This window comes from Halorubrum cibi, assembly GCF_900182635.1.
Classification (GTDB): Archaea; Halobacteriota; Halobacteria; order Halobacteriales; family Haloferacaceae; genus Halorubrum; species Halorubrum cibi.
On sequence record NZ_FXTD01000012.1, the window covers coordinates 57,672 to 113,585 of the forward strand.

At 59.2% G+C, this 55,914-nt stretch carries 59 protein-coding genes and 1 pseudogene (1 of these 60 cut by a window edge); 15 read left to right on the forward strand and 45 right to left on the reverse strand.

Translation table 11 applies throughout. The features are described from left to right. A protein-coding gene (locus FN829_RS14225; RefSeq protein WP_142987618.1) for an aldo/keto reductase crosses the window boundary here: on the forward strand, positions 1-279 show its 3' portion. Its footprint begins 735 nt before the window's first position; 279 of the gene's 1,014 nt are visible here — the last part of the coding sequence; the start codon falls outside the window, past its left edge; the stop codon is at positions 277-279. 114 nt (positions 280-393) lie between these two features. After that, positions 394-996, forward strand: a complete 603-nt coding sequence (locus FN829_RS14230) for a flavodoxin (RefSeq protein WP_142987619.1) — start codon at positions 394-396, stop codon at positions 994-996. A gap of 50 nt (positions 997-1,046) precedes the next feature. Here FN829_RS14230 and FN829_RS14235 read toward each other — a convergent pair whose 3' ends face one another. The 13 genes from FN829_RS14235 to FN829_RS14295 all read right to left on the reverse strand — a co-directional run bounded on the left by FN829_RS14235 (position 1,047) and on the right by FN829_RS14295 (position 10,994). Continuing rightward, complete coding sequence (locus FN829_RS14235) at positions 1,047-1,916, reverse strand: hypothetical protein (RefSeq protein WP_142987620.1); 870 nt, start codon at positions 1,914-1,916, stop codon at positions 1,047-1,049. Then, positions 1,913-2,863, reverse strand: coding sequence for a winged helix DNA-binding protein (locus FN829_RS14240; protein WP_142987621.1), 951 nt, complete (start codon positions 2,861-2,863; stop codon positions 1,913-1,915). The genes FN829_RS14235 and FN829_RS14240 overlap by 4 nt, the downstream gene beginning before the upstream one ends. Before the next feature lie 148 nt (positions 2,864-3,011). Then, on the reverse strand, positions 3,012-3,407 hold the full coding sequence (locus FN829_RS14245; protein ID WP_142987622.1) for a DUF7567 family protein: 396 nt from the start codon (positions 3,405-3,407) through the stop codon (positions 3,012-3,014). Positions 3,408-3,484: 77 nt separating this feature from the next. After that, positions 3,485-3,850, reverse strand: coding sequence for a DUF7568 family protein (locus FN829_RS14250; protein ID WP_142987623.1), 366 nt, complete (start codon positions 3,848-3,850; stop codon positions 3,485-3,487). 3 nt (positions 3,851-3,853) lie between these two features. Further along, on the reverse strand, positions 3,854-4,345 hold the full coding sequence (locus tag FN829_RS14255; protein WP_142987624.1) for a hypothetical protein: 492 nt from the start codon (positions 4,343-4,345) through the stop codon (positions 3,854-3,856). Between the two features lie 106 nt (positions 4,346-4,451). Next, positions 4,452-4,892 carry a hypothetical protein gene (locus tag FN829_RS14260; protein ID WP_142987625.1) on the reverse strand — a complete coding sequence of 147 codons (441 nt, stop codon included), beginning with the start codon at positions 4,890-4,892 and terminating at the stop codon, positions 4,452-4,454. 128 nt (positions 4,893-5,020) lie between these two features. After that, the gene (locus tag FN829_RS14265; protein WP_185955778.1) at positions 5,021-7,393 is read right to left on the reverse strand and encodes a heavy metal translocating P-type ATPase; all 2,373 of its coding nucleotides are present in this window, start codon (positions 7,391-7,393) and stop codon (positions 5,021-5,023) included. A gap of 60 nt (positions 7,394-7,453) precedes the next feature. After that, a complete protein-coding gene (locus tag FN829_RS14270; protein ID WP_142987626.1) occupies positions 7,454-8,200 on the reverse strand; it encodes a helix-turn-helix domain-containing protein in 747 nt (248 codons plus the stop codon). A gap of 61 nt (positions 8,201-8,261) precedes the next feature. Then, the gene (locus FN829_RS14275) at positions 8,262-8,546 is read right to left on the reverse strand and encodes a hypothetical protein (protein WP_137711689.1); all 285 of its coding nucleotides are present in this window, start codon (positions 8,544-8,546) and stop codon (positions 8,262-8,264) included. A 37-nt stretch (positions 8,547-8,583) separates the two neighbouring features. Then, positions 8,584-9,246, reverse strand: a complete 663-nt coding sequence (locus FN829_RS14280) for a DUF6735 family protein (RefSeq protein WP_142987627.1) — start codon at positions 9,244-9,246, stop codon at positions 8,584-8,586. 67 nt (positions 9,247-9,313) lie between these two features. After that, positions 9,314-9,694: a hypothetical protein gene (locus FN829_RS14285; RefSeq protein WP_142987628.1), complete on the reverse strand. Its 381-nt coding sequence runs from the start codon at positions 9,692-9,694 to the stop codon at positions 9,314-9,316. Positions 9,695-9,785: 91 nt separating this feature from the next. Then, entirely contained in the window at positions 9,786-9,974 is a 189-nt protein-coding gene (locus tag FN829_RS16280; RefSeq protein WP_142987629.1) for a hypothetical protein, read from the reverse strand. A gap of 138 nt (positions 9,975-10,112) precedes the next feature. Beyond that, positions 10,113-10,994, reverse strand: a complete 882-nt coding sequence (locus FN829_RS14295; RefSeq protein WP_142987674.1) for a biosurfactant protein 1 — start codon at positions 10,992-10,994, stop codon at positions 10,113-10,115. Positions 10,995-11,130: 136 nt separating this feature from the next. Between FN829_RS14295 and FN829_RS14300 the strand changes: the two genes are divergently transcribed. Next, positions 11,131-11,682 (forward strand): DUF7342 family protein, encoded by a 552-nt coding sequence (locus FN829_RS14300; RefSeq protein ID WP_142987630.1) that lies wholly within the window; start codon positions 11,131-11,133, stop codon positions 11,680-11,682. 17 nt (positions 11,683-11,699) lie between these two features. After that, positions 11,700-12,188 (forward strand): hypothetical protein, encoded by a 489-nt coding sequence (locus FN829_RS16490; protein WP_142987631.1) that lies wholly within the window; start codon positions 11,700-11,702, stop codon positions 12,186-12,188. Here the strand turns inward: FN829_RS16490 and FN829_RS14310 are convergent. The 3 genes from FN829_RS14310 to FN829_RS14320 all read right to left on the reverse strand — a co-directional run bounded on the left by FN829_RS14310 (position 12,185) and on the right by FN829_RS14320 (position 14,772). Beyond that, positions 12,185-13,111: a transcription initiation factor IIB gene (locus tag FN829_RS14310; protein ID WP_142987632.1), complete on the reverse strand. Its 927-nt coding sequence runs from the start codon at positions 13,109-13,111 to the stop codon at positions 12,185-12,187. The genes FN829_RS16490 and FN829_RS14310 overlap by 4 nt on opposite strands. 93 nt (positions 13,112-13,204) lie before the next feature. Next, positions 13,205-13,633 (reverse strand): SWIM zinc finger family protein, encoded by a 429-nt coding sequence (locus tag FN829_RS14315; RefSeq protein WP_142987633.1) that lies wholly within the window; start codon positions 13,631-13,633, stop codon positions 13,205-13,207. 242 nt (positions 13,634-13,875) lie between these two features. Next, positions 13,876-14,772: an SOSS complex subunit B family protein gene (locus FN829_RS14320; RefSeq protein WP_142987634.1), complete on the reverse strand. Its 897-nt coding sequence runs from the start codon at positions 14,770-14,772 to the stop codon at positions 13,876-13,878. Positions 14,773-15,514: 742 nt separating this feature from the next. Between FN829_RS14320 and prf1 the strand changes: the two genes are divergently transcribed. Continuing rightward, complete coding sequence (gene prf1, locus FN829_RS14330; RefSeq protein WP_142987635.1) at positions 15,515-16,591, forward strand: peptide chain release factor aRF-1; 1,077 nt, start codon at positions 15,515-15,517, stop codon at positions 16,589-16,591. A 145-nt stretch (positions 16,592-16,736) separates the two neighbouring features. Here the strand turns inward: prf1 and FN829_RS14335 are convergent, their stop codons facing one another. The 17 genes and pseudogenes from FN829_RS14335 to FN829_RS14415 all read right to left on the reverse strand — a co-directional run bounded on the left by FN829_RS14335 (position 16,737) and on the right by FN829_RS14415 (position 35,448). Next, the gene (locus FN829_RS14335; RefSeq protein ID WP_142987636.1) at positions 16,737-17,066 is read right to left on the reverse strand and encodes a hypothetical protein; all 330 of its coding nucleotides are present in this window, start codon (positions 17,064-17,066) and stop codon (positions 16,737-16,739) included. A gap of 31 nt (positions 17,067-17,097) precedes the next feature. Then, positions 17,098-17,610, reverse strand: a complete 513-nt coding sequence (locus FN829_RS14340) for a hypothetical protein (protein ID WP_142987637.1) — start codon at positions 17,608-17,610, stop codon at positions 17,098-17,100. Beyond that, positions 17,611-17,913 (reverse strand): hypothetical protein, encoded by a 303-nt coding sequence (locus FN829_RS14345; RefSeq protein ID WP_136601315.1) that lies wholly within the window; start codon positions 17,911-17,913, stop codon positions 17,611-17,613. A 71-nt stretch (positions 17,914-17,984) separates the two neighbouring features. Then, complete coding sequence (locus tag FN829_RS14350) at positions 17,985-18,311, reverse strand: DUF7558 family protein (protein WP_142987638.1); 327 nt, start codon at positions 18,309-18,311, stop codon at positions 17,985-17,987. After that, positions 18,311-18,601 carry a hypothetical protein gene (locus tag FN829_RS14355; protein ID WP_142987639.1) on the reverse strand — a complete coding sequence of 97 codons (291 nt, stop codon included), beginning with the start codon at positions 18,599-18,601 and terminating at the stop codon, positions 18,311-18,313. Before FN829_RS14355 ends, FN829_RS14350 begins: the two co-directional genes overlap by 1 nt. A gap of 225 nt (positions 18,602-18,826) precedes the next feature. After that, positions 18,827-18,997 (reverse strand): hypothetical protein, encoded by a 171-nt coding sequence (locus tag FN829_RS16005; protein ID WP_185955780.1) that lies wholly within the window; start codon positions 18,995-18,997, stop codon positions 18,827-18,829. A 38-nt stretch (positions 18,998-19,035) separates the two neighbouring features. After that, positions 19,036-19,314 (reverse strand): annotated as a pseudogene (locus FN829_RS14360) (DUF7342 family protein); the annotation flags it as partial. Between the two features lie 158 nt (positions 19,315-19,472). After that, positions 19,473-19,913 carry a hypothetical protein gene (locus FN829_RS14365; protein WP_142987640.1) on the reverse strand — a complete coding sequence of 147 codons (441 nt, stop codon included), beginning with the start codon at positions 19,911-19,913 and terminating at the stop codon, positions 19,473-19,475. Between the two features lie 1,849 nt (positions 19,914-21,762). Continuing rightward, positions 21,763-23,274, reverse strand: a complete 1,512-nt coding sequence (locus FN829_RS14375) for a primase-associated protein (RefSeq protein WP_142987641.1) — start codon at positions 23,272-23,274, stop codon at positions 21,763-21,765. Beyond that, entirely contained in the window at positions 23,271-24,155 is an 885-nt protein-coding gene (locus FN829_RS14380) for a DNA primase (RefSeq protein WP_142987642.1), read from the reverse strand. Before FN829_RS14380 ends, FN829_RS14375 begins: the two co-directional genes overlap by 4 nt. Further along, positions 24,152-27,997 carry an ATP-binding protein gene (locus tag FN829_RS14385; RefSeq protein WP_142987643.1) on the reverse strand — a complete coding sequence of 1,282 codons (3,846 nt, stop codon included), beginning with the start codon at positions 27,995-27,997 and terminating at the stop codon, positions 24,152-24,154. Before FN829_RS14385 ends, FN829_RS14380 begins: the two co-directional genes overlap by 4 nt. After that, the gene (locus FN829_RS14390) at positions 27,990-30,197 is read right to left on the reverse strand and encodes a VirB4 family type IV secretion system protein (protein ID WP_142987644.1); all 2,208 of its coding nucleotides are present in this window, start codon (positions 30,195-30,197) and stop codon (positions 27,990-27,992) included. The genes FN829_RS14385 and FN829_RS14390 overlap by 8 nt, the downstream gene beginning before the upstream one ends. Beyond that, positions 30,190-31,311 carry a hypothetical protein gene (locus FN829_RS14395; protein ID WP_142987645.1) on the reverse strand — a complete coding sequence of 374 codons (1,122 nt, stop codon included), beginning with the start codon at positions 31,309-31,311 and terminating at the stop codon, positions 30,190-30,192. Before FN829_RS14395 ends, FN829_RS14390 begins: the two co-directional genes overlap by 8 nt. Next, positions 31,311-32,423 (reverse strand): hypothetical protein, encoded by a 1,113-nt coding sequence (locus FN829_RS14400; protein WP_142987646.1) that lies wholly within the window; start codon positions 32,421-32,423, stop codon positions 31,311-31,313. The genes FN829_RS14395 and FN829_RS14400 overlap by 1 nt, the downstream gene beginning before the upstream one ends. 2 nt (positions 32,424-32,425) lie before the next feature. Further along, entirely contained in the window at positions 32,426-33,265 is an 840-nt protein-coding gene (locus tag FN829_RS14405; RefSeq protein ID WP_142987647.1) for a hypothetical protein, read from the reverse strand. Continuing rightward, a complete protein-coding gene (locus FN829_RS14410) occupies positions 33,262-34,956 on the reverse strand; it encodes a hypothetical protein (protein WP_246066549.1) in 1,695 nt (564 codons plus the stop codon). Before FN829_RS14410 ends, FN829_RS14405 begins: the two co-directional genes overlap by 4 nt. Positions 34,957-35,028: 72 nt before the next feature. Beyond that, the gene (locus FN829_RS14415; protein WP_221929849.1) at positions 35,029-35,448 is read right to left on the reverse strand and encodes a hypothetical protein; all 420 of its coding nucleotides are present in this window, start codon (positions 35,446-35,448) and stop codon (positions 35,029-35,031) included. A 221-nt stretch (positions 35,449-35,669) separates the two neighbouring features. Here FN829_RS14415 and FN829_RS14420 point away from each other — a divergent pair, with 221 nt between their 5' ends. Then, complete coding sequence (locus FN829_RS14420; protein ID WP_142987649.1) at positions 35,670-35,936, forward strand: hypothetical protein; 267 nt, start codon at positions 35,670-35,672, stop codon at positions 35,934-35,936. Positions 35,937-36,146: 210 nt separating this feature from the next. Here the strand turns inward: FN829_RS14420 and FN829_RS14425 are convergent, their stop codons facing one another. Then, the gene (locus tag FN829_RS14425) at positions 36,147-36,314 is read right to left on the reverse strand and encodes a DUF1931 domain-containing protein (protein ID WP_142987650.1); all 168 of its coding nucleotides are present in this window, start codon (positions 36,312-36,314) and stop codon (positions 36,147-36,149) included. A 219-nt stretch (positions 36,315-36,533) separates the two neighbouring features. On the opposite strand from FN829_RS14425, the gene FN829_RS14430 reads away from it, so the two are divergent. The 7 genes from FN829_RS14430 (at position 36,534) to FN829_RS14460 (ending at position 44,421) form a co-directional block, all read left to right on the forward strand. After that, entirely contained in the window at positions 36,534-37,211 is a 678-nt protein-coding gene (locus FN829_RS14430) for a metal-dependent transcriptional regulator (protein ID WP_142987651.1), read from the forward strand. Between the two features lie 128 nt (positions 37,212-37,339). Then, positions 37,340-38,599 carry a multicopper oxidase domain-containing protein gene (locus FN829_RS14435; RefSeq protein ID WP_142987652.1) on the forward strand — a complete coding sequence of 420 codons (1,260 nt, stop codon included), beginning with the start codon at positions 37,340-37,342 and terminating at the stop codon, positions 38,597-38,599. A 1-nt stretch (position 38,600) separates the two neighbouring features. Then, the gene (locus tag FN829_RS14440) at positions 38,601-39,857 is read left to right on the forward strand and encodes a ZIP family metal transporter (RefSeq protein ID WP_142987653.1); all 1,257 of its coding nucleotides are present in this window, start codon (positions 38,601-38,603) and stop codon (positions 39,855-39,857) included. 24 nt (positions 39,858-39,881) lie between these two features. Further along, entirely contained in the window at positions 39,882-40,304 is a 423-nt protein-coding gene (locus FN829_RS14445) for a cupredoxin domain-containing protein (protein WP_142987654.1), read from the forward strand. A 109-nt stretch (positions 40,305-40,413) separates the two neighbouring features. Beyond that, entirely contained in the window at positions 40,414-43,062 is a 2,649-nt protein-coding gene (locus FN829_RS14450) for a heavy metal translocating P-type ATPase (RefSeq protein WP_142987655.1), read from the forward strand. A 22-nt stretch (positions 43,063-43,084) separates the two neighbouring features. Then, positions 43,085-44,011 carry a cation diffusion facilitator family transporter gene (locus FN829_RS14455; protein WP_142987656.1) on the forward strand — a complete coding sequence of 309 codons (927 nt, stop codon included), beginning with the start codon at positions 43,085-43,087 and terminating at the stop codon, positions 44,009-44,011. A 26-nt stretch (positions 44,012-44,037) separates the two neighbouring features. Beyond that, complete coding sequence (locus FN829_RS14460; RefSeq protein WP_142987657.1) at positions 44,038-44,421, forward strand: SpoIIAA family protein; 384 nt, start codon at positions 44,038-44,040, stop codon at positions 44,419-44,421. Between the two features lie 144 nt (positions 44,422-44,565). On the opposite strand, the gene FN829_RS14465 is transcribed toward FN829_RS14460, so the two are convergent. Then, positions 44,566-45,306, reverse strand: a complete 741-nt coding sequence (locus FN829_RS14465) for a TMEM165/GDT1 family protein (RefSeq protein ID WP_142987658.1) — start codon at positions 45,304-45,306, stop codon at positions 44,566-44,568. Beyond that, positions 45,303-46,007, reverse strand: a complete 705-nt coding sequence (locus FN829_RS14470; protein ID WP_142987659.1) for a metal-dependent transcriptional regulator — start codon at positions 46,005-46,007, stop codon at positions 45,303-45,305. The genes FN829_RS14465 and FN829_RS14470 overlap by 4 nt, the downstream gene beginning before the upstream one ends. Positions 46,008-46,298: 291 nt before the next feature. On the opposite strand from FN829_RS14470, the gene FN829_RS14475 reads away from it, so the two are divergent. Next, complete coding sequence (locus FN829_RS14475; protein ID WP_246066550.1) at positions 46,299-47,501, forward strand: hypothetical protein; 1,203 nt, start codon at positions 46,299-46,301, stop codon at positions 47,499-47,501. A gap of 148 nt (positions 47,502-47,649) precedes the next feature. Here the strand turns inward: FN829_RS14475 and FN829_RS14480 are convergent, their stop codons facing one another. From FN829_RS14480 to FN829_RS14490, 3 genes are all read right to left on the reverse strand, one after another. Continuing rightward, a complete protein-coding gene (locus tag FN829_RS14480; RefSeq protein ID WP_142987660.1) occupies positions 47,650-47,835 on the reverse strand; it encodes a DUF7333 family protein in 186 nt (61 codons plus the stop codon). A gap of 164 nt (positions 47,836-47,999) precedes the next feature. Further along, positions 48,000-50,498, reverse strand: coding sequence for a heavy metal translocating P-type ATPase (locus FN829_RS14485; protein ID WP_142987661.1), 2,499 nt, complete (start codon positions 50,496-50,498; stop codon positions 48,000-48,002). 431 nt (positions 50,499-50,929) lie between these two features. Further along, entirely contained in the window at positions 50,930-52,945 is a 2,016-nt protein-coding gene (locus FN829_RS14490) for a copper-translocating P-type ATPase (RefSeq protein WP_246066552.1), read from the reverse strand. Positions 52,946-52,951: 6 nt separating this feature from the next. Here FN829_RS14490 and FN829_RS16285 point away from each other — a divergent pair, with 6 nt between their 5' ends. After that, on the forward strand, positions 52,952-53,110 hold the full coding sequence (locus tag FN829_RS16285) for a hypothetical protein (protein WP_176697295.1): 159 nt from the start codon (positions 52,952-52,954) through the stop codon (positions 53,108-53,110). A 129-nt stretch (positions 53,111-53,239) separates the two neighbouring features. On the opposite strand, the gene FN829_RS14495 is transcribed toward FN829_RS16285, so the two are convergent. From FN829_RS14495 to FN829_RS14520, 6 genes are all read right to left on the reverse strand, one after another. Beyond that, positions 53,240-53,437 (reverse strand): heavy-metal-associated domain-containing protein, encoded by a 198-nt coding sequence (locus FN829_RS14495; protein ID WP_092565388.1) that lies wholly within the window; start codon positions 53,435-53,437, stop codon positions 53,240-53,242. Between the two features lie 146 nt (positions 53,438-53,583). Continuing rightward, positions 53,584-53,979 carry a hypothetical protein gene (locus FN829_RS14500; RefSeq protein ID WP_092565386.1) on the reverse strand — a complete coding sequence of 132 codons (396 nt, stop codon included), beginning with the start codon at positions 53,977-53,979 and terminating at the stop codon, positions 53,584-53,586. A 140-nt stretch (positions 53,980-54,119) separates the two neighbouring features. Next, the gene (locus FN829_RS14505) at positions 54,120-54,473 is read right to left on the reverse strand and encodes an SHOCT domain-containing protein (protein WP_092565384.1); all 354 of its coding nucleotides are present in this window, start codon (positions 54,471-54,473) and stop codon (positions 54,120-54,122) included. Between the two features lie 6 nt (positions 54,474-54,479). Continuing rightward, positions 54,480-54,896, reverse strand: coding sequence for a DUF302 domain-containing protein (locus tag FN829_RS14510; RefSeq protein ID WP_115803915.1), 417 nt, complete (start codon positions 54,894-54,896; stop codon positions 54,480-54,482). A 95-nt stretch (positions 54,897-54,991) separates the two neighbouring features. Then, positions 54,992-55,348: an SHOCT domain-containing protein gene (locus tag FN829_RS14515; protein WP_094529615.1), complete on the reverse strand. Its 357-nt coding sequence runs from the start codon at positions 55,346-55,348 to the stop codon at positions 54,992-54,994. A gap of 58 nt (positions 55,349-55,406) precedes the next feature. Then, complete coding sequence (locus FN829_RS14520; protein ID WP_115803914.1) at positions 55,407-55,703, reverse strand: hypothetical protein; 297 nt, start codon at positions 55,701-55,703, stop codon at positions 55,407-55,409. Between the last annotated feature and the right edge of the window lie 211 nt (positions 55,704-55,914).

The following is a 55,914-nucleotide window of genomic DNA, read 5'->3' on the forward strand; positions in this document are numbered from 1 at the left end:
GAGGAATACCGGATGGGCGGCGGACCGGCCGTCAACGAGCGAGTTGAGGAACTCGCTTCGGAGAAGGGGGTGACGATGGCACAGCTCTCGCTGGCGTGGTTACTCCACCAGGACGTCGTTGATGCGCCGATCATCGGCACCACGAGTGTCGAACATCTCGAACAAGCCGTCGACGCACTCGATATCGACCTGACGGATTCAGAGCTAGAGTACTTGGAAGAACCGTACGAGCCCCTGCCGATTGCTGGCGCTCCTGTCCCTGGGTCGGAAGCCAACTAGAGCTCGGTGATCTGTGGCTTCAGTCACTCCATAATGAGAGAGAATACCCTACGTACTTCGGACGATTCGGAGATCGATAGAACGAGTCGGCGTAAACTGCTAGGGGCAGCTGTAGTGGCAGGAGGTGGCTTCCTTGCGGGATGTATACACCAGAGCGGGTCCGAGACGGAAGAGCAGAATACCCCCTCCCAAACTGCGGATGAGGACAGCGTACTGATCGTGTTTTTCTCTCGTACGGAAAACACCCAAGCTGTCGCTGAAATCATTCAGCAAGAAGTGGGTGGTGAGCTGTTCGAAGTGTTGCCGGCAGACCCGTACCCCGTCGATTACGACACGCTCGTCTCACAGGTAGACCAAGAAAACGAAGAGGGCTACACCCCGCCTCTCCAATGTAACGTGGAGAATATCGAGGCGTATGACACCGTATTTTTCGGTGCCCCGACGTGGGATATGCAGTTGCCACCGCCGATGAAGACCTTTCTGAGTGAACACGATTTGGGCGGGAAGACTGTGGTCCCGTTCAATACGAATGGTGGGTATGGCGTCGGGAGTAGCTTTCAAACGGTAGAAGATCGCTGTCCCGATGCCGACGTACGGGAGGGATTCTCTACTCGGGGTGGGTTGGAGAGAGATGGTGTGTACCTGGCAATCAAAGACGATCGGCGGGAGGAAGTCAGGGCGGAAGTGACTGACTGGTTACAGAGGATTCAGATGTAACCTCGGCCTTGCCGGTGCCGCGGCCGCACCTCTCTCATGGAATTGTTGCGTCACCGAAGTCGAACCGTTTCACCATCATACTCGAGAATATCCTTCGTGACAAGTCGCTCAATCGCGTCGTTGACGGCGTCTTCTTGATCGCCAGAAAGCGCCCGCACATTCGAGAGCGCCCGCTCTTGAATTGCTGCGACGCCGTTGATACCCTCGTCAACAGCCTTCAATACGGTGTATTCGATCTCGAATGCTGTCGCGAACGTTTCGATGTGGTCGATGAACGCATCCGGGAGCCCGGACAATGAGTTCACCGCCATTTCGATTGCGAATAGCGGGTGGGAGCGGTCACGGATCTGTCGTGCTTCAGTGGAGCCAGTATTGAACGGTCGCTGATCGTCAATCTCCGTCAGAATCACCTCATAGTCTAACCCACGCTGGGCATACGTTCGCATATCTTCGATGTCGCGGCGCCGGCCACTCCCCAGATCTCCGCCGGAGACCGCTTTTAGCAGAAACATATCCTCATCGGAGAGAATGTGTGCTGTTGCGTGACGGCCGGTCCAGAACTCTTCAGCCCGGTCGTGCATTCGGTCGGTGATCCACACTTTCCCGACGACCTGCCGTTCGAAGAGGTCAATCTGGAGTCCACGCTCTGCGTGATGCAGTTCGACGGTTTTCCCGACGCCCTCAAACGACTCTGTTGGCTCGCCGACCACTGAGAATCCCTTGGATGTGAGCGTCTGATAGACGTGTTCGAACTCAGATACCACCCCCAGCGCGAGGTCGATATCCTCCGTCTGGTCTTTCAACCCGTGAACTGTCATCGCCGATCCCCCAAGGAGATACACAGTTACGGACTCTGACAGCCAGCTGTCGAACTCTTCGAGAAACGCCCTGATTGCCTCGCTACCACTAAATACAGTCATGCGACTCCGTACTGCTCTTTGAGTGCCCTGAATTCTGCTTCACTCGGGAGGACGACAGGAAGGTCCTCAGCGATGTCGAACTCTCCTTGGAGTGGCCGATACATCGCAGTCACCGTAGACTCTAGACCGTACCACTGCGAAGTCCTTGTCAGCGTCTCTTGGTCGATGTCCGATGTCTCGATCAGGAGCATTGCATAACTGACGCGGCGGGACCCGCTATCGAGGACGAGCGTGTGGCACACTACGTCGGCAGGTGTGAGTTCCATGTCTGGAGCATACCAGAACGCGGGTTCGCCAGCGAGGAAAAATTGCAGGCCGTACTCGGCAAACCGAGCAAGCCCGGTCAGTTGCCAGTCGGTGGCGCCCTCGAGTGCCTCCGTATCCTCGGCTGTCTGCACGCGGACGAGTGCTCGCTTCGGATCACACCATTCGACGGTCGCACTCGGTGCAAGTCTTCGGACGCGCGACCGGTGCTCGTGCCGGACGACTGCACGAGCGAACGTCAGCAGCGGCGAGAGGTCCTCACTCAACGCGTACTCCGGGCCGGAGGGGGATAGCATCGCGCGATGCTTGAGCGGTGACAGCGCCTTGTGGACGCCTTGCCGAGTAATCTTGAGTCGCTCGGCAATCTCAGACACACGTCGGGGCTCGTCGAGATACCAGCATACCCGGAGTGTAGCCGGCGAGAGAAGGTCGGACCACTCGACGTGTCCGAGTTCGGATCGAAGGGCCCGGTACGCTTCGACGACCGGGTGGTCTGTGAGGGAGACCTCCCGCTGGTTGTTTGCTCCACGGTGTTCGGCGAGCAATCCCGATTCGAGTAGTTCGTCGAGTACGTCGTAGAGATGAGTCTGCGAATACTCGGTTTCCATCGCGAGATCAGCTGCTGTTGCTTCCCGGCCGGTGCTCAACGCGCCGATGACGGCGAGTCCGGCCTTAGTGAGCATCTGTGTCTACTGTAAGAACCATACCTATAAATACGTTTGCTGATTTAGGTTGACGACAATCGATTCAACAACGATTCGTCAATGCGATCTGCGACCGCAGTCTCCAATGATCTGTTGAGCTACTATCTGAATGCTGGAGCGAACATCGCTAAGCCAGATGTGACACCTCGTCTGGCTCATCGACATCGTCGAATTCGCCGCGTTCGACCGGCTCCCAGTCCTCATTTGACTTCGGACTCCACCAGTCGACCTCATAGTCGCCTGAGGCACCGAGGACCTTCACCCGCGCCGACCCATCCGGAAGATCGCGACGGAGCTTCTCGTCAACGTGGAGGTTCCACGTCGAATCAGTGTCGAAGCAGGCGAGGACGGCCTCCTCGTAGCCGCGTGTCTCCTGTGACTCTTGCAGTTTGACCTGCGTATTGCAGTTCTTGCAGAACACTCCCTCGAAGAGAATGTGACTGAACACTTCGTGCCCGCAGACCGGACACCAGAGGAACTCGAACAGTGCTTCGCTGTGGCGGTCGATGACTTCCAGACTCATCTATGGATTTGGCCCGATTGAGACGGGCCACCCATTCCGGCCCAAAATAAAGGTCACCGTAGATACGCACCCATCAATCAGCGCTCGGCGCCGTAGACGATTGCCGAGCAGCTTTCGTAGCCGCAGTCGTGGCAGTCGAACCAGCGCTGAACTTTCGCCCCGTCTGCTGACTTCTCACCGACGAGGATGTCCTCGTTCGGGCATTCGGGACAACTCAATTCGGGCGCTGGCCGCTTCCGGAGCTCGTCACGGAACGATTTTGCGTCCTTCGTCTCGTACCCCCGCGACCATACTGGGTAGCCGCCGACGAGGATTGCGCCACGCCACTTGTAGCGGTAGGAGTCTGGCGTTCTGTACAAGACAGCTCGAGCGCCAGTCTCGGTGTTCCGATACGCCAACGTTGGCGAGCGGCTCTCGCGTCGCCAGTTTGTGATTCTGGGCATTGTTTAGAAATGGACGTCCGCCGGAACGACCCAGAGGTCGTCACTCTCGTCGACGATGCGATCCAGCTGGCCCCGGTGGCGAATCCCGCAACCGTGTTGGTCGTACAGGAAAATCGAGGGACCGTCGTAGGCACCGACTTGATGGAAGGCATGCCGGGCGAGGTTCTCATCACGCATTATCTCATCATCGCTAAGCTCGTCGAGCGCCTCCTGTACTTGATTGAGATTCCGCTGGAACTCGCTATTCGTCGCGCCCCAACCGCGCTCCAGAAGCTCCTGGCCTTCGTCAGAGTCTACGCGCGCTGCAACTGGGAGGTCGCCCCAACGGGCTTTCCCTGCCACCGTGGTGCCTTCTTGATCGAACGTGACGAAGTAGTCGAATACGGCGCCAGCGTGCGGATTGGCTCCAACCAGCCGATCGAACACTGCTTTACCGGTGGCCACTGCGTCGTCTCGCGTCGATGCCTCTACCAGGGTGTAAATGACCATATGCATCGGTTTTCACCGTCGTCTGCCGACGCACGCGACTGCACACTGCCTCGCTACATGATGCGCCGGCACCCATCGCCGGCGCTCAAAAAAATAGTACTGACGATGCTGGCTAGACGTTCTCGAACTCCGACTGGCGGTCCTCTTCGTCGACGCTGATCGTCAGGTCCCCGGTTTCGTAATCGGCCTCGAACTCAACTGAGAACGTATCCGAGTTGTAGGCGGCGTGGTACGCACGATGTCGCTTGAGCGACCCGGTCGCCTTGAAGTGGAAGAAGGCAGCAGCTGTGTACGGCTTGCTTGCTGTTTCGACCTGTGCTTCGACTGCCGCCGGGAGTGCGATGTGCGGTGTGTCACTGTCGATTTCCGCGGCGAAGGATCGAGCTTCGTCTACGCTTGCTTGCGAATGTGCTGGTGTCTCACCGGTCAACACACTCACGGGTGTTTCCGTCTCATCTGTGAATAGCACGTCTTCGAAGGTACGAGTGCCAAGAATCGCGTCGGGGCTCAGCTTACAATCTTCAAATGGATCGTCGGCTAGTCCCTCAGTCATGGAATCATGAGCCCACGAAGGCTCAGTCCTTCCAGCCCCCGAAAAACAGCGGCTGTCCCGAATCAACTCACCTACTGGCCCATCGCCTCAGAACGCGTTAGATCGCAAAGATGGTTCTGCTCTTCAGTTCATGTGTCGACGAGGTGATCGGGCTCGATCCGCGACAACCGCATCGCGTTCCCGGTGACGCCGAGACTCATCCCCATATCACCGACGACAACCGCCAGCGCGACGCTCACGAGTCCCAGCGGTACGCCGAGCGCGAGCAGGAGCTTCACGCCGAGGCTGGCCCAGATGTTCTGCCGGATCACGCCGTTGGCCGTGTGCGACAGGTCGTACAGGTAGGGGAGCTTTCCGATGTCGTCGCCCATTAGTGCGATGTCGGCCGTCTCGAGGGCGGTGTCGGTGCCGGCCGCGCCCATCGCGACACCAACCTCGGCGGTCGCCAGCGCGGGCGCGTCGTTGATACCGTCGCCAACCATCGCCACCTCACCATACTCCGCCTGTAACTCCTCGACAGCGTCGACCTTGTCCTCGGGGAGGAGTTCGGCGCGGTACTCGTCGACGCCGACTTGCTCGGCGATGGCGCGGGCGGTGCCCTCGTTGTCGCCGGTCAGCATCACTACGCGCTCGACGCCCAGCTCGTGCAGGCGTTCGACGGCCCGCTTCGAGGCCGGGCGCACTTCGTCGGCGATGGCGATCGCACCCAGCAACTCCGACTCCGTCCCGACGAGGACGACCGTCTTGCCCTCACGCTCCAGTGAGGCGAGCGCGTCCTCGGCGAACGCCCCGTCGTTGGACGAACTAGCGTCTTCCGCCACAACGCCGCCGTCCGTCTCGCGGCGTGTCCGAGAGAGGTCGAAGCCCAGCTCCTCGAAGAGCGCCGGCTTGCCCGCGTAGTACGTCTCGCCGTTGATCTCCCCGCGGATGCCCTTCCCGGTGAGGCTCTCGAAGCCAGACAGGTCGGGGAAATCGTCCACGCTCGCCTCCTCAGCGCGGGCGAGAATAGCTGCGGCGATGGGGTGTTCGCTCCGCCGTTCCAACCCGGCGGCGCGACGGAGCAGATCGCCCTCCGTGGTATTACCGACCGGAACGACGTCGGTGACGGCGAGTTCGCCCTTGGTGAGCGTCCCGGTTTTGTCGAGGGCGACGGCGTCGACCTCGCCCATCGCTTCGAGGTAGTTGCCGCCCTTGATCAGGACGCCATTCTTCGCGGCGCTGGTGATGCCCGACACCACCGAGACGGGTGTGGAGATTACGAACGCACACGGGCAGGCGATCACCAGCAGGGTGAGCCCGCGGATGAACCACGTTTGCCAGTCGCCCGCGAAGGTGAACCCGTACCCGGCCACGTCCACCGACACCGGATCAGCGATAACCAGCGGCGGAATGGCGGCGGTCAGGATTGCCAGCACGACTACGAGGGGTGTGTAGTAGCCGGAGAAGCGGTCGACGAACTGCTCAGACTCGGTCTTCTTCGCCTGTGCGCCCTGGACCATCTCAATGATGCGCGAGAGCGTCGAGTCGCCCGCCGTCGACGTGACTTCGACTTCGAGGTAGCCCTCCTCGTTGATGGCGCCGGCGTACACCTCGTCGCCGGCTGTCTTGTCGACGGGGACGCTCTCGCCCGTGATCGGCGACTGGTCGACCGCGCTCTCGCCTTCGATGACCGTCCCGTCGAGCGGAATCTTGTCACCGGGGCGGACGACGACGGTCTCACCGACGTCGACCTCCTCGGCGGGAACGGTCACTTCCTCACCGTCGCGAAGGACGGTCGCCTCGTCGGGCGAGAGTTCCATCAGCTCGCGCAGGGAGTCCCGTGCTCTGTCCATCGCATAGTCCTCGAGTAGTTCGGCGATGCTGAACAGGACGGCCAGCGTGGCGGCCTCGACGAAGTAGCCGATACCGGTCGCCGCGATGATCGCCGTCCCCATCAGCAGGTCGATATCGAGGCTTCGGTTCTTCACGGAGTAGTACCCGCTACGGACGACCGGGATGCCGCTGGCGGCGACGGCGCCGAGGAACAGGACATCTGCGATGTGGAGCGGGTACTCGAGGACGCTCGCCACCGTGGCGTTCTGTCCGGTGAGGAAGAACTCAAAGAGGAGGCCGAGCGTGACGAACGCCGCGCCGAGCCACGTCTTCTTCGCGCGAGGACTCGTCCAGACTTCCGACGGTGGCGCGATGTCGACGCCGTCGGTCTCCTGGTTGCGCTCATCATCGCCCTCGGCGTCCGAGCCTCCAACAACCTCGTAGCCGGCGGCCTCAATCGCCTTGACCACGTCAGCTTCGCTAGTGCGATCAGGGTCGTACGTGACGTTGGCCGTGCCGGTGGTCGGCTGGAGCGTGGCGTCAGTAATGCCGTCGACACGCTGGAGGCTCTTGTCCACCTTTTGGGCGCAAGAGGGACAGTCCATCTCGGGAACGGCGAGGCGGGCGGTCAGCTCACGTCGCTGCCCGCCGCCGCTCGTTCCTCCTGCTGCGTCCGGATTCTCTGTCATCACGTCACGGTAGGAGCGGGAGTTCGATATGTCTTTATTGGAATATTCCAACTACGGCATTCAGTGGGATGCCAGCCGTTCTTCCGCTACCCGCTCGCCGGCGACATGTTGCTTCGCCAACTGTTCTTCCGCCCGACGGAGTCGGTAGGTGAGTGTTGACCGTGGCACGTCGAGATGCTCGGCGAGCTCGCCGACGTCGACCTCACGGGGTGATTCGTAGTAGCCGTGTTCGACCGCGGCCTGAAGCGCGGCCTCCTGGGCTGGCGGGAGGCCGCTCGGTGTCCCGTCGCGTCCCCTAGCTGATGTTGTGTCCGCTGTGCGGAGCATCTCCATCTGGGCGCACTCCCCGACGGCGACTTTGAGAGCGTCGAAGAACGCCGCCATGTCGCCCTCACCGGAGTGGATGAGTCGCCACGTGTAGTGGCGGCCCTCGTGACGAGTCTCGAACAGCACGCCGTCGCCGAGGTGGTCGCGAGCGATGTGGGGGACTGAGGCGCAGGTCGGAGTGCGCTCCCAATCTGAGTAGAGGATGAGCGCGTCGTCCGTGCGGTCGAGGACGCGGGTGGTCTGTGTGGCGCCGCAATCCTCAGTCGCCAGACAGTCGGCGTAGTAGTCGCCGGTGAGAAAGGCGTCCTCGATAGCGTCGAGCGCCTCAGGAGTTCCGGTAGCATGGTCGACCCGCCAGAGACGTTCGGCAGTGGCGTGCAGCGAGAGCGAGCGGACGCGGGCGTCGGAGTGGTCGGCGAGAGCGTCAGCCACCCTGTTACAGCCGGGCTCGTATTCGAGAGCGAAGACGAGTTCGCGCATACCCCGTCTAAGGCCTGCTACGACATAACCCATGGCCTGCAGCGTTGTCGACCAGTAGACCTCAGATTACGTCGTCAGGGTCGTGAACTTCCTGTATTCGCTGTGCTTCGGCCGCGTATTGCTCCTGGAGGTCGGGGTCATCGACCATGCCAAGATTGCCGGGTTCAGCATCGACTGCTGCTGTCGTATCTCGGACGTCGGTGAAGGACGTGAGTGCGCGTTCCTTCCGATAGTACTGTTCTCCATCGGGTGTTGCGTAGGTGAGGATGATCAGGTTCTGTTCGTCATCGGAGTACGTCCGTTCGACAAGCCAAACACGAACGTCATCTTCAGACTGATTTGACATACTTAGACATCCCCCGATATCCACTAAGGGATTGGTGTTACGACTTGCCGAGACTCGCTGTCTCGAAGGGTGATTCTCCGGTCGGAATGAGCAGGTCTTGTCGGTCTCCGACTCGTTCGGCCAGCTTCCGTTTCAGGTACTGTCTCGCCGTCGACGGCGTGAAGACGCCCTTGTCGAGCATATCGCCGACGACGTCTTTGAGGGCCGCAAACTGTCCCTGCAGGTGGCCGTCGCCGACCGGCTCGCCGTCGTACCAGCGCACCGTCGCGAGCGCGCCGTTCCCGACCGTCTCTCCCTGTTCGACCGTCTCCGAGTCGTACTGGAGCCCGAACCACAGCGTCCGATAGGCGGTCACCTCGAACGTCGTCGACACCACGAAGAACGCCTCGTGGTGGAGGTAGTCGAGGTGGTCAGCGACGATCTCGTCGAGGGTGAGCCCGGTGGCGCGGGGTTTCGGCTCGACGACTGTCGACGGTCGATCCTCGCCAGCGAGGTAGCCGTCGACCGCATCTGCCTCGAGGCCATCGGCCAGTTCCGCCAGCAGCTGTTTCGCCCACTTGGAGTCGGTGTCGTCGCCACCGAACGGCGACTCAACCGAGATTCGGTGCTTGAGCTTCAGGTTCGCTGCGCCCCAATGGCTGTAGTGCAGCGTGTACTGTCCGTCCGTGCGTTCGTACGCAACAAGTGCGCGATGTCCCATCGAGCAATTACCTCACAGGGCGACCGCGACTGGATCGCCCCGCACCCCTTCCGGGGGACGAACAACGCTACTCGTCGATCGTGTCGAGGGAACTGAGGTCCGCGTGGAGGACTTCGCCGTCGCGAACGACGTATCGCTTGGCCAAGACTGGGAAGCGGCACTTGGTGAACCCCGCCGTCTGGATATCGAACTCTTCGTCAGCTTCGAGGTGGTCGGCGAGTTCTCGCAGGAATTCGTGGGTCACGATCCCGCCCTCGTAGTCCGGGAGGCCGTTCTCCCGCGTCTCGTACACTTCGAAGTCGTCGTACCCCCAGATGGTGAGCTCTCCGTCTTCGGTCACCTCCCAGTTGAGCGTCCCGAAGCAGTAGCTCTCACAGAGCTTGCGGACTGCCTGCGGATCCGATACGATCGCGCCGGTCGACGTCGTCGCAGCTTGCAGTGTCGCCATGTCTGGACTTCACGGGGTCGCCCCCGCACCCCTGTCGGGGGCGATAAACCAACGTGAGAGCTGCCTCCCGAGGCATGGCCGGCGACGCCAGTTAGGAATCAGCGTGCGCGTCCGCCCTGGCTCCGTCGCCCGGCCGCGTGAGAAGACTCACCTCTTCCAAGAGGTCTCTCGCGGTCTCGACTCGCTCTCGATCCACGTCGTCCAATCGATCGAGGTCGAGTCGGTTGAGATTGCTGAGTATACGATGCATCCGGTACCCTTGTTTGAACTCTTGCTCCATCGGCAGCGCCTCACCACTCGCCGGCGCAGAAAGACGCCCCATCGAGACTGGCGTCGGGCTTGCAGGAATTCGCGGCCTTAACCAACGAACCTCGACGATACTCGCAAGCTGTTGGTTAATCGATGTCCAGCACTGGCCTTACTCGAGACTGGGTCCGTAGCGAGCTGAGCCACACACCCGGCACTCCCAGATCGGTTGGCCCGTCCACGCCGCATCCGGGACCGACTCGTGAGTCTTGAACCGATGGTCGGTCGCCCGTTCACAGGTTTGACAGTCGAGTTCCGGAGTCGTCGGTACCGACGACACCTGGCGATCAGCCGCAGCTTCGCCAGTAGATTCGGTCAGCGCTATCGCTGGAACCAGCCACACCGCATCGTCGGCGTCGTCGAGGACCGCGTCGAGACGCGACGCGTCGCGGATGCCGTCCCCACGCTGGTCGTAGAGCCGCGTCGGGGCCTGCTCCTGACGCCCCGACGCTTCCTGCCCGTACCACCCAGTCCGGTCATGGGCGACATTGAGAAGCCGCTCTCCCTCCTTTGCCGACATCTGTACCGCGTCAGGGAGTGCGGGCCATTGTTCAGCCAGCTGGCGCGCCGGCGCCTCGTCGAGGTCGTAGATAAGCGTACAGTCGTCGACGGCCGACTCCGCCTCGTTGGTGGAGAGGAGGTTCCCCGCGGCGCCGCCCTTCGCGACGGCGCCGTAGAACGTGGTCGACTCGACGACCAGGTGGACGATGCCGAGGCACGTTGTTGACGCTGTCTCGTCCGTGCTGGTGACGTCACTTTCGAGATGGTTAGTGAGACAGAACCGGCATTTCGTCTGGCCGTCTGGGACTGACGCCCCACAGGACCGGCACTCGCCGTCGGTTACCGTCGGCGCATCGGGGTAGCCAACAGTGCTTGTCGCGACACGTTGCCGCCGGGGGGCACCTTCACACCCGTCGTCCAGCCTCGTGTCCGGAATGTGGGACGCCTCGCCGGTCGGCCGCAGTTCCTCAAAATCAGAATATCGGTTGTGCATCGGTTGGCTCATAGCTTCTGTCGGTATCGCATTTCAACATCCGGACGCCTTCGCTCGCAACGTACTCTTGATTATACGAGAGGGTACAAACATATATGTGAGTTCAGCGCCAACACTGTCCCAAGAGGTGCCAAGCATGTCCGAGTCCTCACGAGACGGGGCCCAGTCGTGGACTGAATCGATGAGCGCCCGCGACCGTATTCGAGCGGTCGCCGAGACGCTTCGCGAACCGCGGTCGGTCAACTGGATTAGCGAACAGGCCGACGCTGCCTGGAGTACGACCAACGAGGAACTCCAGGATCTCATCGACCAGGGCCAGCTGCGCCGCGTCGAGGCCGGCGAGACCACGCGCTATCAGCCGGACTATACGCGCCTGCTCTTCGAGGAGATCCGTACGCTCATCGAGGAAAACGCGCGCGAGGAGCTACGCAACGAATTGGCCGCGATCACCGAGGAGATCGAGGAGTGGCAGGCGACCTACGACGTCGAGACGTGGGAGGAGCTCGAACAGTCACTCGCCGACGGTGATCTCGCAAGTGCTGAGCTTCGCGAGCGTCGTGACGTCATCGCGTTCTGGCGTGAGAACGAGGAGGATCGCCGCCTCATCAAGCACGCACTAGAACTCTACTCCGACGTCGAAGCCGCCCGCGAGCAGATGACCGACGTGGCTGACCGCGCCACGAGCTAATCCTCCTCTCTCACAGAATGATCTTTCTCGCCGGTCGCGACCGCTATACACAGCGGACTCTCCTCCGCGACGTTCACGACCGATTGACGAATCAAGCGGGGTGTGAGGATGTGCGCTATCGCCCGTCTCGACGTCGGCCCCGGTACGTTATCGGGGATGTCGAGCCGACGACGTTCTTGGGTGACTCTTCCGACGCGGCGACGGCACGACTGGAGATTCGGTTCTGGTACCCCGCTGGCGTCGACCACGAATACTACCGCATCAACTGGGTCGAACCGGACCGGAATCTGATGCTGGGCTTTCACCAGGACGCCGATCATCCGGATCTTGGATCCTGTCACATCCAACTCAATCACAAAGACGCGTCCGTCGATCGGCATAGCGCGTCGTTTCTCGATGCGCACCCACTTGCCGTCCTCGATGACCGACTCCAGCAGTTGCCGGCGGCGGTAGAGGCGATTCGCTGGGAGAATGGGATGCCCTCGCTCCCTACTTGGCCCGTCTAGACAGCGAGTTCACCGAGCGTCTCGTGATGCGTCCGGATGGTTGTTGGCGTGACGTTCCCGGACTCGGCGACATCACGTTGCGTCACCCACTTCCCCTGTTCTTGTCCCGCCTTGTAGAGGCAGGCCGCGGCGAACCCGGCCGGATGGACGCCCGTCGTGAGACCGCGCTCTTCAGCTTGTTCCGCGAGCGTTCGAGCCCGTTGTCGGATCTCGTCCGGACACTCGAGATCCGACGCGAGTCGCGGCACGAACATGCTGGGGGCGACGGGCTTGGCAGGGAGCCCCAGCTCTTCGTTCAGCGTTTTGTACGCGTTCGTGACCCGCGACTCCACAACTCGGGCCAGCTTGCTGATCTCGCCAAGCAGCCGCGAGAGGCCGTTGCACCGGCAGGCCCCGTAGACGCTGGCCGCAGCGATGGCCTCGATTGATCTGCCACGAAGCAGATTCTCGTTCTGAGCGCTCCGGAAGAGCTGACACGCCTGATCCCGAACCGACTCTGAGAGATCGAGCGCACTCGCAATTCTTCGTACTTCGCCTAGGCCGTGTGCGAGGTTTCGCTCGGCTTTAGACTGGAACCGACCGCGACGCTGTTCGCGCCGCATTCGGAATAGCTGCTGGTGCTTTTGCCCAGAGAGAGTGTTTCCGTTCGCATCTTTCCCGCGACCGATCTCCGTCGAGAGGCCTCGGTCATGACGTGCCGCAGTCAGTGGAGCGCCCGTCCGCTTTCGCTCGTGTTGGTCGTGGGTTCTCCATTCCGGACCGTGATCGATTCGCTGTTCGGCAATAACGAGTCCGCAGTCTTCACAGGTCGTTTCGACCGCGTTGGTAGTGACCCGGCCATCGCACTCCGGACATGGGTTCGTGCTGGAGTTTGTCTGGACGTCCTCGTCGAAGCTCGTTTCGTAGATTTCTCTAGTTGCCATCGGTTGTTTGTGAGGTGTATTGTCTACACCCCGCACCCCTCTCAGGGGGAGATAAACAGCCGCGGACGGAGCGGTGTGAGGATGTCTGCTGGGCTACTTGGGGAGGTCTCGGCGACCCGTCCACACGCACTCCCAGCAGGGAAAATCGTTGGACAGCCCATCACAATCGCACTGCGTTGTGTCTACGGTATCTGATTGGTCTCCTTGCCGCTCTCTATCCGTTACAACGTCGCTGTCGGTGATAGCTTGTACCTTCTTCACAATGTCTAGAACTTGTGGTCGAATAGCAACGGCAACTCGATGCTTACACGGACCAGCGTACACTGCGTCAGCGGGACATTCACAAGCTGCTGGAATACCGTCAACAACAGTGACGCGGTATTCATGATCTGCTGGATTTTGATGGCTCTCGTTCCGAACACGGATGTCACCATCTAGAAGTGAAAATTCGAAGGCTTCGTACTGAGCGCGTTTGAGTACACGATTCGTTGGTTCGAGACTGTCGAGTAGAGTTATCGCCATTATGTACCGCGGCGACAGGTGCGCCGCACCCTTCGGTGCGCAGATAAACTCCTAGTGACTCACAAGTTGATTTGTTGTCAAGGTTGTGGCTGCGCGCGCAGCGGAGTTCTCGTGAGCACCGCGAACGAGGGCACGTGAGACGAGCGAATGCGAGTCTCACGGAGCGAGCACGGAGCGGAGGGTGGGGAGGTGGGGCCTGGGTCGGTCCGGCACGTAGCAAAAAAGAGAGTCGCGACGACTGGCTATTCCCACCACCGACCGCGCTCGGGGAACATCACGGTGCTCCACCCAGTGACGGCTAGTGAGACGCGTCCTTCGTACCAGTTCCGTGCCGCTCCGTGAATTCGAACGCGCTCGCCTTCTTGGATCCACGGAGCATTTGAGGCCTCCCAGATCGTTACCCGTGTTTTGCCACTGTCGTCCGCGATCAGCCCAACTTGAGCGATGCTCGGATGGGAGGGATCCCACAATGTCTCGACCTGACCCTCAACACTCACCTCTTTGCGATTGACGTCCTCAAGCTTCCCGATGGGAACCACATGTCCCGGCGCTGTCTGTAACTCCTCGAACACCCCCACGACCGCGCTCATCAGGTCTTTCCCACCGACGACGGCTTCACCCAGCCGCCGACCAATCGCCGCTCGCGACCAGCCATCCAACTTCTCTGCCAGCCGCATCGACTGTGTGTTCACCGCCGCCAACTGCTCTTGCGTGAGTTCTACACGAGGATCGTCTCTCTCTGGGTCCATCCGCGGGTCCACGCTTGCCGCCCGCTTCTGGAACTTCACACGCCGTTCAGCACTCCGCTTCGCCGCGACATTTCGCGTCCGCTTTGCGCGCCCCTCCTGCTGACTGAGCTCCGCCTGAGCACTGATGCGTTCCAGTTCAGCCTCCCGCGCTCGAATGCGCTCTTCCTGTTCGAGGGTCTTTCCGAACATGTGATCCGGGCCTTCCTCGACGCGCGCGTCTGGGTGGTTAGAATCGACTTTCGCCTGTACCTCCATCTGTACCGTTGCCCGGAACTCCGGCGTCTCATCGACGACCTCGAAGCCATCTTCATCGACTTCCGCTTCGTCCGCGTTTTCGAATCCTTGTTCATCGACCGAAACTACTTGACTGGTAACGTTCTTACTTGACATTGGATCTCACTGATCCGAAGGCGCTCAGCGCCCGACACCGCGATGCTCCACCATCGCGGTTCTTCGACGACAACGCCCGACAGAACCATCTACGCGCTCTCGCTCGCGCCTTCGCGAGCGCCCTTGGGCGCGAGCGAGAGCGCCGAAGGAAGGTCACTCAACCAGCACCGCGCGCCGACCCGCCCGGAGCAAGCGTCCAGCGGAGTAAGCGTGAGGGGTGAGCAGCTACGCCGCGCAACCCCTCGGGCTTACCCGCTGGCGTCGAGGGCACATTTACTTTAGCCCGGAACGGGCGCTCGCGGTGCTGAGAGCGGCCGCATGCCCGGAATGGTCGGTCGCGAGCGACGCGGAGGGCGGTAGCGGCGAGCGGGGCGCGCCGTAGAGAAACACCCGGCCATCCGATTGTACTGCTGAACGAATGAACCACCCCTGGCGGACTGTAAGGGCGAGGTCGCTCGGCCAATCCCCGACTCCGTAAGCACCGCAGGCACGAGGAGCGCAGCGTGGGTCGCGGGATGCCGAGCGGCCGAGGGCTTTCTATTCGTTCTCGGCCACCACTAACCGTCTCGACGGAAGCATTATCGTGCACCGTCACGAACAATATAGTATGCACCACACACCCCCGGTGCAACGGGTGAACGTGCGGACGATGAGCGGTTGCTCTGTTCTTTCGTAGTTGGTAGCGGCGCCGGCGGGTGTATCGCCTTCTCATCGAGCAGCGACGCCGCTACCACCGAAACAAATGCAGACCACCGAGTACGAACTCCGCGATCGAATCGACCAGCTCACAAACTACCGTGGCGAGGGCACCGAGCTCATCACCGTGGCCGTCCCGCCAGACAAATCACTCCATGCGGTCCGTGAGCGCATTGACCGCGAATATGCACAGGCTGCGAACATCAAATCCGATCAGACACGAACTCACGTCCAGGACGCTCTCGGACGTATCCGACGCCTCCTCCAAGCGTACGAAGAGACACCACCAAGCGGCCTTGTCATCTACGCTGGTGTCGTCGACAGTGAGCTGCAGGATGCCGTCTTCGACGATCTCGACGTCCCCGTCGATGTCTCGCTGTACCGCTGTGCGGCTGAATTCGAGACTGCCCCTGTCGAGCAGGCGCTCACCCCGTCAGAGGTGTACGGTCTGGTCATCCTCGAACGGGGCCGTGCCGCCCTCGGTCGCCTCGCCGGCGAACGCATCGTTTCCAGTCGGACCTTCGAGAGCCAAGTGATGGGAAAATCCCGTGCTGGCGGTCAGAGTGCGCAGCGATTCGAACGCGAGCGAGACCGCCAGAAACACGAGTTCTTCGAGCAGGTCGCCGACGCTGCCGAGCAGACGTTCCTCGATGAGCCCACTGTCGATGGCGTCATCCTCGGCGGGACGACGATCACCGTCGACGAGTTCCAGCAGGGTGACTATCTCCACCACGAGTTGCGGGACCACATACTAGGTGTCTATCCGATTGAGTACGCAACCAAGCAGGGTCTCTCGCAGCTCGTTGAGCGCGCTGACGACGTACTGTCTGATGTTGAGCGCCGACGGGAACGGGAAGCCCTCGATCGGTTCTTCACGGCGCTGGGACAGGGTGGAGATGTCGCCTACGGAGCTGATGAAACGCAAACCGCCCTCGAGTATGGAGCAGTCGACGTCCTTCTCGTTTCTGACGGACGGCCACCAGCGGAGATTCGTGAGCTGGAGGAAGTGACGACCGACCAAGGCGGTGAGTGTCTCGTTGTGTCGACTGACACCGATCGAGGTGCCCAGTTCGATACTGCATTCGGAGGCCTTGGAGCGCTCCTCCGGTTCCGTATTAACTAAGCCGAGTTGTTTTGGACGCCATAGCTGTTCTAGCGTCCCAGTGTACGGGTTTGGAGGCAGTCATCGGTCGCATGAACAAGCTCGATCGGCGTAAACCGGGCGGGTGCGGTGTCGCTCTTGGAGACACGAATCGCTCACACCGATCTCAGCCGTCGTCCTGTGCGTTCAGTTCTGTCAGGAACTGGCCGGCTGCCGTCCCGATACGAACACCGTCGACGGTACGTACTGCAAGGTCGTGCGTGGCAGTCCGAAAGGGGTAGTGGTCGACGAGGATGCGACGGATGACGGTTCGGACGGGGTCGGTCCCGTATCTGTCGACGACAGTAGCCATCATCTCGTCGAGATGCGCGTCCCGGTGCTCCGTCCGGGGATGCTGTGCGCGTTCGAGCACGAGTTCGACTACATCGTCAACTGATGTGTGCTCGGGATTCTTGGTTCGTTCACGAACGTCGTAGAGAGCGTCGTTACCGGGCATTCCTGTTCACTTCGAAGTATCCTTTACGGTGTCAGGGCTCCTTGAGCAATGAGCGAGCTCGCTGCACGTAACTGTTCGCGCCCCAGCTACGGGCGTTGCTAATCTCATCGAGGAGCAGCCGCGCATCGGCAGCTGATAGGTGTTCGGTTCGAACGAGAACCGAGAGTAGCGTCGGTGTCGTGACGAGTCGGGTATCAGCGAGTGAGGCGTGGATCAAGCCAAGTTGGTTGAACTCGTCACAGAGGAAGAGCGCAGCATCGAGTTCGTTCGCGAGCGTGACCGCCGCGTTCTCACCATCATCGAGGGGGAACTCGGCATCGAGGTCGACCGACTGTGTCGTGAATGACTCTGCTTGGTCGAGTACGGCGGACGCGGCGTGTCCATGGACGTCATCGTAGGAGGCGATCTCTTGGAGTTCATCGATGACCGCTGTTGGGACGACGACCTCGTACCGGGAGAGACAGAGTGCGAGTGGATCGGGATCGTCGTCAGTAACGATCCCGAGACTCACGAGGGCGGAGGCGTCTGCGATAAGCCGCGACATCTATGCGTCGGCGACCTCGTCGATGAAGTCTTCGTCTAACTGCTGTTTCAACACTCGGAGGTTTGCTGCCTCCTCGGCGCCGACGAGTGCTTTGAGTTGATCGAAGGTGATCTCGTCGTCGTAATAGGCGGCGGCGATCTCTTGGGTGAGTGCGTCGTCGTGAGCGGCGTCTTGGAGGTACTCTCGAAGCGCGGTCACGAGGACGTCTGTTCGGTCTTCCCCGAGGACTGCGGCCAGTGCGTCGGCGCGGTCGATGAGCCGATTGGGGGCCCGAAACTGCACGCGCTTCTTATCGGTGCTCATGATGTGTACAATGTGAGCCAACGCACTTAGCCGTTTTCGTGTGTATGATGTGAGCCTCACTCGGCCGACCGTCACTCGGCCACGAGATGCTCCTTGAGATCACGTGTCCAGTACGTTGCGAGCCCCCCTGGACTACAGTGCTCGCACAGTTGCAACGGGCCTTCGAGATGCCCCAGTTCCACTCGGAACCGCGTCAGCGCTGCAAGCGCGTCGACGACGAGTCCACACCCGTCGCAGGCGTAGTGATCGCGCTCGTCGGGATTCGGCCCCGACTGGATCGCACAGTCGACGCAGATGGGGTGAGTAACCCGATCATCCTGACCCCACGTATGCGCCTCGCCAGCCTCGGCGCCGGGCGGAGTGTCGCAGAATGCACACCCCGTGAGCGTCTGCTGCATTACTCGGCCTCCTCGTCGGCATCGCAGGCGGCCGTCCAGCCACGGTGGAAGACGGCTAGCTGCGTCGGTGAGTCGAACGCAGTATCACTCGGTTCGTGAACGAGAACGCGGTCCTCGGGAACTGGAGTGACGACGTCCGCGTCGAGGAGCTCGTTGATCTGGCTCTGGGCCGTCGTGTCGTCAATGTCCGCCGTGTTGACGCCGTTGACGTCGCGGTCCTGTGCGAGGAGCTCAGTTTCGAACTGTTCATAGTCGGCACTCGTGTCGTCATGTGGATCGGGATCATCCATGGTGAATCACGCTGCGCACGTTGTCGCGCGCTGCACGCCTTCTGGCGCAGATAAACACTCCACGCGAGACCGCGGCCCTTACTCACTCCGAGGGATCGTAATCCGGTTTTCGATTCCGCCGACAACAAGCGTCAGCACGTCGTGATGGTCGGTTAACCACGAGGCGTCGTCACTGGATAGCAAAGTGGTCGTCAATAGCTACGGAGCCGCTGAGAGCCTGTTGACTCACCCGTCTTCGAGCGCGGCGTAGATCTCCGCATGGCGGCGTCCGTCAAGTTCCCCCATCTCGAGGGCGATCTGGTGGCGTTCAGCGTCGCTCTCGGCCGCCTGATACTGCTCGTACAGTCGGCGGACTTCTTCATCGACCGTCGCCGAGGAATCGGTGCTGGACGCCATCTCTGTATCGAACGTACTCATTGTGTCCCTTTATCAGTGGCGACGAGCTGGTTGATGCGTCGCCACTCGAAGTACGCGTTGTTGCGCTCGTAGGTGGCCGGATGGCCGTCATGGCGTATGACGATGCCGAGTTCTCCGAACCAGCTGAGGTATTTCCGGGCTGTCTTCGGGTCACACTCTGCTCGTTCGGCGATCGCGCTTGCCGTCGTCGGCTCCCGGGTCTGCAGGATGGTGCCGTAGATGCGTAGTTCGACGTCGTCCTCGCTAAATTGGTCCTCGAAAGAAGGGGGACCGTCCGTGGACGCTGTGTCGGGCATACGTATTCTTGCGGGGCTACGAATATCGTTCTTACTTCGAGGAAGAGTTCCCCGTCAAGTGAGGCGTACTGGGTGCCGCCTGGTTGGCTTCGAATGGAGCACGATATTAACCAACACTAGACCCGATCCCAGGAGGTTGTTGGTTAACTCAGGTTCGGTCAGCGCATCTGGAGCTTTCGAGCCGGTTTGACGCTGAACGTATCTGGGTTGTTGACTGGCACGTCGTGACTGCGATCAGTTGCCTGGGACGACGGCCGAGTGAGCCGGGTGATGAGATCCTCACGAACAGCCCGCCGACTGACCGTGGACTCGTGCCACCCAAGTCGTTCATAGTAGTGCCGTTTCCGGAACATCTCGCCGTTGTCGTCGATGGGGATGAACTGCGTTCGCTTCGCTCCCCATACGTTCGTAGAGACGTACTCCGCACCAACCTCTTCGTGGGTAAGTTCCACGAGGACACACTCGACGAATGAGACGATTGAGAGCTGACTTCTCTCGTTGGGAACCGTCAGTTCGAGATCCGCCCACGGCGCATCGCTTGATTGTTCTATCTGTTCGCTACGTAGCCGCGATTGCTGTCGCTCGTGTTCTGAAGACATCGTAGTTCAGTGGGCGCTCACTGCGCCCCTCACCCCTCTTGGGGGTGAGAAAATCCACCGCGAATCGCGTCACCATTCAATGAGTGTCTTCTGATATGTTTGCTATAGACATTCGTCGTTTGCTGGCCCCTCGGCCAGAGAGAGCCAGCGGCGTTTGTACCAGTGTACCCTAGCCTTCCTTTGGAATATTTTGGAGGTGCAAAGGGTATCAAAACAGCCTCAGATTCAACAATAGGTCCGTCGGGCTGTTTTTAGGCGGTGGAACTGTCCTCGACGAACTTCAAACTCGGCTTTCCGGGGTAATTGTGCTTGACGAGGTGTTGAGGGCCTCGAATTCGAAGGAATCAGTATCACATATTCGCCGCACTCGCCGCCGACGAATCTCAGCAGCTAACGATGGTTAGCTTCGACTCGTGGAAAATTCACCCCTTATCGGTCGAATATTGGGGATGTAAGCTCTAAAAAGTGCGTGACGGAGATTCTTAACTCCCCGGACAACCTCTCCGATAGAAATATCAAAACGATGGTGGTTCTCTCATAGGCGCCGAAAAAAGAATCGCCGGATTAGCTAGTTCAAGACAACGGCCAGTTCTCCTTGAGGTTCATTTTTGGTTAGTCTGAGAAGCTCGCGTTCAGGACCGGCGAAGAGTGAATTGCAGGTTTTACTCGATCCGCTTCTATCTCGGTCATTGGATTTCTGGATCTGTATCTAGAGTATGATAATAGTAGGAGGCAGATCTGTCTCTCGGAGTCTATCTCCTCGAACTATACCCACAAGTAAGCCAGCATTTGGATAATGTATGTGAATAATAACTATTGGCACACGTGTTCTATCTACTGGTCATGGGCGACCAGTTTCCACCGGTTACTCGTCGAGAGCTAATTGCGATCACCGGTGGATCCGCCCTGGCTGGATGCTCAATAATGAATCCTGGAACGCGACATCCTCAACGAGACACCACACAACGGGATGACCAACAGGCGGAGACCGTTCGGGCTTTCGTCGGGTCGTATCACTGGGGATACTTCATTTTGGACGAGGACGGCGCGGAAATAGACCAACTAACGCTTTCACCTGGCGGCGAACTACGGCTCACCCTCTTCAACGTCGAAGCAGATGCCGCGATCGACGCACTCCCGCAAGCAGTTCGTACGAACATCCCAAGCCCTGAGGAACGAGCTCAGCGCAACGAACAGGCCATCCCCGTTCCCCAGGGGACGACCCTCGAAACCCTACACGACGCGGCCGAAGCCGCATATCCAGACCACAGTCTCGTCCTCCTAGGCGACGAGTATATGTGGAGCAGGCCTGGTGGCCCGGGACAGGGACAGGGGAGTGGTGTTCCAGTCGGTCCGTGGGGAGGTCACCACGGGCCCCACGGTGGTCCATATGGCCCAGGAGGCGGCCCATACGGCCCAGGACAGGGGCCCGGTAGTCCATATGGCCCCGGAATGGGCGAATATGGCCCCGGGATGATGCCAGGGTACGGTCCTGGAATGGGCGGGTATGGCTGGGGAAGCGGGTACGGCGGAACGCTCGCACCACCGGTATACCTCTGGCATCACTCGACGGTGCCAAGCGAACTTGGATTCGTCGTAAACACCACCGGGTCGTTCGGATTCGTGTGTACGGTCTACTGCGGCTACGGTCATCCGTACATGGCCGAACAGAGTCGCGTCGTCGTAACTGAAAACTGAGAGTCATGAAAACAGCTGTTTCCGGCAGCCCAGCGCGTGGTCCCTACTACAGACCAGATATTCGAATAGTACCTCGCACGATGGACTGCCTGCCACCACGCTTCTTGCTCGAACAGGAAAACAATGTCATCAAAAGTGGCACCCTCCAGAGCTAGAATTCCTCTCCCGTAGAACCGTCTTCATCCAGTTGGTCGTACATTTCGTCTGGGAATGGGAGACTTCCCCAGATGGAGTATTGACACTGCTCCTGCCCGATGCAGTACCGCTGTATATCGTCGTTGTCGCAGTTCATCGGAAGCGGGGTGTCGCCACCAATCGTATTCGAGAATTCGTAGCGAATCTGGTAGTCGGTGACCTGTTCGTCGTACCACGGCCATCGTGAGAAGATGTCCTTGAGATCCGCGACAATTGTCTCGAGGTCACTGTCTTGGTACTGGGGCAGCCACATCACCATCCGGGCGAAGTTGTACAGGTCCTTTCGGACCGGCTTCTTCTCGTGGAGGCGCTCGGCCATGTTCGCCATACAGGGGAGCTCGAACAGATCTTCGATCGACTCGACGTCAAGAGGCTGGACGCCACGCGAAGACTCCTGAATCCGATAGTGGTTCGTATTTCCGTGCTGTCGGATCGTGAGATTCCGATGGTCGCGCTGGGATGCAAGGAGATTCCCAAGACTCCGAGGACTCGAGATACGATTACACACGTCTCGCTTCCAGTCCGCTTCTGGGTCGTACGCCTCTACTGCTTCAAACAGCTCCTTCGCCGAGTGGAACTCCCCCAGTGAGACGACCTCATCTGGAACGTCTCGAATCGCGTCCCGGAGCACACGGATGGTCCGCTCACCGGGGTTCCAATCTCGCCAGATTCGTTCGTGGTGTCCCGTCTCGATGAAGCGATCGATGCGCTTTGTGATGCCCGACTCATTCGTGCTCAGCCACGTCAGCTGGTCTTCTGAGAGATTCTCCTCCTGGACTCGCAGGAGCTTCTTGAACGCACGTCTGGCGTACTCACGATACTTCGTGTCGAAATCACCGACCGGTACGTAGAGGCAGTTGTCCTTGATGCGAGTGAGCAGTTCTCCGGTCTCTCCTGGCTCGGTGTCGGCGTGAACGAGACAGTCCCTCGATGCTGCGGCCATCGGGATTTCGAGATACAACCCTTCACCAAACTCGGGCATCTCCTTGATCCCTGTACAAACGCGACCAGGGTGCGGACCATCCTCTCCGGGCCCTTTCGCGTATAGCACTTCTGCGATATCCTGTTGAAGACTCCCGTCACCGAATTCTCGAAGAAGGGACGCGAGGTTATTGACATAGAGCTCGCGAATATCGTAGAGAACCTGTACCTTTCGCGGCGGAGCGTGCTCGAACTTCGGGTGTACTTTGACGCAGATCGCACTCAACGTCGCGAGGACGGCGAGCGTTCCCGGTTCGTCGACGAACGGCTCCTCAGCGGCATTGGCCCTGACGTCTTCTTTGAACGCCGCTGTCCCGAACCGCTCGAGGTCGTTTAACAGATCGTCTGGTTGGTCTTCGCCGTCGATGATGTATCGATTGTAGCCTCGCGTGAACAGCTGGTTGATTCGGGTCGTGCCGTATTCGAGTGGGAGCGTCGCAACGCGATAGGCGGTACGCTCGTCCTCGACAGGCGTCGACTGACTCATGACTGGAGCACCTCCGGTGTCGCAGACTGAACGTCGAAGGTCGGGCTCTCAATCGGCATGACGATGCTACAGACGTCAGCGTGCAACGAGTAGGGGAGCCGGGCGACTCGACGACGGTCGGCGGTTACCACTGGGTCGATAGGGATCTCGTAGGTGTCTTGTAGAAGGTCGTTCAGCACTTCTCGACTCTTGGCGTCGTACCGATGGGATGGATCACTGTCGAGGAGGTAGACGTGGACGCCTTGGCCGCTGTACACCACCATCGTCTCCTCGGCGTTGAAGTCGTCCTCGAAGATATCTCGCACCTCGAAGCCGTACTCGATGGCCCGTTCGATATCCTCAAAGGCATACGGATACCCCTTGGGAGCGGCGTCGAGGATTCCTGTGGCGTTGAGGAGCGTATCATCGTCCCAGTCGTCGACGTCCTCCGAGACCGTATCCGCTGCTCGGTTCCTGGCGATATCCTTCGCATCGATGTCGACGAGGAGGACCCAGGGTCGCTCCCAGTGATCCAGCGCGTAATAGACTGCATCAGGACACGGGTCTGGTTTGTCAAGCAGGTCTGGATCTGCGAGCGCGAAGTTACTCCGACCGAGTGGATCATTCCGTGCTGGATGCTGGATGAATTCGATGACGTCGTCGAACTCCTGAAACGCTGCAGTGGTCCGCTCTCCGGAGGTGTTCGTCTGCCACGTATCTCGCCGAATAAAGTCCTTGTCTGGGACTCCGTCTTTCCGTACTGGGTGGGGTTCCCGAAACGCGAGTGCGTACTGTTTCGGTCCCATCGCTGTGATGAACGACGGGAGCTCGTCACGGTATGAGGGAAACTCCTCGGCGTAGTACCTGTAGATCTCTTCACGAGTCGCTTGTCGCCAATTCATTTGTTGAACTCTTGGTCGAGTTTGTTGAAGCTCCGAATCGTCGTCAGCCCAGCTGCGTCGAACGATTCAACGGCCGATCGAATATCCGAGAACGACCGGGCCGCACGCCCGCTCACACTGCTCTCAATTCGATTAGCCTCAGAAAGACAGTCCAGCACTTCGACGGCTGTCTCGCGTCTGTTAAACGCCCAGACAGCGTTCGCATCCACTGCACTCTGCTTGTCGTAGTCGTTGACCGGCGCGTGTTTGTTGTTACTCGCGAGTTCAGCTTCACCGACCCACACGAGTTCTCCGTCAGCATCAAGACCGGCAACATCGAACACCGTCTCCTCATCGTACTCATAGTAGGATTCGACCTGTGCGACGTCTTCGTGGGAGTCTAACCACAGTTCGAGCAGCTTCACACCAACCTTGTGCGGCGTCTTTTCCCCGATATCTCCCTGACCAGGACCGACCTTGAGTTTCTGGCCGAGCAGTTCTCGCCCTGCCGGGAGTACGGTGTAGTACTTCCGACCACACGCTCGTCCTTCCTCCAACAGGTCTTGATCGACGAGCCGTTGTACGTTGAGGTTGTCAAAGTCGTTCTTGAACGCACTCATTGAATCCAAGAGTCCATGATTCGGTGCATCACCATTCATCACGTCAAGGATGCGGGTCAGGAAGCGGATGTCGTCGTAAGTAAGCCCGAGCCGTCGAAGCTCGTCATCCGGGACGGTTACACCACCAGCCTGTACTGGTAACGATCCGTTCTCGTCGACAGCTGTCTCCTCCTCTTCACCGACTAGCTCTTCTGGCTCAGTTGACTCAGGATCCCCAAAGAGCGGGTTGGTGGTATTCTTGTCTCTCCGTTCGTTTCTTTCGTTCCGTTCGTTTCCTTCGTTCTCTTCGTCGGCTGCTGAACCACTGGTTGCCTGTCCGATGAACGACGACTGTGTCGTGTCCACAGGACTAGTCGATTCTGTGGATGTCGACCGTTCACCCTTCGGTCTACTTCCCCATCCCTCGGTGTCTCCGGCCTCTGATTCGTTAGTGGCCTCAGCAAGCCCATACTGGGTCTGTGTCCGCTCGGACAGTCGGGGGAGGGCCACGGTCTCGAAGTGGTCCTCCTGTTCGATAGAAAGCGGCTCGTCGCTCTCTGGATGACCAGCTGCTATCGGGAGCGGCTTCACAGAGAACGGGGCTGGCCCCGTCTCCCCGAATGACGGGCTGGGGAGTTGTGCAATCCATTCCCCGCTGGGGAGCGTGTTGATCCGATTTCGCAGGTCAGTCGGACTCAAGTCTTCGTGGGCCAGTGACTCGGCGAGGTCGCGCTCGATGGAGATGTTCCCGATGAGCTTCGTCTTGATGTTGTTGAGGACCTCGTTGTAGGCGCGCTCGCTTCGATTCCTGACTTGCTCGGGAAACTGCATCACTAGTCCCATGCTCAGGCCAAAGGACCGACCTTGGGGAAGCAACTGCTCGGAAACGAGTTTCGTTGAGGCGACGGGAGCCGCCTCCTCAATGATGAGGTTGGTAAGCTTCTCGTAGTCTGTCTTCCCGTCACGTCGACGCACCTGTACCGCGTCCCAGAGGTTACTCAACAGGAGAAGTGTGATTGCTCGCTGTGCCTCCGGACGGAGATCACCCAGGTCGAACAGGATCGTGGCATCTTCGTCGAGGAACTCGCGGAAGTCGAATCGGTTGTCGACGTATTCGCCATCATCGCCCTGTTCCGGAACGTGACTGAAGATACGACGCAGGTGTGCGTCCTCTCTGAGTTTGTCGAGACGGTTTCCGACGGCGTCCATCGATACCTGGAATCGACGGTCATCCTTCTCGAAGTGGCGCGTCAGCGACTCCTCGACATTTTGGTTCTCAGCAGCGACCGGAGGGACTGTCCGCTCGCGTTGCATCTGGAGTGCAGCCGCAAAGAGATCATCGAGGCCGAAGGCGTCACTACCGTATTCCTCGTCGAAGAGCGCCTTGATGAGGTAGCTGAGGATCTCGTTCGCGACAAACGCTTGTCCGTACTGTTCGCGGCCCATGACCATCCGCATGATGTCGTGGAAGTGGTCGACCTTGTCCTGAATCGCGTCTTCACGATTTTGTCCGGCCTTGAGCGCAGGCCGGATGTCGAAGAAGGAGAACGCAGGGACCGTCTCCGGGACGCGGAACTGGTAGACGTCGTCCACCCCGTTGAAGCGCTCGTAGTGGCAGCGAAGGTAATTCGCGCACATACCGTCGCCTTTCGGATCGACGATCACGACGGGTCCGCCAGTCGTCTCCCGGAGAGACAGCGCGTCGTTGATGATTGCCTTCGATTTTCCGCCGCCGGTCGAGGCGAACCGGCCGTAGTGCGTCGTCAGGAGATTCGGTGGAATCCGAATCGGGTCCGGTTGGGGAGATCCGTTCTCATCGAGTGCATACCCGATCGCCATTCCCTCTTGGAACTGTTGAACTAGATCTGGATTGGGCCACGGAAGCGGGTTCCGGCTTTGCTGTTCAGCGCGTGTCCCGCGTGTTCCCTCAACTGTGAGTTGCTCGGAGGATGGGACGAGCACAAAGTTCGCGAGTTCCGTCCCACAGAGGACGAAATCCGGTCGGGTCTTGCCTCGACCGCTCGTCATCTCTCGGTCAAGCAACTGCTGGAGAGCTGTCTGAGCGTTCTTCGCCTTCGTCTTTTCTCGGAAGCCGCCAGCACGGAGTCGGTCCCCTTCGACTTCGTAATAGGGGCCGTCGATTGGGTCGAACACGGGACGAAGCGCGTTCATCTGGGCCGCGAGGTCGTCGCGGCCTTCATCCCCTGTTGGAACGCCGACTGCTCTAATGTTGGCAGTGAACGACCGCTTGGGGTTCTTCGCGTCGATATACTCGATGCGCTTGGCGACTGATTCGCTGAGCTGTTTCTCGTCGCGATTGCCCCGCCGATCTTCGACCTCCAGGAAGGAGCCAACAATCTCCTGGAAGAAGGTGTCCCGCCCGTCGACGAGATCCTCCTTTCTGATCTCGGCGTCGGACTGCCAGCTTGTCCGTCGCTGAAACACAACCTGAAACGCTACTGGTGACGCCGCCTCCATCAGGTGGTCGACGAGTGACGCAAGAGTCGCACCGGGCTGGTCGATAGCAGCCAACCCGTCGTCTTCGTCCTCGGAGGCGAAGGGCGTCAACGACGTCATCCAGTCTTTCTTTCGGGTGGCTGAACCAGACCAGCGTACGCCGACTGGCGAGACGGCGTCGACGGTGGGCCGAGCGAGTATCGTTCCCTCGGCCGTCTCGGTCGGCTTTTCGAGTATCGTCAGTGGCCCCTCGTCCGGAACTGCATTTGGAGATCTAAGCTCAAGCGCCGTCTCCCCAATCTCGACGAAGTGGCCATGGGACGAATCGACTGTGGCACCACCATCTGCAAGGGAGGATGCTTCGGTCGTTGGTGTCTGGTCTTGGTCACGCTCCTCGCTGTCAAGTTCGTGCTGCTCGTCGGTACTAAATTCGTACTGTAGATGCCCTGCTTCGTAGTGTTTAACGAACTCTGCTGGTGTGAATTCGACTGGCTGAATGAGCCGTGAAGCGACGTCGACGTCGACGCGTTCGATGTCGAATGTCTCGGGATAGATCGAGCGAAGGCGTTTTTCGAGTGTGTCGAGATGCTCGTCGGCGCCGTAGAAGAACTCAACAGGGTCGTCCGCTCCCTCAGATAGTGCGAGAAACTCGAACCGAAGCGGTGTCTTACTGTGGAGTGGGTTCAGCTTCTGCACGAGTCCAGTTGACTCCGCCGTCGTCAGTTTGTGCAGGCTTTCGAGGACTCGAGGGATTCCCTCGGGATCCAGGCCTTCTGATGTTGGCGTGACTCGGAGATACTCACGCATCGTCTTCCCCCTCCATTGAACCGCCGTCAGGCTTGGCGGAGATGGATTCCGCGTCACTCGACTGTCCGTCAGTCGTTTGCTCTTCCAGCTTCTCTCGGAACTCCTGCACGTCCGTATCAACTGCACCTTCACCCGCGCCGGGGAGCGAAGAACGGCGCTGCTCGGTTGGATCGAAGTCGATGACCTGCTTCTCCTTGGGCATCGCCTCAACCTTGATGCCGCGCCATTCTCCGTCGACGCCGACGAGCGCCTCGGAGAAGCCAGCGTCCTCGTTCCCGGGGACCGCGTCCTGCACGTAGCGCATCTGGGCGTAATTCAGCCCGAACTCGTCGGCCCATTGGTCGTCCATCCCGTCCAGGCGATGGAACTGCTTGACGGCACACTGGTCGAGGATGGCTTCGGACTCGGCGTGCTCGAAGAACTCGTCGACGGTCTGGGTGACGAGCCGGATCGAGAGATCGTGGTGGCGGTGATGTCGGAACACCGTCTCTAAGAATGCCAGACTCGCGGCGTCCTGCATTATGTAGCGCGCCTCGTCGATGACGAACACGACCTCCTTGTCCGTCTCTTTCGCCCGCTCGTACACGAGCGAGATGAGCAACTGCATCGTCAGCGCCGTACTGCTATCGACGCTACCTTCCTGCTGGGCGAGATCGAGATAGATGACCTTCTCGTTACGGATATCGAACTCTGAGGACTTCCCGAGATTAGCGTGGCGACCCTCTCCCTCGAAGGGCCGAAGCTGGTCCAGCAGCCACGTCGCGTCCTCGCGAATCTTCCCAGCCTCCTCGTCGGAACGAACGACGAACTCCTCGGGGTCGTCGACCATGTCCTCGAAGACGTCCATCATGTCCCGGATGGTCGGGCTGGGGTTGCCGTGCGTCGAGATGTCGTCGGTGATGTCGTTGCGCTTGTAGGCGCGCTTGAGGCCGAGTTCGAGCGTCGTCCGACGATCACCGAGCGAGATACCGCGCAGTGCGAAGAAGTTCGTCAGGAAGCTCATTGCGTCGTCGAGCTTCTCGTTGAACGGGCTCGCGTCCTCACCCATCGCCCGCTGGACGTGGTCGGGTGTCTGGCGAATCTCCAGGGGATTCAGACCGAGCGTCCCACCGACGGTGATGCGTTTTGCACCGAGTGCTTCGGAGACGCCCGCCCAGTTGTTGAGCGGTTCGAGAATAATGCCGATGCGATCCTTGCTCTGCTCGATCGAGCGAATGAAGTTCTGTTTCGAGCCGAACGACTTCCCAGACCCAGTATCGCCAACGGTGAACATCGCATACCCGTTGTCACGGGCAAACGGGTCGATGACGACGGGGCTCTGGTTGTCCTTGTGGATGCCGAACTCGACCCCGCCCTCTTCGAGAATAGTCGCGTTATGCGGTGACGAGAGGAGTGCACCAACTGCTCCACCGAGGGCAATGGATTCGCGGCTAAACACGTTGTCTCCAATGGGGGCAGCTGACTGGAGCGCAAGGTCTTGCCGGCAGATCGCGGTCTTCGGTGTGAGGTTCGCCGGGTCGTCGCGGAGAGCGCTCTTGACCTTCTGGACTGAGTCCCTGAGGTCGTCCTTGTTGTTGGCGCGAACCGTGATGAACATCCCCTGGTCGAAAACGTTCGCACCACTCTCGACGGCCTTGTACGTCGCAGCGGCTTCGTTCGCTCGCTCCTGAAGGTACGCACTTCGAACGCTCTGTTCCAGATCGGCGTCAACTTGGAGGTCGTCAGCGATGTCCTGCAGTTCGTCCCGCGCTCGCTGCTGGTTTTTTGGCGTAATGTGCGCTGTGAGGTCGAATTCGACGTCGGTCAGCTCGAAGAGGTCGCTCAGATAGCCGTCGTTCGGGTAGTCGGCATAATCCGTGATGTAGAGCGTCGTCGTCCACTGCTCGCCAACGCGTGCGGCTCGTGTCTCCCACTCGATGGCTGCTGGCGCAGTCACCGTCTTGTGAGACTCGGAGATGTCGTCAAGGAGTTGGCCTTCTACATGACCCTCCTCGAGCGTCTCCTCGTCGAGGACATCCGAGAAGTCGACTTCGGGTTCGTCATCGGCAGTGTGACGGTCCCAGAGGAGTTTACCGATGACTCCGAGGGCCACAACCAACAGGAGATAAATCGCCGCACCTTCGGGTGACGTGGGGTTCAGTAGCCACTCAGTGGGCTGGGCGAGAGGCCCGCCGCTCGCTTGGAGGACGACGTTATACATCGGTCTCATCCTCCCGGCGCGAGTGGCCGATGATCGGTTGCTCGCGAACGACGCAGTCTGCGTCGTCGTAGTCGTGCTCTCGTCCGTTCCAGAAGTCCATGTTCAGAACGAACAGTTCGACCGTACTGAGTCGACGAGCAGACCAGCCGGACGCCTGCTGGATGAACTCGGCGCGAACGTCGTTGACGCGGCTGTCGAGCTTCTCGAACATTTGGGCACGGCGTTCGACATCGGTGAGATCCTCGCGTCGCGTCACAAAGAGATTGAACAGGAACCCGATGATGGGAAACTTGGTCAGTTTCTCGGCAGGCGTCCCCTCGTCTCGGAAGCGGTCGTAGACTTCGAGCGGCGTGACCTCGACCCCAAGGTAGTATCGCATCTGTTGGATGCCACGGTCACGCATCTCTCTGGGGCGTGTTTCTTGATATTCTTCGAGAAGTCCCCGGAAGATCGGATTTGCCGTGACGTCTTCGTCGGTAAGCCGTTCCTCGATCGTCTGGGTGATTTGCTCGACCGGGAATGAACGGGTTGTCGCGTGGAATTTGAGCTTCGAGTCGAGTTCCTTGTTAGCAAAGTCTTCGCCCGCGTTCTGGAGCTGGGCCCAGTCGTTGGACATCGCGAAGTCCATGTTCCCCGGGTTGATCTCGATGAAGGCCTCCATCGTGCCGTCCTCCCGTTGGATCGCCCCAGCACCGGGCCACGCCCGCTTGATGTTCGTAAGGTCTTGCGTTCGCTCGTCCGGTTTGAACGGCGTGTAGTTTGCGAACCCACCTTCGTTTCGTTCGGTCTCGTTCGTGGTACTGTCGGCTGCTTCTGGGGCACTGAAGGTGACTCGCGGGCGCTTCGCGTATCGATAGACGTCCTTCGTCCACGTCCACGCGTTCAGGTGGTCGGGAGAGACGTAGATGACGGCGACACCAAACCCGAGTCCGCCAGCCACGAACGGGAGGGCAAGCGATTCAACGCCAGTGAGACTCGCGATGAAGAGCCCGATAATCGGGAAGGCGATGAGTACGCCGACGTCCCCCTCCTCGATGTTGAGGTAAGGGATACGACTCTCCTCGCCAAACTGGTTCATGATACGCCGTGCTGCCGCGTCTGGATCTGTAGACATTAGTGAATACCTCGATCGTACTCCATTCCGTACTTGTCACTCGCTGCGTCTGCGGTGGCCCCACCGGGATCATTCTCGGTTCGACGGTACGATGGAGATCCGTCCTCAGTTCCGTGGTCGCCTCGAGCTGCTGCTTTCTGTGCGATGGCTTGGCCAGCTGCTGCTTTCGGTCCCCACCGTGCTGCTGTCGTCGCGACACCCGCACCGCCAACGTAAGCGCCAGCCGCGACACCGCCGATGAGAGCTGCTCCTTTCGTCGCACCTCCGACAACCCTGGCTGTCAGCGGAGTCGCGTACTTGAACGTCTTCCAAGTGATATAGAGCGCAACCAGTGGGAGTGAGACAGCGACGAAGAACTTGAGGAATGCAGTCTGTGGTGTGAGGGTCCCCCCGCCGTATAGCAGATCATATCCTTTGAACACTATCGCGGCTGGAAGGGGCAGGACAGCAAGGGGGACAAACCGCCTACAGAACCCCATCGAAATGTCAGACACAACAGGGATATTCCCATATCCGATAGCAATCGCAATCGGCATCCCGTAGAGATATACGTAGAGGAGGACCTCGCGGATGTAAAACAGAGCGTTCAATGCCCACATCGAGATACCTCCAATTAGCGCAAATAACAGTGATAACCCCGGGTTGGTCAGTGTTACACCGAGGAACCCCAACATAGCATTTCGAAGCGAAGCCATACCGGGCATCAGAGCAATTGAGAAACCATCGACAACGTAGAGCGAAAGGACACCGAGCCAATACCAGACGATTATCAGAAACGCACCAACCCACGCGGTTTTCTTTGTCTTCCTCGCTTCATATGTGCTACCGATATTGAATATTCGAATGGTGTGACGCCCTTGTACACTCATTACGAGTAGAAGCAACGCGATGAGCATTATTTCGCCACCGACGAGTGTATCTTGAATCGCTGACCAGGGTACATTCGTCGGCTCCCCGAAAACGAATGGTCCATTTGTCTGAGGGGTAGGAGTTCCGAACATCTCCTCAGTGAGAGTATTGTATCCTGTTGTTAGACCATCCATGAAGAGGCCAGCAACCCAGTCAACGACATCTTTGAACCCCTCCAAGACAACGTCAATGAGATCAACCATGGTCAAGCCCCACTGATCGTGATTTCGCAGTTTTGCATCTCGTCTGTGCCGGTGTATTCTACGTTGTACGCCTTCGTGGCTTGCTGACCTGTAACTCGAGTCTCTAGTATAATGGTGAACTGCCCACTATTACCGTCAGTCGAACAGCCCATTCCCTCGTCCCCGATTTCTGAACCAAACGGGAACGAGTCGCTGAAGAGGTCGGCCTTCTCACCTGCCGAAACTACGACGCTCTCCTTCTCGTAGATTCCACTTCCACGGGGATCTGCGACAGGGTTAGGAACGTCTCCAGTAAATCGCATCTCGACGACCGCATCCGGTCCACTTCCGGTGTTCTGAACGGTAACAAATGCCTCTCCGTTCTTTTTCGCATCAGTTGGGCTCTCCCCGTAGACCTCATCCCACGGCTTGTCAGGATTATTCCGGTAGAGACCAACGTCCTGAATCTGAATCTCCGGTACGATATCCGTCGTACTCTCTGTGACCGTCTCTTCGCCTTTCAGTGCGACTACGCGATATTCTCCAGGCTCGTATGCGGTTCCAATCTCAAACGAGACTTGTTGGGCCCCTGCGGCCACGTCACGGGTTCCGAAGAGTTCTCCGTTCGGCTGGATGAGGTTGACTTGGTCGATGTCAGCGTCAGAGGAGAGTTCGACCACGAGCGTGGTTCCTTCGACAGTGACCCGTTGGAGTGGGCCTTGCCCATCTACTGGGCCAATTCCGTCATCGGGAGTGCCTGAGTCCTCATTGCCATTCAGACAACCTGTAACGCTTACAAGCGCCGCACCTGCGGTTGTTCGGAGGACGTTTCGTCTGCTGATGATTGGGTTGTTTCGTATCATTGATCTCGTTGGAAGAGGTCCTCAGGGCCGAGCATCCGGAGGAGACGATGTCCGGCGTAGAACATCACGAAGAACGGAATAAACTGCCAGAAAATCTCGAATAGGAACGCGAACCAGCCGTTGATGGTTCCAAGTGGGTGCCAACGGACAGTCGCTGTATCACTCACATAGGCTGGGTCATGTCCAAGCCACGAGCCTGGGTGATATCGGGCTGTGTAGATTCCCGGATCGTCGACGGTTACAATGGCTACCCCGGACGCATTGGTCTCGACCTGCTGGCCGGCGATGGTGATGTATCCGTTGCGGGTGGTTCCCCCAATCGGATACCAGCGACTGCTGTCGTCGAGGATGATCGGTGCGCCAGTTTCGTTGTCACGGAGTTCGATTCGGAGCGTGGCCTGTGACTGATTCTGTTGCAGAACCTCCGCCGTAAGGTTACTACGACGGAGCTGTCGTTCAGAACCCGCGACAGGCTCGACGATCGACGCGTTGACTCCTCGAACGATACCTGCAACGTGGAGGGTGTCCCGATCGATAGCCTCGGCTCGAACGGCGACACCGTACGTCGTCGTGTAGGACTGATTTACGACCTCGATGTTGACGTTCTTACCGATGGTCCCCGCCGGAGAGGGTCGGTCAGTCCCCCACGTGTCGACAATCTCCGGGCCATCCCGAACAGGTTCTGCACGCGGTCCAATCCGGGAGGGATACGCGTGGACGAACACGGGGATCGCGTCGGACTCTACTTCGGTACTAGCGGTTCGGTTGGACCGCACGAGCGCGTCCCAGCTGGTGTCCCGGGCAGTGTAGAATCGCCAGACACCACGAACTCTCGTGTCACCGTCCTCAGTAAGCGTGTACCCCTGCCAGGGACGGGACTGGAAGATAGCAACGCCGGAATCCCCGTTCGGATATTCGGCGTAATAGGGGTACGCGGAGAGGTCGTAGACCTCAACGTCAATTGAGTCCGAGACGTTTCGCGTCTCTTCTCGATAGACGACATCAACATTGGTTCCGTTGACCGCGTCGGTCCGGATCGTCTTCTTCAGCCGGACATGGATCTCTGCTTCGAGGGTGAGGGTTGTACTCCAGTCGTCGTCGATCTGGTAGTCGATAGCTGGCGTGTGCGATCCATCGCTCCTCGCGATGGTTTCCCCGTCGTTTTGTAACCGAACTTCCTCGATCTCGTGGTTCGTGAGCGACCACTGGATAGTCCTGTTCCCCGAAGAGCTCCCGTTTGGGATACGAACGCGATAATCGACGAACCCACGCATCGTGCCATTCGGGGCGATGTACAGTGGTTTTTCACCGGATTCGAGGTGTCCCCGGGTCGACGGCTGAACCGCGAACACTGTCGCGTGAGCGTCCTCGATGAAGACACCATCTTCGAGGGATGCGTGAGGTGGATGGACGGACGTATCCGACCCACCAGCTTCGAGATCCGCAAAATCGTTTCGAGTCCACGTCGCAGCAGTCTCGGGCGGGCGCTTGAACGTAATATCTGTCCCGTTCGCAAGCTGGTGAATCGACGTCCGCTCGTCACCGTAGCGCTGGCGGTACTCCTCCTGACTGATGTAGTTGTCCGCATCGTGAGACCAGAGCGTCGCTGACTCGTTCTCAGTGAGTCCGTTGTCTTCCGTACCCGGCCGCGGCGGAGTCGCCGAGACGATACCCGTGACTAGGCTAGTCACGCAGAGGGCTGCGATGAGTACGGTTAGTTTGCGTTGTTGTAGGGGTCTCACGATGAGTGGGAAGTGAATGGCTTACCAGGGGACCAGATCAACACACTGCGCCAGTGGAAGGCCCATCATCGATCCCGCGACGGTGTACAGTGGGCCGAGGATAACGAGAACCACTGTGGACTTCATTGCCGAGCGCTTGTGCTGCTTGAGTCCCTTCTTCTGGTCTGGATTGAGCGTGAACATCTCGATGAGAGAGTCAGCTTGCCAGACGACAGCGAGACCAACAATGCCCAGCGCGGTAGTTAGTTGAAAGAAGCCCTCAATCATTCCGGGGAGATTGTCAGCGCTGCATACCGCGCTCTGTGACGTTTGTTGAGCGAGCGCTGGTTCAACTGCGATAAGCGAAAGGGCTGCGATGGTGAAGAGGAGCTTCAGTCCAACAGTACTCCGTGCAGTGGTTTTCGGCTTTTCTTGTGGGGAGTCGGTATCTGATCCTTGCATACGTGTCTATGGTTAGCTGTTCCATTGTCCGATAGATCACGACCTCGTAGCGGATGCGTGGAATCAGCGTTCCGTTCTATCAGAAACAGACCGGGTATATGAATCTGAACATACGAACGTATTCTTGAGAACCGTTTTGTATCTTCTAGCATCTGATAAGATAGGTAAGAAACGCATCGGGGGATATATACATCTTTTCGGACGACAGTGTAGGTATCCACATGTATCGGGAAGTTAATTGGGCAGTACCTGCCGACCCATACATTCTCGAAGAACTAGGCGAGTACGATGGCTGGCACACGGCAAAGAACCTCGAGATCAATACGGACTTCAGTCGCCAATGGATCTCTCAGCGTTGTCCAGTATTTGTTGATCATGAACTCGCTGAGCGCCACGAAGAGGAGCCTGCATACCGCCTTACAGAGTTCGGTGAGCAGATCCTCAACGGTGAAGCAGAGTACGAAGAGCTCAAAGAAACAGAGAGCTGAGTCGTTCCTAACGGGTAGATTGGCGTGATTTCCGATCGTAGTTGAGACTGTAGAAGGTTCTCGCTCATAGATGTTTAACCAACAACAGAGTTGTACTGCGGATTTTTGTTGATTAACTAGACTAATATCGACTCTTCAAATCTGAGAAATACTGAATGGGTTCCTCAAAAAGCTACGTTCGAGTAACGAGTGAGCTCGCGAAGTTTGGTGCTACAGATCGCGGGGCTGGACTGTCTTCCGGTCGTTGGCCTCAGCACGCTCTGCGGCGTCGTCGAGCAGTTCGGCGACCTCTTCGTCGAGGGCGTCGTAGAAATCTGCCGAGACGTTGTGGTCCGAGAGCGCGTCCTTCACGGCTGCTTTGACGATTAGGTCAGACATTCCATCGCGAATTTTTCGTGATTATAATATAAAGGTTCCAACTCTGGGTTTGTCATTCTGAGTGTCGGTGAGTAACACAACAGGAAGATACGGAAAATCAATGCGCCAGTGTTGACCGTGGCGATAACCGGACCCATCTCAGGTTTACGTCCACAGCTGTCGACAAGACGAATCATTCCGTGGCAAATTATAAACTTAGTCCCGTCTAATTTCGCTCTAATGCTGAGCGCCATCATGGAGGACTATCTCAAAGCGATCTATTACCTTCAGGACGAAATGGATGAACGGGTGCGGACCTCGACGCTCGCTGAGCATATGGGCGTAGAACAACCGTCAGTCACCAGTATGGTGAAAAAATTGGCCAAGCGCGATTTTGTCCATTACGAACCCTACAAGGGCGTTGTACTCACAGACACTGGAATTCCTGTCGCGCTCGAAATCATTCGGCATCATCGGCTATTAGAACGATACCTGACGGAGCGCCTCGAGTATGATTGGGCCGAAGTACACGACGAAGCAGATCGCCTCGAACACCATATCAGCAATCAATTCGCCGACCGAATTGCAGAGCAGCTAGGAAATCCGGCAGTTGACCCTCATGGCGACCCGATACCCACAGCGGATCTGGACGTTTCACCGTTACAATCCGGTGAAACACTCGCTGATCAGCAGGTCGGCGACAAGGTTCGAATCGAACGGGTGCCAGACAATGACCCAGATCTACTCCGGTACCTGTCTGAACACGAGATTACCCCAACAACTGTAGTCGAAATTGTTGAGACCACCTCATTTGGGATGGTGACGCTTGTTCCCGATGGCACCGACGAACGAGTTGCACTCCCAGAGGAAGTGGCCCGATCCATAACCGCTCAAACGCTCGCTGGGTCTTCAAACTAAACTGATGAGTCTCCAGTAGTGAGGCCATTAGTTTAGACACAATCTAAGTTTAGATGCGCCTAATTTATGTATTGGGTGAGCCAATGGGTGTGTATGGGTATGCGAAGGCCTGACCAGCGGAGGAAATCATGCCATCGATAGATTACAGTAGCGCAGCAGACGTCACAAAACGACTTGAAGAGCGACTGGTCGAATCACTCACTGGTGAAACGAGTGTCAGTCGCCGCACGGTTCTCGGCGGGCTCGGTGTTGCCGGGAGTGCAGCAGTCGGACTCGGGAGCTCCCGAGCAGCTGCCTCGTCCGATCACGACGATGAGGGTGAACACGGTAACTTCGGTGCGGTAGGTGAATACCAGGATTTGGATTTCGACCCGCACGAGTTCCTCACTGCGTTCAATACCGGAGAGAGCGGACAGGATAACGTTCCCCAACAGGTCTACGAAGAGGACGGCCAAACCGTACGAGAATTCGAGTTCACTGCTGTCGACACGACGATCACGATTGCGCCGGGTGTCGAGTTTCAAGCGTGGGCGTACAACGGCCAGGTACCGGGCCCGACGATCCGCGCCGTCGAAGGTGACCTGATCCGCGTGAAGTTCACGAATCTGGGACGACACGCACACACGATTCATCCACACCTGAAGAACCTTAACCCGCGAATGGACGGGATTCCCCAGAACGGCCCCGGTGTGCTTGATACGGGTGAATCCTTCACCTACGAGTGGATCGCCCAGCCCGCCGGTACGCACTTCTATCACTGCCACTCGCTCCCGCTTAAAGAGCACATCCACCGCGGACTCTATGGCACGATCATCGTCGATCCGGACCCCGAACGCGTCAGGGAGAATCCACGCGACTACGTCAACTATCACGGGCCGATTACCGACGACTTCCGAGAGCAGCTCGTCGAAGAGGCGAAGAGCCGGAACCACGAGTACGCCGAAAACGACGCCGTCAACGAGATGGTCATGGTGATGAACTCGTTCGACACCAACTTCGACGGCGGGAACGAGGTCTACGCGGCGAACACACGGGCGTTCGCATACGGGATCGGTAGTACCGACGGCACAGGCAACTGGACGGCGGGCGAGACGAAGCGTCCCATCCAGATCGACAAGAACGAACGGCAACGCGTGTATCTCTCCAATGCGACTGAGTTCGACCTTATCAACTCGTTCCACACGCACTCGCAGTTCTTCGATTACTATGACCACGGGACTACGCTGACACCGACGCGCAAGACCGTGGACACGATCATGCAGACGCAGGCGCAACGCGGTATCATCGAGCTCGACTACTCGGATCACGAACCCGGGCTGTACATGTTCCACGCCCACCAGTCCGAGTTCGCCGAACTCGGCTGGATGAGCTTCTTTGAGGTGGTCTAACATGGTAGATAAGACACAAAAACCGACGCCAGACGGTGGTGTATCTACTGAAAACGAGGTCACACAGCCGCTCGGACTACCGCGATGGGTCAGCGCGATACTCCCGATCGTGTTGCTCGTGCTCGTCTTGGGTGTATTCGCGTTCACGTCACCACTCGCCAGTATTCAGAGCGAGAGCGGTGAACCGCTCCCCGACGTGACGATCACGCACACGACGCTTCCGAGCGACGAAACGGTCGTGTTACACGTAACGAACAACGGGCCCGATTCCGTGACGATAGCACAGGTCCTCGTCGATGAGGCCTACTGGAATTTTCAGGTAGAAGGAACTGGTGGCGACCAAACGCTCGCCCCGATGGAAAGCGCACAGATCGTGATCCCGTATCACTGGAATCCGGGGTGGGATCTCAACGTCGCCCTCGTACTCTCAGACGGAGCGACATTCGAAAATACGATCGTCGCTCCGAGTCAGGCACCCGGATTCAGCCTCAGTCTGCTCTGGACGCTTGCAGTCATCGGGCTGTTCGTCGGTGTGATCCCGGTCGCATTAGGGATGCTGTGGTTCCCCTACATCAAGACGATGAGCGATCGGTGGCTGCACGCCGTGCTCTTGTTCGCGGCCGGCGTCCTCGGTTTCTTGGCGTTCGACGCCGGATTCGAGGCGTTCGAACTCGCTCAACGAGTTCCGGGCGCATACGAGGGCAACCTCTTGGTCGTCTTCGGGATCCTCGGCGCGCTCACTCTCGTTCAGGCAATCAGCGCGTGGCGCAAAGGCCGTGTCGCCGCCGGTGACAGTCGGGCGAGTAGCGGTCTCTGGATCGCCTATCTGGTCGCGGTCGGGATCGGCCTGCACAACCTCGCGGAAGGACTGGCGATCGGGAGTTCATTCGCACTCGGACGTGTGTCGCTCGGTGCGTTCCTCGTGATCGGGTTCATGCTCCACAACGTGACGGAAGGCCCGGCCGTCGTTGCACCAGTCGCCCGCGGAGAGCGCCCGTCGTTCAAGCACTTCGCCGCGCTCGGCGTCATCGCCGGTGCCCCCGTCATCCTCGGCGGGTGGATCGGTAGTCTCGCGTACTCGCCGACGATCGGAGCCTTCTTCCTCGCGATCGGGGTTGGTGCGATCCTACAGGTCAACTGGGAGATCGCGGGTATGGTTCGGGATGCAGGCGGTCGCGTGGCCAGCGCCACGAACCTGCTTGCGTTCCTGCTCGGCCTCGGAGTGATGTACGTGACCGACCTCTTCGTAGCGCTCTGATAGGCACCACCCATCTCTGTTCCAATGACACTCAAATTCTACAATCGACGGACGGTATTGCGACTCAGTACTGCCGCCTTGGCGACGCTGAGCACCGCTGGATGTTTGAGCGGGCAGGCATCGTCGAGCCTGGCCGTCACGATGCCCGACGATCACACGTTCGAGCCGAAGACTGCGACGATCGAAACCGAAGGGACAGTGACGTGGACGAACGAGAGCGACATCCAGCACACGGTCACAGCGTACGAAGACGAGATTCCTGCCGAGGCCGTGTACTTCGCAAGTGGTGGCTTCGAGTCAGAGCGTGCTGCGAGGAACCGGGTTACTGAGGGACTCATCGCCCCGGGGGAGAACTACGAGCACACGTTCGATCAACCCGGAACGTATGGGTACTGTTGTATTCCGCATGAGAGTTCTGGAATGGTCGGGACAGTTCGAGTGAGATGATCTGACGGGGATATTAATATCTCAATACATAGTTTTTATTAATATTTAACATAATAGGGAGCCTTTATCGCAGTAGATTTAATAAATCTGTAGCGGCAACCGGCGAGTAATGACCCCATCTGACGATAATTCCCACGACAAACGTGGCGAACCACCGAATCGAACCCACACGCACGAAGAGGGATCTCAGCATAGTCACGAGTCCACTCAGCATACAAGGGATGTCGATGACACCTCCACACCACACGGACAAGGGAATGTTGCACAGCTCTCGGTTCCGGAGATGGACTGTCCCTCGTGTGCAGGAAAAGTTGAGAACAGCGTCGAAAAACTGGACGGGATCAACAGTCTCGACCCGCAAGTGACGACGGGAACGTTGACAGTCTCATACGACCGCGATCAAACCAGCGCTACCGAGATAGCTGATCGGGTCGAAAAAGCGGGATACACCGTTGAGGACGTCGACGAAATAACGACGAAATTTACGGTGCCCGAGATGGACTGCCCCTCGTGTGCGGGGAAGATCAAAAAGTCACTCGACAAAGCCGGAGTCACAGCATATGAAACTCAGCCAACGACCGGAACCGTCGTTGTCACGTACGATTCTTCGGAGGCCGGAGAAGCCGAGATAATCAGTGCTATCGAACGTGCTGGATACGAGGTTACAGACAGTTCGAGCGACGAGTCCGAAGGTCAGAACGCGACCGAGGAACGCGAGAGCATCTGGGTGAGTCCGCGGGCACTCAAGACGTGGATCAGCGGTGGGTTCGTCGCTCTCGGTCTGCTCCTCGAATTCTTCCTCACTGGGCAGAACGGAGAGATTGCGAGCCTTCTCGGCACGGAGCTGTTCGTTGCCGACGGACTATTCCTCGTCGCCGTCGCCTTCGGCGGCCAGGAAATCCTTCGCAACGGCTACTACTCGGCGCGAAATCTGAACCTCGATATCGACTTCCTGATGTCGGTGGCTATCCTCGGAGCACTCGTTGCAAGCCTCGCCTTCGGGGAGGCACTCTACTTCGAGGCCGCCACCCTCGCGTTCCTGTTCAGCATCGCCGAACTGCTGGAGCGGTACTCGATGGACCGTGCCCGGAACTCGCTCCGCGAGCTAATGGACCTCTCGCCGGATGAAGCGACCGTCAAGCGTGATGGGAGCACGGAGACGATTCCCGTCGACGAGGTCGCTGTTGGTGACATCGTCGTCGTCAAGCCAGGGGAGAAAATCCCGATGGACGGAAGCGTCGTCGACGGTGAAAGCGCCGTCAACCAGGCGCCTATCACGGGCGAAAGCGTGCCCGTCGACAAGACGACTGGCGACGAGGTGTACGCCGGTACGATCAACGAAGAGGGGTATCTCGAGGTGGAGGTTACCTCCGAGGCCGGCGATAACACGCTCTCGCGTATCGTGGAGATGGTCGAAGACGCTCAGTCAAACAAGACCGAGCGCGAGCAGTTCGTCGAGCGCTTCTCAACGTACTACACGCCAGTGGTCGTCGCCTTCGCCATCCTGACGACACTAGCAAGCCCGTATATCCTCGGCACAACCTGGTCCACGGCCGTCGTCTATGGGCTGACCTTACTGGTCCTGGCCTGCCCGTGTGCGTTCGTCATCTCGACGCCCGTCTCGGTGGTGTCGGGAATTACGAGCGCCGCGAAGAACGGCGTCCTGATCAAGGGCGGCAATCACCTCGAAGCGATGGGGGGCGTCGATGTGGTCGCGTTCGACAAGACGGGAACCCTCACCAAAGGTGAACTCACCGTCACCGACGTCGTTCCCTTGAACGGGAACTCGGAGGAGGACGTACTTCGGTGTGCACGCGGGCTCGAGCAACGGAGTGAACACCCCATCGGCGAGGCAATCGTCGCCGAAGCCGGCAGCGCAGGGGTCGCCGAGCGCGAGGTTGATGACTTCGAGAGCATCACCGGAAAGGGTGTTCGCGCCGATCTCGACGGGACTCCTCACTTCGCAGGCAAGCCGGGTCTGTTTGAGGAGTTAGAGTTCGACCTTTCGCACGTTCACGCGACGACCGACGGTGGCGTCGTGACACAGACAGCCCGGCAGATGTGTGACCGGAACAACTGTCTCGATCTCCTCGAAGAGACCGTTCCCGAACTCCAAGCAGAAGGCAAGACCGTCGTTCTCGTTGGGACCGAAGACGAACTCGAAGGCGTCATCGCGGTTGCCGACGAGATTCGGCCGGAAGCGAAGCGAACGGTGGCGCGACTGAAGCAGCTCGGTGTTGCCCGAACGGTGATGCTGACGGGTGACAACGAGCGGACTGCCCGCGCGATCGCCGAGCAGGTCGGCGTCGACGAGTACCAGGCCGAATTACTCCCCGAGGACAAGGTGACGGCGATCGAGGAGCTCGTCGACGAGTACGACGGCGTTGCGATGGTCGGTGACGGCATCAACGACGCCCCGGCACTCGCGACGGCGACGGTGGGCGTTGCGATGGGCGCGGCCGGGACGGACACCGCGTTAGAGACGGCCGACATCGCCCTGATGGGCGACGACCTCGCGAAGCTCCCGTACCTCTACGAACTCGCGAACGACGCGAACGGCGTCATCCGACAGAACATCTGGGCGAGTCTCGGAGTGAAGGCTGGACTGGCGCTCGCGGTCCCCTTCGGATACGTTCCGATCTGGCTCGCCGTCCTCGCCGGAGACGCCGGCATGACGACCGCGGTGACCGGAAACGCGATGCGACTCTCGCGGATCCGTCCTGCGACTGACGATAGAGACGCGGTGGCCGACAGCTAACCACTCTTCACTGGTCGAGACGATGTCCCTCCATACGCACGAGCACGACGACGAGGACCGGCGTCAGACGACAGAGCAGAGTACTCGACGGTTGGCGTTCGTGGCCGTTATCAACTTCGTCGGCTTCGCCGTCGAGCTGGCTGGTGGACTCCTGTTCGGTTCGGTGGCGCTCATCAGCGACGCACTCCACATGCTGTTCGACATGCTTGCGTACGCGATGGCGTTCGGGGCGAGCTACACCGCCGAACGATTCCAGGGCGGTGAGGCGTGGTCGTACGGTCTCCACCGACTGGAGCCGGTTGCGGCCTTCCTGAACGGGGTCTTGCTCCTTCCAATGGTCGGATACATCGTCTGGAAGTCCTACCAGCGGTTCCTTGAGCCGGTAGCGATCAATCCGGAGTTGACGCTGATCATCGCGACGGGTGGACTGCTGGTAAACATCGGCTCCGTGTACGTGTTACAAGGTGATGAGATGAGCCTCAACGAACGGGGCGCGTTCTACCACCTGCTCGGAGACGCCGGTGGCTCTGTTGCGGTAATCGTCTCGACTGCCGCTGTCGCAGTGTTCGATCTCCCCATCGCAGACCCTATGGCGGCCGTAGTCATCGGGCTGGTGGTGCTCGCGTCGGCCGGGAACGTTCTCCGGGAAAGCACCTCGATCCTGTTGGAACGGAGCCCGGTGTCGTCAGAAGAGCTTCAGGATGAATTGACGACACTCGACGGCGTCGACCAAGTTGAGGACCTCCACGTCTGGCAGGTGTGTAGTCAACTCACCGTCGCAACCGTCCGGCTCACCGAGACAGCGACCACTCTCGAAGAACAACGAGAGATCCGGGCGCGAGTTCACGATTATCTCACGGATCGAAGAATCGACCACGCAACCGTCGAGCTCGTCGGGCGTGCCGACCCCGATACCGACCCTGTCGGTACGACGAATCACTCCCACTAACGATGGCTCACGCAGCACCCAATCGAATGTTCGAAGTGTTAGACGAGACGAACGGGAACCTCGTTGCGATTCGCGTCGGGCGAGGGACGAGAGCAGGCTATCGAGAGCTGTACTCGCTACTCGTCGAAAAAAGCGACCAGCAGGGACGCATCCACGTGTACGAGGAAGTTCCGAACTGGACGTTCGGGACGTTTCTCACACATCTCCACGGGGTGGTTCCCGATCTCCGGTACGGTCCTGACTTCGATATTGACCGGTACGCCGCAGTCGGCGATTCGAGGTGGGCGAAGCTGCTCTTTGACTGGTGGCGTGTCATCCGGCCGATCTGGCCGGTCGCGCCCGACGAGATGCGATATTTCGACAGTATCGAGCGCGAGAGAGCGCTCGACTGGCTTTCCGAGAAGGGATGAGTGACAGATTGGCTTCGGTTCCCGTACCGCAAACAGCACGTTCTCGCCCCGGAAGATTGGCATCCCAGCGGATGAGATACGTCTCTGCCGTGAGTTTCGATGAGGAATCAACAGTTCCACCGTAGTACGGCAAGCGAGAAGTGGTCACACGACTGCGAGGAGCGCATCCGAAGCGGCGCTGACGATCGCCTCCCAGAGGCTGTTGTGACCGAACACCGCTTCCGGGCCGGTCGCTATCCCTAAGATCGTATCCACCCCAAAGAACGCAAATAGTGCCGCCCCGGCGTAGTGGGCCTTCCGGACGTCGAAGCGGTGTGAGAACGTGTGGAAGAAGTACGCGTTCGCAAGGCTCACCGGGATGATGACCAACATTTCACCCGCCCAGATCGCGGCACTAGCCCCGTACTGTGCCGCCAGCCCGATGGTGACAAGCTGGGTCTTATCACCGAACTCCCCAGCAGCCATCATCGCGAAGATGGTGAGAAATTCGCCCAGCTGCCCGCCGATCGTGTAGCCGAACGCTTCGAACTCCGGGTTGATGTCCGTGATTCGTGTCCCGACGACGCCACCATCCGTCTGTGTGCCGCTCTCAACTGGGACGTTGTGCCCACCAGGGGCTGACCGGACGAGTAACACCGCGAACAGCAGGAAGAGCGCCGCCGTAATCCCGTCGAGGACGACGCCCGGGAGCGCCTGCTGGAGCGCCTGACCGAACAGGATCTCGAGGACGGTCCAGCCCGCGAACGCTGTCCCAGCTGCCGCGACGACCAGCAGTGGTTTGAACCGGGTCGAGAGCCCGGCGATGATGAACTGGACCTTCTCGCCCGGCAGGACGGTGAGCTGCGCGATGGCCGCGATTACGACGATCTCCAGAAACGGCGTCATGCGTCACCCCGGTGGTCGACGCTCACCGAGTCGTCGACGTCGTTCAGGGAGGTCACGCGGATCGACGTCGCAACCCCTTCGGGAATAGCTTGCTCAGTGTCGTCGACATCCAGAGTAATCATGCCGAACGGGGCGACATCGACAATACGTACAGCTGTGCCCGGCGTGATCCCGACATCGGCCAAGTACGCAAGATCATCCTCGTTGCGATCGCTAACACGAGTGATGACCACTCGATCGCCGACCTCACAGGCTGACAGGGGTCTCATGGGGTCCTGATTCGGTGGCTCTAGATCTTCACCTGGAATCGGATCGCCGTGGGGGTCTCGCCGGGGATTTTCGAGTGTCTCGGCGAGCCGCCGTTCGAACTCCTCGCTGATGTGGTGTTCGAGTCTGTCGGCTTCCTCGTGGACCAGTTCCCAAGGGTAATCGAGGTGGTCGGCCAGATAGGTTTCGAGGAGCCGGTGATGCCGGAGTACTTCGACCGCAACGGTGCGGCCCTTGTCAGTGAGCTCGCTCCCCTGGTACGGTTCGCGTGTGATCAGTTCCTGGTCTTCAAGACGGTCGAGCGTACTCGTGACCGTTGCTTGTGCCTTGTCAAGCCGGTCCGCAATGTCAGACGTCCCAACCGGTGGACCCGCTTCCTGCTGGAGATGGTAGATCGTTTTGAGGGTGTCTTCGATAACTGGACTCGGAGACATTTGGGCCATAATTTAGCCTGTCCTAATTTAATACTTTGGCTGTACGCGAAAGTGCCAAATACACCAGATTTCTGAAATGGAATAGTAGAACGTGTCCCATTACCCGCAGGTGAAATACATACACTGAGAGAAAGTTATGAAAAAGGGATTGAACAGGAAGACTACAAACACACCCTCGTCGAGTTGCCACTTTCGACGCGTAATCGAGAGGGATGAAACGGAGGGTAGGTAGCGGGGCTCGCGATGGGCACAAGAGACAGACTGTTGTGTGCGGGTCACAAAACGGCGATAATGGTACAGAGAGGAGATGAGAAGAACACAGACGGTGGCGAACCAAACTCTCGCAAGACGTTGATCCGTCTGTTTGTCCTGGTTCCGGTCGGGATCGGCCTGCTTTCACTGATCCCGACGGCTTCCGCTCACGGTGGCGCAGAGTCGTCAGCACTCTCACAGTCGCACGGGTTGGCGATCGCTGGTATCGGTGCCCTCGGAGTTGGTGCTTTCGTGTTCCTCAAGCGAAGCAAACGGATCTCGCCGAGAACCGCTCTGTACGGAATTGCGGTCGGTATCGGTATTGCTATCACCGGCGCGATCCTCTTCGAGGGTCTGGCACCGGATCCGACGTATCAGGCGAGCTCGATGCCGTTCCCGCGGTCGTGGTATCAGCCGCTCGCGATCGGAACCGGCCTGTTGGTCGTGGTCGCGAGTTTCATCACTGGACTCGTGCGATGGACGACACGTCCCCGGTACATGGCTCTCGGCATGCTGCTCGGCGGCTGGATACTGTACCCGTATCTACTGCCCGGATTCAGCGGCTACACCAACCCGATCGGGTACGGGATCGTCCTCGCGACACCACTACTCGTCGGCTACATTCTCTGGAACGACGTTGGCACGGCACTGTCGACGATCCTTCGGGATCCGGTGGCGCGTCGGTTCGGATTCAGCGTCGGAGCCATGGTGAGCCTCTTCTTTATGGCGACAACGGGATACCTATCCTTCTTTAGTGAGGAGGGCGCTCCGCAAGAGACGACCGTGGCGGTCCTGAACGTACTGTATCAGATCGTGCGATGGCCCACTCTCGAGGTCCTGCTCCCCGATGTTCCGTTTTTCATCGCGATCTCTCCCGGCGTGGTCATCGTGCTCGGACTTCTCGGCGTCCTCGTGGGGTTGAACGCGGCCGCCGTCGCTCACTCGTGGCGTCTCGATCAGCAGGCGGGAGCGACACAGAGCACGGCCGGGACGGCGACGGTCGTCGGTGCGTGTACGTGTGGGTGTTGTGGCCCTATCGTCTCCCAAGTCGCTGTCATCGCGGCTGGCCCGACGATCGCGGCGCCGATATACTGGATCTTCGTCGATTCAGCGTCGCCGCTCAGTTCGATATTCCTGTTAGGGAGCATCGCACTGTTCACCGGAACGCTCGTGTATTCGATCGACTCCCCGACACCCGTCCGGCAGGACGCGTCTGAGCTCAGTGCGGGAGTCACCGAGTAAACACATCCCGGCCACGTCGATCCTCGGCTGCTGATCGTTCATCGAGACTTGTTGAACGCGAAGTACGGCCCACCGGAGGTGGTAACTAAGTGAGGACGCTTCAGACGGAGTGACACTGTGACTTTGGGGGCGGTGCCGGACAGGGACGCTACGGACTACCGCGGAATTCGCCGTGTTTCATCCCGAAAAAGTACGCGACCACCGAGAACGCGATCATCGAGGGGAGAACCATCATGAAGACGGTCGAAGGTGCCATCACGGCGGTTAGCGCGACCGTTGCGACGGCGACGATCACGGCGAGCGGAACCACCGAGCGCACGAAGTCGAACTCCATGGTTGTAGTAGTGTCTAGACAAGAATAGTCCTTTAGAAACAGAAGCGAGTCGGAGTCGGGTGACGACCGCACCGATTGGATCGACGCTGTCCAAATAATAGATGGCCACTCTTCCACGTCAGTAGGGCGATTCGGATCCGAGTTCCGTCGTCGACCGTACCTCGCTACCCGAGGAGTTTCCGTCGAGTGTTTACGGCGAGCAACCCACCACTGGCAATGACCGCGGCCGCTGCCGTCAGCGGATTGAAGAACCCGACGGCCAACGCCGCGAGCGCGATACCGTTGTAGGAGAACGCCAGAAGATTATTCTGTTTCACGCGACGGCGAGCCGCTCCCGCGAGGTCGAACGCGGTTTCGACGGAGCGGATGTCGTTATCGACAATCGCAATGTCGGCGGCGTCGGCGGCCAACGCCGTCCCGCCACCCAGCGAGATGCCAAGATCGGCGGCGGCGAGCGCCGGGGCGTCGTTGGTGCCGTCACCGACCATCGCGACCTGCCCGTCGGATTTGAGTCGCCGGATCGTCGCCGTCTTCCCCTCCGGCGGAACCGTCGCAAAGACGTGCGTCACGGCGTCGTGTCGCTTGAAGAAGTCCGTCGCCTCCTCGTCGTCGCCGGTCAGGACGACGACCTCCGTGCCTCGTTCCCCGAGCCGAGAGACGGTGTCGTCCCAGCCGTCCCGCGGCTCATCGCCGACGACTATCAGCCCCTCTGCCGCCCCATCACGACCGATCACGACCGGCAACTGACCGAATCCCTGAGCGTCGGCGACCCGCGACCGGATGTCGTCGTCGACCGTCCACCCCTGTTCCACGAACAGATCGAGGTTCCCAACGAGATACGACATGTCGCCGATCACGCCTTCGATACCGGACCGGTGGTTCGTGAACTCCCGTATCTGACCGACGCCTTCCGTTCCGACCGCGTTGTCTGCCGAGTCCGACTGATCCTCCGTATCGTCGCCCCCATCTCTGTCGGCGAAGGCCGTCACAATCGCGTTCGCAGCGGGGTGTGACGCCCGTTCTTCGAGCGCGGCAACGGCGTCGAGCAACTCGGGAGGTGCGTCCGCTTCGATCACCTCCATCTCTCCGGTTGTGAGCGTCCCAGTTTTATCGAAAACGACGATGTCGACGTCGCGAAGCCGTTCAAAGACCGTTTCATCAAAGATGATGATCCCGTGGCGGAGCGCACTAGAGAGGCTCTTCGCGACCGACAACGGCGTCGCGAGTCCGAGCGCCCACGGCGAGCCGGCGAGGAGGATCAACAGCGTGAGGAGGACTACATCTGCCAGACCCATCCCAAGTGCGAGCGCCCCGACGCTGCCGACCGCGACGGCGGCTCCGGCGACGAGGAACACGGCGTACGACGCAAGTTGATCGGCGTGCCGTTGGACTCCATGGGTCGCGCTCTGTAAGTCCCAGACGGCGGTCGTTATTCGATCGATGCTACTCGTCACGTCCGGGCCGACACGGACCAACGCAGCACCGTCCGTGACGATCGACCCCCCGATCACATCGTCGCCGGCGCGTTTCAACACCGGAAGCGACTCACCGGTTACGATCGCTTCGTCGACAGTACAGCTGTCTTCGACGAGTTCGCCGTCCACCGGCACGCGTTCCCCCTGTCGAACGAGGACGACGTCGCCCGCCTCGAGGTCCCCGACGCGAACGTCCTGAGTGGTTCCGTCTGAGTCGTACGTCCGCGCCCGCTCGACCTGCGATATCGTGAGCTCGGTGAGCCTGTCGAGTGCGCGCTGTTTGATCGACGACTCGTAGAATACCATCGCGGTGACCGCAGCCGTCACGACGATCGCGAGGTCGTAGAAGATATCGTTCTGTCCGAGGATGACGGCGGCCGTACTGTACAGATACGCGCTCACTGCCGTGATCGCGACCAACAAGTCGGTGTTCGGGCGGCGCATTTTCAGACTGATGTACGCACCCCGCAACACCGGAAGCCCGGTGAAGACGAGGATGATCCCGGTCATCACGAAGTAGAGTCGGAGGAACACGAACGCGCCCTGACTGTCCAACCGGAACGCGCCCTCGAATATCGCGAGCGCTTGCCAGTCGAATATTGACGCGAGCTGCGCGGGATACAGAATCGCGACGTACGGGACCAACAAGAACGCGCCGAAAAGGAAGCCAACGGAGTACCGCATCCCCAAGAGCTGGTCGTCCCGCCGCTTTCGAATACCGCCCATCTCTCGTGAGCGGCGCGTCGTCCCGCCGGCTGTATCCGCCTCTGTCGAGGCGTCGTCACGGAGGTAGGCCGTGTATCCGAGGGTACTCAACGCGTCACGTAGCGTGTCCTTCGATACGGTTTTCGGATCGTGGTCGATGCGGATCGTCTCTGTAACATAACTCGCTTCAGCGGCGGTCACTCCCGGCTGGGATTCGGCGAGCGACTCGAGATACGCCTCACACGTCGCGGAGTACATCCCATCGATCCGCAGAAACGTCTCCGAACCATCCGAATCGAGCAGATCGTCTCCTTCCTGTGCCTCCTCGCTCTTAGATGTGTCTTGGCTGTCGTCAAGAGAATCGGTGGCTCCGAGTGTCGTGTACACGTCGTGACACCCACTCGAACAGAACGCGTGCTCACCAGGAGCCTCAAAAGCGGACGACTGAGTCGATCGACCACACAAGGAACACTTGTTACTCATATCGTGACGGGCGTGAATCGTTTCCTCAGTCGGGGAGGATACATCAATCGAGCATCACAATACATGTTTTATATAGAAATACTGATATTTTGTAGAGGCGATTGGCTGTGACAATATAAGAGGGTCGCGTTTATGTGGCTATCGCAATCTGTCTTACAGAACTCCACTCTAAGATCGATGTGGAATCAGGCAGCCATATCCACAATCACACAGAGGATGTCATGGAAGAGTTCCCACACCGTGATCACGGTACTTCCCGGATTGTCTCCGCTTTCGTAGTCCGTGATTGCGACGACGAGGCGAAGGCACAGCGCGAAGAAGTCCGTCAAGCGGTATAAACCTAGTGCTGGCATAGCTATGTAGCCCATCAGAGGAAGCGTCTGTGTATACCAAACTCAATTGAAAGAAGCTCCCAAGCGATCGGGAGCGTTTCAGTCTACGGGTTGTGCCTCCGTAGCTGGTGTCCCGCTTGGAAGCTCGGGAATGGACAGGTCCACGCGGCGGAGGAGCTGTGCGTTGATCGCGACGATCACTGTACTCAACGACATCAGAAGCGCACCCACAGCGGGGGATAGCAGAATCCCAATCGGTGCCAACACGCCTGCTGCAAGCGGAATCGCGAAGATGTTGTAGCCGGCCGCCCAGACGATGTTCTCCTGCATCTTCCGGTAACTCGCCTTGCTCAGCTTTACCAGCCGAACGACGTCCATCGGGTTGTTCTGCACGAGGATGACGTCTGCCGACTGGACCGCAACGTCGGTGCCGCTCCCGATCGCGATGCCGACGTCGGCTCGTGTCAGCGCCGGCGCATCGTTCACACCGTCACCGACCATCCCCACGAGCTTCCCCTGGTCCTGGAGTTCCTGGACTTTCTCGTCCTTGTCCTCGGGGAGGACCTCCGCGAACACCGTGTCGATGCCCAGTTCGTCGGCGACAGCATTGGCGACGTCCTGGGAGTCCCCAGTCAGCATCGCTACCTCAATGCCCAAGTCGTGGAGGGCATCGACGACGCGGAAACTCTCCTCACGGATCACGTCGGCCATCGCGAACGCGGCGATCAACTCTCCGTCACGAACGAGATACACCACCGTCTGGGCGTTCTGGCCGGCCTTGTCAGCGAAGTGCTGGAGATGGTTGGGGATCTCGCTATCGAGCTGTGAGAGCAGATTCGGACCGCCGACGTACACCTCGCTTCCATCGATGTTCGCCCGGACCCCTCGCCCTTTGATTGCCTCGAAGCCGGACGCATCAGGGGCACTGAGATCACGCTCGTCAGCTGCCTCGCGGATGGCTCGTGCGATCATGTGTTCGGAGTCGCTCTCGACAGCTGCCGCCAGTGCGAGCGCGTCGTCCTTGTCGACGCCGTCGACGGTCGCCATATCGACGACGCCGTGCTCGCCTTCGGTGAGCGTCCCCGTCTTGTCGAAGATGATCGCGTCCAGCTTCCGTGCGTCCTCCATCGCGATTCGGTCGCGGACGAGCATCCCGTTGCGCGCCGCCAGGGAGGTGTTGATTGCGACGACGAGGGGGATGGCGAGTCCAAGGGCGTGTGGGCAGGCGATGACGAGCACCGTGACGACGCGCTCGATGACGGTCGCATCGAACGACACCGCTACCGTCCACGCGATTGCGGTCACGACTGCCGCCCCGAGCGCGACGTAGAACAGCCAGCCCGCCGCGCGGTCGGCCAGCACCTGCGTCTTGGACTTGCTCTGCTGAGCTTCCTCGACGAGCCGCATGATGCCAGCAAGGGTCGTCTCCTCGCCCGTCGCACCGACACGGACACGGAGACTGCCGTCACCGTTGATCGTCCCACCGATGACCTCGTCGCCGGGATCCTTCGAGACGGGCTTGGACTCACCCGTGATCATCGACTCGTTGACGTCCGAATCGCCCTCCTCGACGACGCCGTCGGCGGGCACGCTCGCGCCCGGCCGGACGAGCACGAGGTCGCCCTCGGAGAGTTCACTGACAGGGACCTCTTCGGTCTCGCCGTCATCGGTGAGTCGTTCCGCCGTGTCCGGCATCAGTTTCGCCAACTCGTCGACGGCGCTCGAAGCCCGCCGCACCGACCGCATCTCGATCCAGTGCCCCAGCAGCATGATGTCGATCAGCGTGACGAGCTCCCAGAAGAACGCCGACTGCGTGGGGAAGACCACGCTCGCGAGACTGTAGATGAACGCGACCGAGATGGCCATCGAGATGAGCGTCATCATCCCCGGTGCCCGGTCTTTCAGTTCCGGGACCGCCATCTGGAGGAACGGAATCCCACCGTAGGCGAAGACAATGACCGCGAAGATGGGGTTGATCCACTCGCTCCCCGGGAACGTGGGGACGGAGAACCCGAGCCACTCTTGGAGCATTTCGCTGTACAGGAGGACGGGAATCGACAGGAGTGTCGAAACGAAGAAGCGCCGCCGGAACATTTGCTCGTGGCCTTCGTGCATCCCGCCATGTCCCTCACCGTGTCCCTCGTGGGAACTGTGGCCGTGTCCTTCGCCTTCGTGGCCGGCGTGTTCGTGCTGGTGACTGCTGGTGTCCTGCTGGTCTTCTCCTCCCGGGGAATTCTCAGTTGTATCTTTGTGGTCGTCCATAGGTCATATGCTCTTTAGAGGTGGATTCGCTGGCTTCCTGAATCTTCGCCCCCTGAAACCGTACAGCAGGACCATCGTAGGCAAACTCCAAAGACAACTATAGACCGTCGTCTCGAAGCGGTCCGTGCTATCCGCTAATTCCTATACTCAGGCGTGAGCGGTGTACCCTGCGCCTTCGACAGCCTCCACAAGGGCCGTGACCTCTGCCTCACCCTCGACACTTGCCTGTTCGCTTTCCCTGTCGACGGTCACGGAAGTCACGCCAGAGACTTCTTCAAGGGCCTCTTCGATCGTCTCCTCACAGTGACCGCACGACATTCCTTCCACGGTGATGGTCGTCGTCATACAGGGATATATACGGTCCCCTCTCTTTAGCGGATTTCCCCTTCGATCATACTGGTCTCTTGGGAGTCAAACTTTAGAATCCAAGTAACACCTGCGGGCGCAACGAACCAAACCACAGATTCGCCAGCCGTCGATGGCGGGAAGATTCAGGTCTCGTTGTGGCGCTCCCTGTACGTCTTCGCTGCTAAAAAGACATATAGTGTGCCGATAGCCCGAACGGCCGAATTGAATCGCTCATTCCATTCTATCGACTCCGGACGCTCGTACAGGAACGCGGTGGCAAATCTCCGATACAGATCGGGAAACAGGAGGACGATCGCGCCGAACAGGCCGGTAAGATTCATCAGCCACGCGTATGCTCGCCCGTTACGGAGGGAAATCGCAGCTATCAGAACGCCCTCCGACCGGATAGCTGGACGGACCCACTCTCTCACAGTTCCCTCACTTGGGTTCGCAATCGCGAGTTTCTCGAAGATCCCGACGATCTTGTCCGGGAACAGTGCTGAGATAGCGCCGAGGACACCCACGAGTGTTCGAATCATACGGTATGGTACGATCGATACGGATATAATTCTCGCTGTGGTCCGACACTATCGAGAACGAGGGAAGTCCGAACAGTACCAGCTTCGAACCGAGAACGAGATGCAGAAAGGAGTAACTGCGTGTGTACCTTAGCGGACGGTCACTCTGATTGTTCGAGTTTGTTTCGGCGGGATTCGAACTCTTCGTCCGTGAGATCGCCACGGGCGTACGCCAGACGTAATTCTTCCATCGCGGGGTTGTCAGAGGTTTGTGTTTTGCTTACCCGTCTGAAGAGGAGATAGCCCCCGCCAAGAAGCGCAACGAGGAAGACGAGTGGAACAAGCATTCCGATAACGGGCCACCAGCCGCCGGTACTACCGTACTGGCCCATCATTCCCCCGTATCCCATCATCCCGCCGAAGCCCATCCCCATCATGAGCAACGGAAGGAGGATGAACGCTCCGAGGATCAGTAGCAGTATCGTCGTTGTGTCCAGTTGATTCGATGAAGCCATCGACGATCAGGCCTCCGACGCGGGGTCGAACTCGTCTCTAACAGCTGCCAGTACACGATCAAATCGCTCGGTGACCTCGGTTGCGATGGAATCAAGCGCGTCGTTATCAGCAATCCCGACCAACTGCTCCGGATCGACCGCACTCACCACGATGTCGCCGTCATCAGTCTCATAGACGATGACGTTACAGGGCAAGAGCGCACCAAGCTCGATTTCCTCGGTTAACCCTTCGTATGCTAGCGGAGGGTTACACGCACCGAGGATGCGATACTGACGGAACTCTTCGCCAAGCTTCTCCTTGAGTGTCGCCTGAATGTCGATATCACAGAGGACACCGAATCCCTCGTCCGTGAGTGCAGCGTTCGTTGCATCAACGACGTCGTCGAATTCGCCAGTGACTGTGGTCTGTATTGTGTATTCCATGGAATATCATACCCCGTCCGCGGGGTTAACCGTTGGGTGCCCAACAGCAATCGTTGGGGAGGGCAGTGTTTCGGCTGGAACAGCAGCCGTTCCGATCATCCGGTACGTTCGAGCTGTTTTCGCCGCCGTTCGAATTCATCGTCGTCGATCTCGCCACGGGCGTACCGCTCGCGGAGAACCGACAACGACTGCTCATCGTTCCCACCGGATCCTCGGTTGAGGAGCGCATAGACGAGGTAGAGCGGAACGGCGATGAGGAGTCCCATCCAGAGGAGTCCCCAGAGCCCCATCGCTCCGCCGAAGAGGCCCCAGCCGCTTCCGCCCATCATCCCGCCGCCATAGCTCCCGCCGCCGTGGGCGGCAGCCGTTCCAGTCGCCGCGACCAGCAGCGGGATGGCGAGGATCGCGAGGCGGCGAGCAGTGCGTCCGAGATGAGTGGTAAGTTGCGTCATTATCCTGAGTTGGTGAACCGTGGTTGTCGTTTGAAGCAATCGAAACGGTCAGAGGCCGTCAGCAGTGGCCCTGCCCGTACATCCCGCCGTTGTAGTCGTTGTCAGCCATGTCTTGGCCCATCTCGTCGACGGTCACACCCATGTGCGTCTCCATCCACTCGACGCTACCAGGGCCCATGTGCTCGGTCATCTGTGCCTCCATCCAAGCAGCCCAGTCATCAGCGGTAGCGTTGTCCGTGGGCGCGTCGTCAGCTGTCGTGTCGGTACCGTGTGCGCTGACCACGGGGGAGGCGAACACGAGTCCGACGAGCGCGAGCGCCACGATCAGCCACCGACCGAGTTTGAAGTTGGTCATTGTCTTTCTCCTCGGTTACTCGTAGGACCGCTCAAGGGTTATGACAATGGACGTGAACTCACGCAGGAGAACGTTCGAGAACGTGTATACAGCGTTTTAATCGTGTTTCAGGAACAAGAGCGTTCATCCGGCTCGAATTCGCAAGGATGGCACTCAACGCTTCGTCCGGGACAGGACCAAGACCATTCGCACGACAGATTGATCAACCAGA

Coding starts and splice junctions, on each gene's coding strand:
- FN829_RS14235 (WP_142987620.1), bottom strand. CDS start 1,916: ATGACTGTATTTAGTGGTAGCGAGGCAATCAGGGCGTTTCTCGAAGAG.
- FN829_RS14240 (WP_142987621.1), bottom strand. CDS start 2,863: ATGCTCACTAAGGCCGGACTCGCCGTCATCGGCGCGTTGAGCACCGGC.
- FN829_RS14245 (WP_142987622.1), bottom strand. CDS start 3,407: ATGAGTCTGGAAGTCATCGACCGCCACAGCGAAGCACTGTTCGAGTTC.
- FN829_RS14250 (WP_142987623.1), bottom strand. CDS start 3,850: ATGCCCAGAATCACAAACTGGCGACGCGAGAGCCGCTCGCCAACGTTG.
- FN829_RS14255 (WP_142987624.1), bottom strand. CDS start 4,345: ATGCATATGGTCATTTACACCCTGGTAGAGGCATCGACGCGAGACGAC.
- FN829_RS14260 (WP_142987625.1), bottom strand. CDS start 4,892: ATGACTGAGGGACTAGCCGACGATCCATTTGAAGATTGTAAGCTGAGC.
- FN829_RS14265 (WP_185955778.1), bottom strand. CDS start 7,393: ATGACAGAGAATCCGGACGCAGCAGGAGGAACGAGCGGCGGCGGGCAG.
- FN829_RS14270 (WP_142987626.1), bottom strand. CDS start 8,200: ATGCGCGAACTCGTCTTCGCTCTCGAATACGAGCCCGGCTGTAACAGG.
- FN829_RS14275 (WP_137711689.1), bottom strand. CDS start 8,546: ATGTCAAATCAGTCTGAAGATGACGTTCGTGTTTGGCTTGTCGAACGG.
- FN829_RS14280 (WP_142987627.1), bottom strand. CDS start 9,246: ATGGGACATCGCGCACTTGTTGCGTACGAACGCACGGACGGACAGTAC.
- FN829_RS14285 (WP_142987628.1), bottom strand. CDS start 9,694: ATGGCGACACTGCAAGCTGCGACGACGTCGACCGGCGCGATCGTATCG.
- FN829_RS16280 (WP_142987629.1), bottom strand. CDS start 9,974: ATGGAGCAAGAGTTCAAACAAGGGTACCGGATGCATCGTATACTCAGC.
- FN829_RS14295 (WP_142987674.1), bottom strand. CDS start 10,994: ATGCACAACCGATATTCTGATTTTGAGGAACTGCGGCCGACCGGCGAG.
- FN829_RS14300 (WP_142987630.1), top strand. CDS start 11,131: ATGTCCGAGTCCTCACGAGACGGGGCCCAGTCGTGGACTGAATCGATG.
- FN829_RS16490 (WP_142987631.1), top strand. CDS start 11,700: ATGATCTTTCTCGCCGGTCGCGACCGCTATACACAGCGGACTCTCCTC.
- FN829_RS14310 (WP_142987632.1), bottom strand. CDS start 13,111: ATGGCAACTAGAGAAATCTACGAAACGAGCTTCGACGAGGACGTCCAG.
- FN829_RS14315 (WP_142987633.1), bottom strand. CDS start 13,633: ATGGCGATAACTCTACTCGACAGTCTCGAACCAACGAATCGTGTACTC.
- FN829_RS14320 (WP_142987634.1), bottom strand. CDS start 14,772: ATGTCAAGTAAGAACGTTACCAGTCAAGTAGTTTCGGTCGATGAACAA.
- prf1 (WP_142987635.1), top strand. CDS start 15,515: ATGCAGACCACCGAGTACGAACTCCGCGATCGAATCGACCAGCTCACA.
- FN829_RS14335 (WP_142987636.1), bottom strand. CDS start 17,066: ATGCCCGGTAACGACGCTCTCTACGACGTTCGTGAACGAACCAAGAAT.
- FN829_RS14340 (WP_142987637.1), bottom strand. CDS start 17,610: ATGTCGCGGCTTATCGCAGACGCCTCCGCCCTCGTGAGTCTCGGGATC.
- FN829_RS14345 (WP_136601315.1), bottom strand. CDS start 17,913: ATGAGCACCGATAAGAAGCGCGTGCAGTTTCGGGCCCCCAATCGGCTC.
- FN829_RS14350 (WP_142987638.1), bottom strand. CDS start 18,311: ATGCAGCAGACGCTCACGGGGTGTGCATTCTGCGACACTCCGCCCGGC.
- FN829_RS14355 (WP_142987639.1), bottom strand. CDS start 18,601: ATGGATGATCCCGATCCACATGACGACACGAGTGCCGACTATGAACAG.
- FN829_RS16005 (WP_185955780.1), bottom strand. CDS start 18,997: ATGGCGTCCAGCACCGATTCCTCGGCGACGGTCGATGAAGAAGTCCGC.
- FN829_RS14365 (WP_142987640.1), bottom strand. CDS start 19,913: ATGTCTTCAGAACACGAGCGACAGCAATCGCGGCTACGTAGCGAACAG.
- FN829_RS14375 (WP_142987641.1), bottom strand. CDS start 23,274: ATGAGTCAGTCGACGCCTGTCGAGGACGAGCGTACCGCCTATCGCGTT.
- FN829_RS14380 (WP_142987642.1), bottom strand. CDS start 24,155: ATGAATTGGCGACAAGCGACTCGTGAAGAGATCTACAGGTACTACGCC.
- FN829_RS14385 (WP_142987643.1), bottom strand. CDS start 27,997: ATGCGTGAGTATCTCCGAGTCACGCCAACATCAGAAGGCCTGGATCCC.
- FN829_RS14390 (WP_142987644.1), bottom strand. CDS start 30,197: ATGTATAACGTCGTCCTCCAAGCGAGCGGCGGGCCTCTCGCCCAGCCC.
- FN829_RS14395 (WP_142987645.1), bottom strand. CDS start 31,311: ATGTCTACAGATCCAGACGCGGCAGCACGGCGTATCATGAACCAGTTT.
- FN829_RS14400 (WP_142987646.1), bottom strand. CDS start 32,423: ATGGTTGATCTCATTGACGTTGTCTTGGAGGGGTTCAAAGATGTCGTT.
- FN829_RS14405 (WP_142987647.1), bottom strand. CDS start 33,265: ATGATACGAAACAACCCAATCATCAGCAGACGAAACGTCCTCCGAACA.
- FN829_RS14415 (WP_221929849.1), bottom strand. CDS start 35,448: ATGCAAGGATCAGATACCGACTCCCCACAAGAAAAGCCGAAAACCACT.
- FN829_RS14420 (WP_142987649.1), top strand. CDS start 35,670: ATGTATCGGGAAGTTAATTGGGCAGTACCTGCCGACCCATACATTCTC.
- FN829_RS14425 (WP_142987650.1), bottom strand. CDS start 36,314: ATGTCTGACCTAATCGTCAAAGCAGCCGTGAAGGACGCGCTCTCGGAC.
- FN829_RS14430 (WP_142987651.1), top strand. CDS start 36,534: ATGCTGAGCGCCATCATGGAGGACTATCTCAAAGCGATCTATTACCTT.
- FN829_RS14435 (WP_142987652.1), top strand. CDS start 37,340: ATGCCATCGATAGATTACAGTAGCGCAGCAGACGTCACAAAACGACTT.
- FN829_RS14440 (WP_142987653.1), top strand. CDS start 38,601: ATGGTAGATAAGACACAAAAACCGACGCCAGACGGTGGTGTATCTACT.
- FN829_RS14445 (WP_142987654.1), top strand. CDS start 39,882: ATGACACTCAAATTCTACAATCGACGGACGGTATTGCGACTCAGTACT.
- FN829_RS14450 (WP_142987655.1), top strand. CDS start 40,414: ATGACCCCATCTGACGATAATTCCCACGACAAACGTGGCGAACCACCG.
- FN829_RS14455 (WP_142987656.1), top strand. CDS start 43,085: ATGTCCCTCCATACGCACGAGCACGACGACGAGGACCGGCGTCAGACG.
- FN829_RS14460 (WP_142987657.1), top strand. CDS start 44,038: ATGTTCGAAGTGTTAGACGAGACGAACGGGAACCTCGTTGCGATTCGC.
- FN829_RS14465 (WP_142987658.1), bottom strand. CDS start 45,306: ATGACGCCGTTTCTGGAGATCGTCGTAATCGCGGCCATCGCGCAGCTC.
- FN829_RS14470 (WP_142987659.1), bottom strand. CDS start 46,007: ATGTCTCCGAGTCCAGTTATCGAAGACACCCTCAAAACGATCTACCAT.
- FN829_RS14475 (WP_246066550.1), top strand. CDS start 46,299: ATGGTACAGAGAGGAGATGAGAAGAACACAGACGGTGGCGAACCAAAC.
- FN829_RS14480 (WP_142987660.1), bottom strand. CDS start 47,835: ATGGAGTTCGACTTCGTGCGCTCGGTGGTTCCGCTCGCCGTGATCGTC.
- FN829_RS14485 (WP_142987661.1), bottom strand. CDS start 50,498: ATGAGTAACAAGTGTTCCTTGTGTGGTCGATCGACTCAGTCGTCCGCT.
- FN829_RS14490 (WP_246066552.1), bottom strand. CDS start 52,945: ATGCACGAAGGCCACGAGCAAATGTTCCGGCGGCGCTTCTTCGTTTCG.
- FN829_RS16285 (WP_176697295.1), top strand. CDS start 52,952: ATGTCCCTCACCGTGTCCCTCGTGGGAACTGTGGCCGTGTCCTTCGCC.
- FN829_RS14495 (WP_092565388.1), bottom strand. CDS start 53,437: ATGACGACGACCATCACCGTGGAAGGAATGTCGTGCGGTCACTGTGAG.
- FN829_RS14500 (WP_092565386.1), bottom strand. CDS start 53,979: ATGATTCGAACACTCGTGGGTGTCCTCGGCGCTATCTCAGCACTGTTC.
- FN829_RS14505 (WP_092565384.1), bottom strand. CDS start 54,473: ATGGCTTCATCGAATCAACTGGACACAACGACGATACTGCTACTGATC.
- FN829_RS14510 (WP_115803915.1), bottom strand. CDS start 54,896: ATGGAATACACAATACAGACCACAGTCACTGGCGAATTCGACGACGTC.
- FN829_RS14515 (WP_094529615.1), bottom strand. CDS start 55,348: ATGACGCAACTTACCACTCATCTCGGACGCACTGCTCGCCGCCTCGCG.
- FN829_RS14520 (WP_115803914.1), bottom strand. CDS start 55,703: ATGACCAACTTCAAACTCGGTCGGTGGCTGATCGTGGCGCTCGCGCTC.